General features: G+C 67.9%; 50 protein-coding genes and 1 riboswitch (1 of these 51 only partly in view). Of the genes, 17 read left to right on the forward strand and 33 right to left on the reverse strand.

The genetic code is table 11. The annotated features are described in order from the left end of the window. Position 1 precedes the first annotated feature (1 nt). From CVM50_RS01270 to CVM50_RS01305, 8 genes are all read right to left on the reverse strand, one after another. Positions 2-472 carry a LysR substrate-binding domain-containing protein gene (locus tag CVM50_RS01270; RefSeq protein WP_157792112.1) on the reverse strand — a complete coding sequence of 157 codons (471 nt, stop codon included), beginning with the start codon at positions 470-472 and terminating at the stop codon, positions 2-4. A 38-nt stretch (positions 473-510) separates the two neighbouring features. Then, a complete protein-coding gene (locus CVM50_RS01275) occupies positions 511-2361 on the reverse strand; it encodes a response regulator (RefSeq protein WP_232618117.1) in 1851 nt (616 codons plus the stop codon). A 335-nt stretch (positions 2362-2696) separates the two neighbouring features. Further along, on the reverse strand, positions 2697-3875 hold the full coding sequence (locus CVM50_RS01280) for an NAD(P)/FAD-dependent oxidoreductase (RefSeq protein ID WP_085886489.1): 1179 nt from the start codon (positions 3873-3875) through the stop codon (positions 2697-2699). Then, on the reverse strand, positions 3872-5188 hold the full coding sequence (locus tag CVM50_RS01285) for a TRAP transporter large permease (RefSeq protein WP_085886488.1): 1317 nt from the start codon (positions 5186-5188) through the stop codon (positions 3872-3874). The genes CVM50_RS01280 and CVM50_RS01285 overlap by 4 nt, the downstream gene beginning before the upstream one ends. A gap of 1 nt (position 5189) precedes the next feature. Beyond that, positions 5190-5705: a TRAP transporter small permease gene (locus tag CVM50_RS01290; RefSeq protein WP_085886487.1), complete on the reverse strand. Its 516-nt coding sequence runs from the start codon at positions 5703-5705 to the stop codon at positions 5190-5192. Between the two features lie 101 nt (positions 5706-5806). Then, positions 5807-6916, reverse strand: a complete 1110-nt coding sequence (gene dctP, locus CVM50_RS01295) for a TRAP transporter substrate-binding protein DctP (protein WP_085886486.1) — start codon at positions 6914-6916, stop codon at positions 5807-5809. A gap of 77 nt (positions 6917-6993) precedes the next feature. After that, entirely contained in the window at positions 6994-8196 is a 1203-nt protein-coding gene (locus CVM50_RS01300; protein WP_085886485.1) for a cytochrome P450, read from the reverse strand. 98 nt (positions 8197-8294) lie between these two features. Then, on the reverse strand, positions 8295-9971 hold the full coding sequence (locus tag CVM50_RS01305; protein WP_085886484.1) for a dihydroxyacetone kinase family protein: 1677 nt from the start codon (positions 9969-9971) through the stop codon (positions 8295-8297). Between the two features lie 72 nt (positions 9972-10043). Between CVM50_RS01305 and CVM50_RS01310 the strand changes: the two genes are divergently transcribed. After that, positions 10044-10535, forward strand: coding sequence for a MarR family winged helix-turn-helix transcriptional regulator (locus tag CVM50_RS01310; protein WP_085886483.1), 492 nt, complete (start codon positions 10044-10046; stop codon positions 10533-10535). 12 nt (positions 10536-10547) lie between these two features. On the opposite strand, the gene CVM50_RS01315 is transcribed toward CVM50_RS01310, so the two are convergent. The 3 genes from CVM50_RS01315 to CVM50_RS01325 all read right to left on the reverse strand — a co-directional run bounded on the left by CVM50_RS01315 (position 10548) and on the right by CVM50_RS01325 (position 14544). Next, positions 10548-10871 (reverse strand): 2Fe-2S iron-sulfur cluster-binding protein, encoded by a 324-nt coding sequence (locus CVM50_RS01315; RefSeq protein WP_085886482.1) that lies wholly within the window; start codon positions 10869-10871, stop codon positions 10548-10550. A 425-nt stretch (positions 10872-11296) separates the two neighbouring features. After that, positions 11297-13501, reverse strand: a complete 2205-nt coding sequence (locus CVM50_RS01320) for a glycosyltransferase (protein ID WP_085886481.1) — start codon at positions 13499-13501, stop codon at positions 11297-11299. Next, complete coding sequence (locus CVM50_RS01325) at positions 13498-14544, reverse strand: lysylphosphatidylglycerol synthase transmembrane domain-containing protein (RefSeq protein WP_157792113.1); 1047 nt, start codon at positions 14542-14544, stop codon at positions 13498-13500. The genes CVM50_RS01320 and CVM50_RS01325 overlap by 4 nt, the downstream gene beginning before the upstream one ends. 93 nt (positions 14545-14637) lie before the next feature. Here CVM50_RS01325 and CVM50_RS21245 point away from each other — a divergent pair, with 93 nt between their 5' ends. The 3 genes from CVM50_RS21245 to CVM50_RS01335 all read left to right on the forward strand — a co-directional run bounded on the left by CVM50_RS21245 (position 14638) and on the right by CVM50_RS01335 (position 17489). Then, positions 14638-14805: a hypothetical protein gene (locus CVM50_RS21245; protein WP_157792114.1), complete on the forward strand. Its 168-nt coding sequence runs from the start codon at positions 14638-14640 to the stop codon at positions 14803-14805. A gap of 211 nt (positions 14806-15016) precedes the next feature. After that, positions 15017-16258, forward strand: coding sequence for an aminopeptidase (locus CVM50_RS01330; protein WP_085886479.1), 1242 nt, complete (start codon positions 15017-15019; stop codon positions 16256-16258). 103 nt (positions 16259-16361) lie between these two features. Further along, entirely contained in the window at positions 16362-17489 is a 1128-nt protein-coding gene (locus CVM50_RS01335; protein WP_232618118.1) for an HTTM domain-containing protein, read from the forward strand. A 10-nt stretch (positions 17490-17499) separates the two neighbouring features. Here CVM50_RS01335 and CVM50_RS01340 read toward each other — a convergent pair whose 3' ends face one another. The 6 genes from CVM50_RS01340 to CVM50_RS21910 all read right to left on the reverse strand — a co-directional run bounded on the left by CVM50_RS01340 (position 17500) and on the right by CVM50_RS21910 (position 21801). Next, the gene (locus CVM50_RS01340) at positions 17500-18681 is read right to left on the reverse strand and encodes a GAK system CofD-like protein (protein WP_085886478.1); all 1182 of its coding nucleotides are present in this window, start codon (positions 18679-18681) and stop codon (positions 17500-17502) included. 156 nt (positions 18682-18837) lie between these two features. Continuing rightward, a complete protein-coding gene (locus tag CVM50_RS01345; RefSeq protein WP_085886477.1) occupies positions 18838-19338 on the reverse strand; it encodes a YHS domain-containing (seleno)protein in 501 nt (166 codons plus the stop codon). A 734-nt stretch (positions 19339-20072) separates the two neighbouring features. Next, on the reverse strand, positions 20073-20696 hold the full coding sequence (locus tag CVM50_RS01355) for a pyridoxamine 5'-phosphate oxidase family protein (RefSeq protein WP_085886475.1): 624 nt from the start codon (positions 20694-20696) through the stop codon (positions 20073-20075). 2 nt (positions 20697-20698) lie between these two features. Further along, positions 20699-21163 (reverse strand): nuclear transport factor 2 family protein, encoded by a 465-nt coding sequence (locus CVM50_RS01360; protein ID WP_085886474.1) that lies wholly within the window; start codon positions 21161-21163, stop codon positions 20699-20701. 89 nt (positions 21164-21252) lie between these two features. Next, the gene (locus tag CVM50_RS21905; RefSeq protein ID WP_232618119.1) at positions 21253-21453 is read right to left on the reverse strand and encodes a carboxymuconolactone decarboxylase family protein; all 201 of its coding nucleotides are present in this window, start codon (positions 21451-21453) and stop codon (positions 21253-21255) included. A gap of 108 nt (positions 21454-21561) precedes the next feature. Beyond that, positions 21562-21801, reverse strand: a complete 240-nt coding sequence (locus CVM50_RS21910; protein WP_232618120.1) for a carboxymuconolactone decarboxylase family protein — start codon at positions 21799-21801, stop codon at positions 21562-21564. Positions 21802-21902: 101 nt separating this feature from the next. On the opposite strand from CVM50_RS21910, the gene CVM50_RS01370 reads away from it, so the two are divergent. From CVM50_RS01370 to CVM50_RS01400, 7 genes are all read left to right on the forward strand, one after another. Beyond that, positions 21903-22805 carry a LysR family transcriptional regulator gene (locus CVM50_RS01370; protein WP_085886473.1) on the forward strand — a complete coding sequence of 301 codons (903 nt, stop codon included), beginning with the start codon at positions 21903-21905 and terminating at the stop codon, positions 22803-22805. 110 nt (positions 22806-22915) lie between these two features. Beyond that, complete coding sequence (locus CVM50_RS01375) at positions 22916-23803, forward strand: response regulator transcription factor (RefSeq protein ID WP_232618121.1); 888 nt, start codon at positions 22916-22918, stop codon at positions 23801-23803. Positions 23804-24288: 485 nt separating this feature from the next. Further along, entirely contained in the window at positions 24289-25380 is a 1092-nt protein-coding gene (locus CVM50_RS01380; RefSeq protein WP_085886471.1) for an NAD/NADP-dependent octopine/nopaline dehydrogenase family protein, read from the forward strand. Then, positions 25377-26354, forward strand: a complete 978-nt coding sequence (locus CVM50_RS01385; RefSeq protein ID WP_085886470.1) for a 3-hydroxybutyryl-CoA dehydrogenase — start codon at positions 25377-25379, stop codon at positions 26352-26354. Before CVM50_RS01380 ends, CVM50_RS01385 begins: the two co-directional genes overlap by 4 nt. 218 nt (positions 26355-26572) lie before the next feature. After that, positions 26573-27589 (forward strand): TRAP transporter substrate-binding protein DctP, encoded by a 1017-nt coding sequence (gene dctP / locus CVM50_RS01390; RefSeq protein ID WP_085886469.1) that lies wholly within the window; start codon positions 26573-26575, stop codon positions 27587-27589. An 83-nt stretch (positions 27590-27672) separates the two neighbouring features. After that, positions 27673-28164 (forward strand): TRAP transporter small permease, encoded by a 492-nt coding sequence (locus CVM50_RS01395; RefSeq protein ID WP_085886468.1) that lies wholly within the window; start codon positions 27673-27675, stop codon positions 28162-28164. Then, positions 28164-29477: a TRAP transporter large permease gene (locus tag CVM50_RS01400; RefSeq protein WP_085886467.1), complete on the forward strand. Its 1314-nt coding sequence runs from the start codon at positions 28164-28166 to the stop codon at positions 29475-29477. The genes CVM50_RS01395 and CVM50_RS01400 overlap by 1 nt, the downstream gene beginning before the upstream one ends. Before the next feature lie 88 nt (positions 29478-29565). Here the strand turns inward: CVM50_RS01400 and CVM50_RS01405 are convergent, their stop codons facing one another. After that, positions 29566-30300 carry a GntR family transcriptional regulator gene (locus CVM50_RS01405; RefSeq protein ID WP_085886466.1) on the reverse strand — a complete coding sequence of 245 codons (735 nt, stop codon included), beginning with the start codon at positions 30298-30300 and terminating at the stop codon, positions 29566-29568. 136 nt (positions 30301-30436) lie between these two features. Then, positions 30437-30820 (reverse strand): hypothetical protein, encoded by a 384-nt coding sequence (locus tag CVM50_RS01410; protein ID WP_085886465.1) that lies wholly within the window; start codon positions 30818-30820, stop codon positions 30437-30439. 83 nt (positions 30821-30903) lie between these two features. Between CVM50_RS01410 and CVM50_RS01415 the strand changes: the two genes are divergently transcribed. Together CVM50_RS01415 and CVM50_RS01420 are read left to right on the forward strand one after the other, a co-directional pair. Then, positions 30904-31635, forward strand: a complete 732-nt coding sequence (locus CVM50_RS01415; protein ID WP_085886464.1) for a Crp/Fnr family transcriptional regulator — start codon at positions 30904-30906, stop codon at positions 31633-31635. A 186-nt stretch (positions 31636-31821) separates the two neighbouring features. Next, positions 31822-33480, forward strand: a complete 1659-nt coding sequence (locus CVM50_RS01420; protein ID WP_085886463.1) for a GMC family oxidoreductase — start codon at positions 31822-31824, stop codon at positions 33478-33480. Between the two features lie 81 nt (positions 33481-33561). Here CVM50_RS01420 and CVM50_RS01425 read toward each other — a convergent pair whose 3' ends face one another. From CVM50_RS01425 to CVM50_RS01435, 3 genes are all read right to left on the reverse strand, one after another. Next, the gene (locus CVM50_RS01425; RefSeq protein WP_232618122.1) at positions 33562-35214 is read right to left on the reverse strand and encodes a GMC family oxidoreductase; all 1653 of its coding nucleotides are present in this window, start codon (positions 35212-35214) and stop codon (positions 33562-33564) included. Positions 35215-35290: 76 nt separating this feature from the next. Continuing rightward, positions 35291-36718, reverse strand: coding sequence for an aldehyde dehydrogenase family protein (locus CVM50_RS01430; RefSeq protein WP_100148412.1), 1428 nt, complete (start codon positions 36716-36718; stop codon positions 35291-35293). A 95-nt stretch (positions 36719-36813) separates the two neighbouring features. Then, positions 36814-37731 carry a helix-turn-helix domain-containing protein gene (locus tag CVM50_RS01435; RefSeq protein WP_159457046.1) on the reverse strand — a complete coding sequence of 306 codons (918 nt, stop codon included), beginning with the start codon at positions 37729-37731 and terminating at the stop codon, positions 36814-36816. Between the two features lie 248 nt (positions 37732-37979). Here CVM50_RS01435 and CVM50_RS01440 point away from each other — a divergent pair, with 248 nt between their 5' ends. Next, on the forward strand, positions 37980-38504 hold the full coding sequence (locus CVM50_RS01440; protein ID WP_085886461.1) for a MarR family winged helix-turn-helix transcriptional regulator: 525 nt from the start codon (positions 37980-37982) through the stop codon (positions 38502-38504). 10 nt (positions 38505-38514) lie between these two features. Then, positions 38515-40419 carry an FUSC family protein gene (locus tag CVM50_RS01445; RefSeq protein WP_157792115.1) on the forward strand — a complete coding sequence of 635 codons (1905 nt, stop codon included), beginning with the start codon at positions 38515-38517 and terminating at the stop codon, positions 40417-40419. On the opposite strand, the gene CVM50_RS01450 is transcribed toward CVM50_RS01445, so the two are convergent. After that, positions 40371-41255 (reverse strand): AraC family transcriptional regulator, encoded by an 885-nt coding sequence (locus CVM50_RS01450; protein ID WP_198431831.1) that lies wholly within the window; start codon positions 41253-41255, stop codon positions 40371-40373. The genes CVM50_RS01445 and CVM50_RS01450 overlap by 49 nt on opposite strands. A gap of 58 nt (positions 41256-41313) precedes the next feature. On the opposite strand from CVM50_RS01450, the gene CVM50_RS01455 reads away from it, so the two are divergent. Then, positions 41314-42693: an SLC13 family permease gene (locus CVM50_RS01455; RefSeq protein ID WP_085886459.1), complete on the forward strand. Its 1380-nt coding sequence runs from the start codon at positions 41314-41316 to the stop codon at positions 42691-42693. 70 nt (positions 42694-42763) lie between these two features. Here the strand turns inward: CVM50_RS01455 and nrdF are convergent, their stop codons facing one another. From nrdF to nrdH, 4 genes are all read right to left on the reverse strand, one after another. Continuing rightward, complete coding sequence (gene nrdF, locus CVM50_RS01460; RefSeq protein WP_085886458.1) at positions 42764-43738, reverse strand: class 1b ribonucleoside-diphosphate reductase subunit beta; 975 nt, start codon at positions 43736-43738, stop codon at positions 42764-42766. A gap of 209 nt (positions 43739-43947) precedes the next feature. Then, positions 43948-46080 (reverse strand): class 1b ribonucleoside-diphosphate reductase subunit alpha, encoded by a 2133-nt coding sequence (gene nrdE, locus CVM50_RS01465; RefSeq protein WP_085886457.1) that lies wholly within the window; start codon positions 46078-46080, stop codon positions 43948-43950. Further along, positions 46062-46478 carry a class Ib ribonucleoside-diphosphate reductase assembly flavoprotein NrdI gene (gene nrdI, locus CVM50_RS01470; RefSeq protein ID WP_085886456.1) on the reverse strand — a complete coding sequence of 139 codons (417 nt, stop codon included), beginning with the start codon at positions 46476-46478 and terminating at the stop codon, positions 46062-46064. Before nrdI ends, nrdE begins: the two co-directional genes overlap by 19 nt. A gap of 33 nt (positions 46479-46511) precedes the next feature. After that, positions 46512-46733, reverse strand: a complete 222-nt coding sequence (gene nrdH, locus CVM50_RS01475; protein ID WP_085886652.1) for a glutaredoxin-like protein NrdH — start codon at positions 46731-46733, stop codon at positions 46512-46514. Positions 46734-46832: 99 nt separating this feature from the next. Beyond that, positions 46833-47021, reverse strand: a riboswitch (cobalamin riboswitch). A 404-nt stretch (positions 47022-47425) separates the two neighbouring features. Here nrdH and CVM50_RS01480 point away from each other — a divergent pair. Further along, positions 47426-48802, forward strand: a complete 1377-nt coding sequence (locus CVM50_RS01480; RefSeq protein WP_085886455.1) for an NAD-dependent succinate-semialdehyde dehydrogenase — start codon at positions 47426-47428, stop codon at positions 48800-48802. Positions 48803-48875: 73 nt separating this feature from the next. Here the strand turns inward: CVM50_RS01480 and CVM50_RS01485 are convergent, their stop codons facing one another. From CVM50_RS01485 to CVM50_RS01510, 6 genes are all read right to left on the reverse strand, one after another. Next, on the reverse strand, positions 48876-50141 hold the full coding sequence (locus tag CVM50_RS01485) for an ABC transporter permease subunit (RefSeq protein ID WP_085886454.1): 1266 nt from the start codon (positions 50139-50141) through the stop codon (positions 48876-48878). After that, positions 50138-50947 (reverse strand): ABC transporter ATP-binding protein, encoded by an 810-nt coding sequence (locus CVM50_RS01490; RefSeq protein WP_085886453.1) that lies wholly within the window; start codon positions 50945-50947, stop codon positions 50138-50140. The genes CVM50_RS01485 and CVM50_RS01490 overlap by 4 nt, the downstream gene beginning before the upstream one ends. Before the next feature lie 92 nt (positions 50948-51039). Continuing rightward, positions 51040-52038: a taurine ABC transporter substrate-binding protein gene (locus CVM50_RS01495; protein ID WP_085886651.1), complete on the reverse strand. Its 999-nt coding sequence runs from the start codon at positions 52036-52038 to the stop codon at positions 51040-51042. A 1023-nt stretch (positions 52039-53061) separates the two neighbouring features. Next, positions 53062-53721, reverse strand: coding sequence for an adenosylcobinamide amidohydrolase (locus tag CVM50_RS01500; RefSeq protein WP_085886452.1), 660 nt, complete (start codon positions 53719-53721; stop codon positions 53062-53064). Then, complete coding sequence (locus tag CVM50_RS01505) at positions 53718-54464, reverse strand: ABC transporter ATP-binding protein (protein ID WP_085886451.1); 747 nt, start codon at positions 54462-54464, stop codon at positions 53718-53720. Before CVM50_RS01505 ends, CVM50_RS01500 begins: the two co-directional genes overlap by 4 nt. Further along, positions 54461-55386, reverse strand: partial view of a FecCD family ABC transporter permease gene (locus tag CVM50_RS01510; protein ID WP_085886450.1) — the 3' portion only. Its footprint extends 58 nt past the window's final position; the window shows 926 of its 984 coding nt (coding positions 59-984); the start codon falls outside the window, past its right edge — the gene reads right to left on this strand; the stop codon is at positions 54461-54463. The genes CVM50_RS01505 and CVM50_RS01510 overlap by 4 nt, the downstream gene beginning before the upstream one ends.

Below are 55386 nucleotides of genomic sequence, written 5' to 3' on the forward strand. Positions count from 1 at the left end.
GCTAGATCTTCAAGCTGATATGTTCAGCGATGGAGATCAGGTCCTGAACGGCCTGGCTCTTGGGCATATGTGTCATCGTGAGCGCGCCCATGGGTATGGGCTCGGGTAGTTCCGGCAGGCCGACACGGTAGATTCCCGCCGGGGCCAGCCGAGCATAGTATAGCGGTTCCGGACAGACAGCGATCACGTCCAGCTCCTCGACAAGAGAAGAAAGCATCTGCGCCGAGCGGCAGAGGATGGTCTTGTTTCGCAATTTGACACCCTTGCGAGACATCCAGCTGTGGAAGTAGGCATCCGTGGTCGCAGGTGAGGGGTTTAGCACCCACTGCTCGTGGGTGAGCGCCTCCCAGGATTGCGGCTTGGCGAGGTCCTTCTTGCGGGTCACGGCAACCATGTTCACCGTGCGGAACTGCTGAAATGTCAGCTCGTTTGGCAACTCCGTCGGCTCGACGATACAGAACGAGACGTCCACGTGACGGAGCCAGAAGGCCAGGGCGCAGGCCTCGACTTTCAGTCGCCCAGCTCCACAGCGCTGGCAGCAAGGGCCAAGGCCCTGTGAAGGTCGCTCTGGCTGAGCGGCTTGCTCAGGAAATCATTCATTCCCGCGGCCATGCAGGCGTCCCGATCCGAGGAGAAGGCGTTTGCTGTCAGGGCAATGATGTAGGGTTGCCGGCTATCCAGGCCCCTGATTTCACGCGTGGCGTCCAGCCCGTCCAGCTCTGGCATGGACAGGTCCATCAGGATGACATCGGGCCGTCGGGAGCGCGTGGTCTCAACGGCCTGTCGGCCGTCTTCGGCCGTGATCACGGTCACCGGGCTCGTCTTCAGGAACTGCTCTACGAGAACGCGGTTGATCGCGTTGTCATCCGCGATCAGCACGGTCATCGCGGGCAAGGGGGTCGACGCCGCCGGCAAGGCTTCGGTCGTTTCGCCGCCGGTGAAACCCTGCTCCGCCTTCTCCAGCTGAAGCGTCAGCTCCAGCCGGGTGCCGGTCGACGGCCCCGCGGGCAGGATCTGCAGGTTCCCGCCCATGCGGCGGGCGAGGACGCGGCTGATCGACAGGCCCAGCCCGGTTCCGCCATGGCGGCGGGTCGAGGCGTTGTTGCCCTGGTAGAAGGGGTCGAAGACCTTTTCCAGACTGTCCTGCGGGATCCCGATGCCGGTGTCCGACACCAGAATACGCAGGCGCCAGCCCTCGTCGTTTTCGGTGGCGCTGGCGTGGACATTGACCTCGCCCTCTTCGGTGAACTTGATCGCATTGCTGGTCAGGTTCATGAGGATCTGCTTCAGTCGTGTTTCGTCGCTGACGGCATGGGCGGGAAGGGAGCCGTCCAAGACCAGGCTGAAACGCAGGCCTTTTTCTTCGGCGAGAGGCTGCATCAGGCGCTTGGTCGCTTCGAGGGTGTCCCGAGGCGAGAAGGGGCGGTGTTCGAGCGTGAGCTGTCCCGCGTCGAGACGGGAGAAATCCAGCACGTCGTTGACGATCCGCAGCAGCGATTTCGAGGCATCGCGGATGGTCGTGACGTATCGGCCGGCCTCGGCATCGAGATCGCGGTTCTGCAGCAGCTCCCCCATGCCGGAAATCGCGTTCAACGGCGTGCGGATCTCGTGGCTCATGGTGGCCAGGAATGCGGATTTCGCCTGGGCGGAGGCTTCGGCCTCCAGCCGTGCGGCCTCCAGCTCCCTGTTCGTGGCCTCCAGGTAGGCGGTGAATTCCATCAGCTGCCGTTCATTCAACAGGCGCTTGCGCCAGCTGCGCAGACCGAACCCGGCAAAGGTATAGGCGAGATAGCCAAGCAGCAGCACTTCGAGCATGTGCACCCAGAAGACACTGTCGAGGGGGGCCGGCGAGGACAGTACATGCGCGACGTAGATCGGGATCGCGCAGGCCAGGATCACCAGCTTGGCCCGGGAGGCCAGGGGGTGGTGGCTCATCACGAAGCCGGCGTTGATCGTCGCGGCCATCAGGAAGCACAGCGCGATCAGGACGGGCTCGCCCGTCGGCGCCCCGAACAGCAGCAGAAGGACGCAGGCGGCAATCGTGGCCGACTGCAGGGCGGCGGAGAGGGCCGTCAGTTTCAGAAGCGGCGGCAGGGGGCGACCCTGTTTCGACCGTGCCAGGGCGAATTTGAGCGTCAGCGCGTCGATGCCTTCGCCCAACAGGGTGATCCCCACGCAGAAGGCCGCGGCGATGGCGCCGACGAAGTACCAGACCGCCGCCGCGCCGATCGCTGTCGCGATCTGCCTCAGAAGCAGCTGGCGCAGACGGGCGTGGGCGTATCGCTCGAACAGCGGACGTGGGCCATATTTCTCCTCGAAGGAGGGTTGGTCCGCGGTAGAGGCCGTCAAACGCTGGGTCATGTCTTTGCCTTGGCTGACTACTGCTGGAAAACGTAGCAACTGCTGAGGTGCTGTCCAAGGACCCTGTATTTGGTTGGCGAAGGCGTGGAAAGAAGCGTGATCCGGAAGCGCGTCGAAACCTGCTGGTCAGAGAGGGGAGGAAAGCGCGCTTCGAGCCACTTGGCCTTCGCACGCTGCCTGCCTGCCGCTTCCTTTGGGCCAGATCAGGCCGCTCTGTTCGGTTCCCCGGCGGTCCCCTCACCGGTCAGGAGCAATCTGCCCGGTGAGGGGGGCGCCGTATCCGCGCGCGGCCAATCGGAGAAAAAGCCCAGCTTCCTGCCAGACCTGGAAGGGCGCTATTGCCCCCTACCGCTGGTTTCCATCGCTTCGCTGAGCGTCTTGCGAGCCTGCATGTGCACGCGCGCCTGATTGACGGTTTCAACCGCGGTGAGGGATCCATCACGGTAGCGGCGAATGGTGAGAGTGGCGGTGTCGGAGATGTCCTGCAGATCACCCTCGACCTCCGTTGCGTCGTCCGGCCGGGCCAGCCCCGCGATCTGCAGTCGCGCGTTCCCCTGGTTGGACCAGAACCAGGGCGGGCCCTGCGGCGGTGGGGTCTTTCCGGTGAGGATTGCGGCGACGCGGCGTGCCTGTTCAGAAGCGCAGGCCACCGATTCCAGCCGGACCGGGGCGGGGGAGAAGGGGTTGGGCGCCTCGGCACAGTCGCCGATGGCGAAGATGGCCGGGTCGCTTGTGGCGTGGGTGGCATCGGTGCAGATGCCATTGCCGATCTCAAGGCCCGCGTCGGCCGCCAGTTCCACGTTGGGCATCACGCCTGCGGCCAGCAGCAGGGCGTCATGGGCCTGGATCTCTCCATCCGACAGACGCAGCTGGCCCGGAAGCACCTCCTCGATCCGCGCCTCCGTCCGGATGATCGTGCCCCGGGCCTCGTGAAAGCGGCGGAACCAGTCCGACAGTTCGGGCGAGACGGAGCGCGACATGAGGCGGGGCGCGGCCTCATACAGGGTGACCTCGGTGCTGCTGCCGTGCAGCGCCGCCGCGGTTTCCAGACCGATGAAGCCGCCGCCGATGATCGCCAGGCGGTCCATGTCGGGCAGGGCGGCGATCAGGCGGCGGGTGTCGGCGGCATTGCGCAGGGCCATCGGTGTGGCCTCGGCCAGGCCGGGCAGCGGAGGCAGGCGATTGCGCGCGCCCGTCGCCAGGATCAGTTGGTCGTAGGGCAGGGTGCTGCCGTCCTCCAGGATCACCTGACGGTCCGCACGCCGGATCTCCCGCACCTGCTGGCCAAGCTGCAGGGAGATGTCCTGCTTGGTGTAGAGCGCTTCGCCGCGCAGGGGCAGCCAGCCTGCTTCGCCGCGCGATTTCAGCACGTCCTTGGACAGGGGTGGGCGCTGGTAGGGCAGCTCCGGATCGTCGCCGACTAGGGTGATCTGCCCTGCGTGCCCCTGTTGGCGCAGACCGAAGGCGCAGTCCACGCCGGCCTGGCCGCTTCCGATGATGACGACCTGGTTCATTGCATCAACTCCGGCAGGAAGAGGGTAATTGAAGGGAAGGCGATGAGCAGGGTCATCACCACGACCTCGCACATCAGGAACCAACCCACGCCGCGGAAGATCGTCCACATGGGAACCTCGTCTCCGACCACGGATTTCACCACGAAGACGTTCATCCCCATGGGCGGGGTGATCATCCCGATTTCGATATACTTCACCACGATGATGCCGAACCAGATCAGGTCCAGGTCCAGCGCCTTCATCATCGGCAGGAAGACCGGCATGGTGATCAGCATGATGCCCAGCGGGTCGAGGAACATCCCAAGGATCAGGAAGACGATCGACAGGGCGATCACCACCATTAGCGGATCGCCGGCCCAGCCCCCGACCATGTCGACCAGCATCGAGCTGACCCCGGTCAGCGACAGCAAGCGGGTGTACATGACCGCGCCCATGCCGACGAAGAAGATCTGCGCGGTGACCGACATCGTCTCCTTCAGAGCCTCGATGAAGCGGCGGGTGGTCATGCGGCGTTGGACCAGGGCGATGGCCAGGGCGAGGGCGGCGCCCACGGCCCCGGCTTCGGTGGGCGTGACGATGCCGCCGTAGAGGCCGCCGATGATGCCGAGGATCAGCACGCCAAGCGGCCAGGTTTCCTTCAGCGAGGACATGCGGTCGCGTTTCAGCGTGGCCAGATCCGCGTCGTCCAGCTTCGGCGCCAGGGTCGGGTTCAGACGGCACCGGACCAGGATCATCACCACATAGGCGGCGCCGGTCAGCAGGCCGGGGATGACACCGGCGATCAGCAGCCGCGAGATCGAGACCTCGGCGAAGACGCCGTAGAGCACCAGCAGGATCGAGGGCGGGATCAGCGCCGAGAGCGTGCCGGCCGAGGCGATTACCCCGGTGGCCAGCCCCTTGTCATAGCCGGTGCGCAGCATCTCCGGAATGGCCAGCCGGCCCATGGCCGCGGCCGAAGCCAGTGACGAGCCGCAGGCGGCGGCGAAGCCCGCGCTGGCCATGTTGGCGGCCACGGCCAGCCCGCCGGGCAGGGCCGAGAACCAAAGCCGGGCGGCGCGGAACAGGGCGCTGGAAATGCCGGTCTGGTTGGCGATGGCCCCCATGAGAAGGAACATCGGGATGGCCGTCAGATCCCAGCTGGCGGCGAAGGCAAAGGGCGTCTCGCGCAGGATCGACAGGGCGATGGGCCAGTTGCGCACATATGCCAGGCCGCAGACCGAGACGACGCCCAGGGCGACACCGATGGGCGTGCGCAACCCGATGAGGGTCAGGAGGATGGCCAGGGTGACCAGGCCGAAGATCAGGCTGTCCATGTCACTCGGTCTCCGTCTTCGAGGTTGGGGTCGGCGTGGTCAGCCGTTCGGCCAGGCGCAGCAGCAGCACCAGCACCATGGCAGCGCCCGCCACGGGCAGCAGCCAGCGGGTGGGCCAGATCGGGAGGTAGCCGCCGAAGATTTCCCAGACCTCGGCGCGGCGGGTCTTGGACATGGCGGAAACCCAGGTCTGCCAGACGAAGGCGCCGACATAGGCGATGGTCAGCAGCTCGACGAAGATCTCGGAGCCCTTGCGCATCCCGTCGGGCATGAGCGAGGTGAAGAGGTCGGCGCTGACATGCTGGTCGCGCAGGGTGACCCAGGCCAGCGGCAGGAAGGCCACGGCGATCATGTAGTAAGTGGCGGTGATCTCGCCGGTGCCGGGCAGCGGGTGGTGGAAGACGGTGCGCGAGACGACGTCGACGGTGACATGGGCCATCATCAGCGCACCGGCCAGCATCGCGACGTAGAAGAGGGCATCGGCCAGGCGCGACAGCATTCGGTTCAGGCGGGTCATGACGCCTCCGGTTGCAGGGGAATTGGGAGCGGGGAGAGGAAAACGGGGGAAGGCAGGGAGGCCGGGACGCCGAAGCGCCCCGGCCGGCCAGGCTCAGGGGATCACAGGGATCCGGGGTCGACCTTGGAGAAGACCTCGTCCCAGAGCTTGGCGGAGAAAGCCTCGACATCGGTGCCGATCTCGGCGGAGTAGCCGCGCCAGGTTTCGACGTTGGCCAGGTAGGTGTCGAGCAGGGCCGCGGGATCGCTGACCCCGAGCTGCTTGCCGTTCTCGATCAGCCGCGCGCGGTCGGCCTCGACGAAACCGTCGACCATGGCGGTGATATCCTCGCCCGCGGCAACCAGCTCAACGCCCATTTCGGCCTGCTGGGCCTCGAAGCTTTGCTGGTCGCGCAGGACGTAGTTCCCGATCGTGTGCTTGGCGGTGACCAGGGCGGAGGCGCGCAGATGGGCGGCCTGCGCCTCGGGGGTCATGTCGAGGAAGGTTTCGCGGTTCATCACGAAGCCCACGGCCGGTGCGGACACACCGAGCGGCAGATCGGTGACGTATTTGGCATATTCACCGTAGCCGTAGGTCTGCAGCCATTCCCGTGCCGCCATCAGGCAGTCCAGGCCACCGCGCTGCAGCAGGCTGACCGCCTCGGTCAGGGTGACGGACATCGGGGTCGCCCCGCCCATGGCCGCCATCTCGCCGTAGCCACCGGTGGAGCGCACGCGCATCCCCTTCAGGTCGGCCATGGTCGCGACGGGTTTGGTGCACATCAGGCGGTAGGAGGCCGAGGCGAAGCCGCCGAAGGGCAGGACGTTGTTGTCCTTCGCCTCTTCCAGGCACTCGGGGCAGTCGAGGAAAAGGGTTTGCACCGCCGCACCGGCCACGGCCACCGGATCATCGCCGGGGACCACGGTGGAATAGAGCAGCGTCAGCGAGGGCATGGCCTCGGGCGTGTAGACCGGGATCGCAAGGCCCGCCTGCATCAGGTTGTCGTCCACCGCCGCAAGCGTGCCGCGTCCGTCGGACAGCTGACCACCGGCGATCAGTTCCCACTGGATCTCGCCGCCGGTCTCCTCTTCGATCTGGGCGAAGGCCTTGGGCAGGGTGTCGGTGTTGAGGTAGTCCGACGCCGGCGGCCAGGAGCCGTAGATCGGCGTGTCGGCCAGGGCCGTGCCGGCGAAAAGGGCCGCCGTGGCGGCGAGGGTCATGGTGATTTTCATCTTGGGTCCTCCCTTGAATTGGTCCCTTGCTGGACCGCCACGCCCCCCTCCGGCGCGGCGAGATTTGTGGTGACGTCTCAGGCGGGCTCCACCTCGACCGGGATCGAGTGATAGCCGCGCAGCCAGTTGATGTGGATGCGTTCGGGCGTGCCGGTCAGGTGAATGCGGCGCACCTTGCGGGCCAAGGCCTTCAGCACGCTTTCAGCCTCCAGCCGGGCCATCATCTGGCCGACGCAGCCGTGGATCCCGGTGCCGAAGGCCAGGTGGCCGACGGGACGGCGGGTGATGTCGAAGCTGTCGGGGTTGTCCCACTTGGCGGGGTCTCGGTTCGCGGCCGACAGCCACATCAGAACCTTCTCCTCGGCCCCCATATGGACGCCGGCGAACTCGGTCGCGGCACGGGTGGTCCGCCCGATCACCGGGCTGGGCGCCCGGAACCGCAGGCCTTCCTCGAAGGCCGGGCGGGCCAGCGTCGGGTCGGCGCGCAGCATGTCCCATTGCTCTGGCCGTTCGATCAGCGACAGCAGGGTCAGGCCGATGCCGAAGACGGTGGTGTCGATCCCCGCCGAGATGAAGGCGCGCACCAGCATGCCCGCGTCCTCGTGGCTGATCTCTCCGGCATGGGCCGCGGCGTAGATCTCGGCGCCGAAACTGTCGGGCAGGATGTTCTCTTCGCGCATCTGTTCGGTCACATAGGCGAAGGTGCCGTTCTCCTCGACGATGCGGCGGGCCTCCTGGTAGAGCTCGTTCTTCGGTCCCATCGCGTTGAAATTCAACGTGGAATAGGGCATCAGATGCGACCGCCCCTCGGGCTTCAGCCCGGCGGCGTCGGGCAGTACCTTGAAGGGGAAGGCAAAGGCCAGGTCGGCGGCGATGTCGAAGCGGCGGCGCGCCACCAGGTCGTCGACCATGCGGTCGGCCTCGGCGGCCAGCCTGTCGCCCAGGGCGCGCAGGGCGCGTGGCGACAGCACCTTGGCCAGAACCTGTCGGTTGGGGGTGTGCACCGGCGGGTCCGCTTCGAGGATGATCGAGGGTTTGCGCCAGGGTTCATCACGGACGACATTGGTCATCCCGGTGCCGAAGGCGGACGAGAACCGGTTCCAGTCGTCGAAGATCTCGCGGATCTCGGCATCGCGCCCCGTGGCCCAGAACCCGTATTTCGGGATCCAGACCACCGGTCCGGCCTCACGGATCGCACGGTCCAGCGCGTCGGGGTCGTTACGGGCCTCGGCGCAGAACGGATCGACGTCGAGCACGGGCCGCGTGTCGGTCAGTGTCATGATCTGGGGTCTCCTCCTCAGAATAGTTTAATGAGCAACAAATTTACTTTGCAACTCAAATTTTGTGCTGCGGCCAAATTCTCCGCATTGGGATCGTTTCAGAGGGTGCGCGCGGCGGCGTCGAGCCAGAGGGCGACGGCTTCGGCCCCCGGATCCACGTGTCCCAGCACGCGATCGCCGACATAGCTCGACCGGCCTCGGCGGGGGCGCATGTCCTTCGTGGCCTCTGCCCCGTCGCGGGCGGCCTGCGCGGCGCGGCGCAGGGCCTCCGCCGGATCCTCGGTGCCCTCCATCGCGCGGGCGGCGGGCCGCAGCGCGTCGACCATGGTCCGGTCCCCCGGTTCCGCCCCGCCAAGTGCCTGCAGGGCCTCGACCCCGGCGGCGAAGGCGCGGGCCAGTTGCGCGCCCGCGGCCCCTTCGGCCTGGTCCAGAGCATTGCCCGCGGCGGTGGCCAGGATCGCGTAGAGCGGGCCGGAGGTGCCGCCGGTGCTGCGCCGCACGATGGCGCCGACCTCGCGCCAGAAAGGCGCGCCGGACAGGGTGGCAAGACGCGGCTTGGCGGCCAGGATGGCCTCTGCCCCGGAGGCGAGAGAGCGGCCGATGTCGCCGTCGCCCACGATCTGATCCATGCGGGTCAACTCGGGCTCGGCGGCGATGATCGCGTCGCAACAGGCCAGGGTGACGCGCAGCAGGGTGGGATCCCCTTCGCCGGTGGACGTCTCCCCGGTCGGCTGTGCAGGGGCCGGCACCACCGAGGTGGCGGCGGGGCAGGTGGCCGGCACCCAGGCGGGCGCCGCAGTGGAGGCGTCCAGCGCCGTGCGGCTGTCCTCATCAAGCCGCATCAGCGACAGCGAGACACCGGCCATGTCGATGGCGGTCAGCAGCGTGCCGGCGACCACCCGTTCGACCCGCAGACCCTGGCGGGCGCAGGCGGTCAGGGCGTCGCCGGTGACGATGGCCAGCTCCATGGGCGGGGTGGCACCCAGGTTGTTGACCAGCAGACAGACGGGAGTGTCGGCGGCCAGGTCCCGGTCGGCCACGATCTTCTCCACCATCAGGGCGGTCAGTTCCCGGGACGAGGACAGGGCGACACGGTCCAGCCCGGCCTCGCCGTGGATCCCCAGGCCCAGCTCGATCTCCTCGGGGCCCAGCTCGAAATTCGGACGCCCGGCGGCGGGGACGGTGCAGGGCGAGAGGGCCACACCCATGGAGCCCACGGCGGCGATGGCCGCCTCGGCGCGGGCCTTGACCTCGGCCAGGGGCAGCCCGGCCTCGGCGGCCGCGCCTGCGATCTTGTGCACCAGCGCGGTGCCCGCAATGCCGCGACGCCCGGCGGTTTCCTCGGCGCTGCCCAGGGCGCAGTCATCATCGACCACCACCAGCTCGGTCTCGATCCCTTCGCCGCGGGCGATCTGTGCCGCCAGGCCGAAGTTCAGCCGGTCGCCGGTGTAGTTCTTCACGATCAACAGGACGCCGCCCGGTCCGGCCACGGCGCGGATCCCGTCTAGAACCTCGTCCGTCGACGGCGAGGCGAAAACATCGCCCGCCACGGCGGCGGTCAGCATGCCCTTGCCCACGAAGCCCGCATGGGCGGGCTCATGACCCGAGCCGCCCCCGGACAGCAGGGCCACCTTGCCCGCGCCAGTCACCGCCTCCAGGTCGGCACGCAGGACGATGGTGCGACCCTCGATCAGGCGCAGGCCCGGCTGGCTGCGCACATAGCCCGACAGGGCGTCCGGCACGACCGAGGCTACCTCGTTGATCAGCTTTTTCATTGGTTCCTCCCATTGCAGTTTGCAATTAAACTTGTTTCCGTAGCATCTTGCGACATCAAGAGGAGAGCGCCGATGGCCGATGACCAGATTGTCACCGATGGGGACCTCTCCGTTCGCGCCGACAGTTATGCCCCCTACTTCCTGTCGTTGATCAACAACCGCCTCTCCTGGGGGGCGTCGCAGCTTTACCTGACCCTTTTCGACCTGGGTCTGAACGAATGGCGCATCCTGTCCGCCCTGCGCAACGAACCCGGGGTGCAGGCCCTGCGCGTCTCCGAGATGGTCGCGATGAACAAGTCCGTGGTCAGCCGCTCGACCCGCCGGCTGGAAGAGCTGGGCCTGGCCGTGGCGCGGCTGGAACTGGGCAAGCGACGCCTGTTCCTGACACAGAAGGGCGCCGAGATGCACGACCGGATCATCGAGATCGCCCTGCGCCGTGAGGCGGCGCTGTTGGACGGAATCGAGGGCGAGGAGCGCGAGGTGCTCTTCGGCCTGCTGCGCCGGATGACCGAGAACCTGTCGAAGGTCGAGGCCGTGGATCGCGAACTGACCGGCAAGAGCTGAGGTCGCATTGGCCTAGTACTGACAGGACGGCATCTGCACGACCATGCCGTCCATCTCCGGGGTGACCGGGATCTGGCAGCCCAGACGGCTGCGCGCGGTCACCTCGTCGGCGGCGCTTTCCAGCATGTCATCCTCGATCGGGGCCCGTGGCGGGACACGGCTGTCGTCCTCCTCGGCGATATAGACGTGGCAGGTGGCGCACATGGCGGAGCCGCCGCATTCGCCCACGATGCCGTCGAGGCCGTTGCTGATGGCGGCCAGCATCAGGCTGGTGCCGGGTTCCACCTCGACCGGGTGGTCGTCGCCTTCGGATGTCCGGAATACGATTCGGGTCATGTTGGTCCTCCTTATGGAGGTTTATATATCAACAAGTTTATCATGCAACATGCCTGCGGCCTGTTGGCGCGTCTGCCTCGCGGTTCGGCGAGCAGACGCTGTCAGTCCTGCCTTGGATGCCGCCGGGCCAGCCGGGAACCCCACGTCCGCTGCCGGACCTATGACACATGCGCGCGTCGTGATGCCGGGCATTGGTCTTTCGTGAGAAACAGATCCACCCGCATCCTGCCCAAAGCCGGGCCCCACTGTTGAGGGCCGCCTGATTGCCCATGCTGATTGTGCAAAGTGGCCGCTCATCCAGGAGGCGGCGAATGACCGCTTTCCGACCGTCCTGTCGGTGACTGGCGTCATGCTGCGTCGGGCACGAACGTCGCGGAAGGGCTGGACGTGGACGTTCTTAACGGCTCCAGAGGGCGGCCTTGCCCCTAGCGCGCGCGGCTGGCGGCGATGGCGGCCTGGTAGATCGACACGACCCGTTCCGAGAAAGCCTCGATCGAATATTTCGCCGCCGCCTCACCGGCGGCAGCGCCCATACTCTCGCGCTCGGTGCGCGCCACCATCAAGCCGTGCAGCGTGTCGGTCCAGATCGCGAGGTTCTCCGGCGTGGCATAGCCGGTGCAGCGGGTCTTGACGAAAGCGTCGATGCCGCTCGAATTGACGGCGACGACGGGCAACCCTGCGGCCATCGCCTCCAGCACGACCATGCCCTGCGTCTCGGCGGCCGAGGCGAAGACGAAGATGTCCGCGATCGCGAGATGCGAGGGCACCTCGTCGGAAGGAACGTCTCCCAACATCGACACGTCGCCGCCAATCCCGAGAGTGTCGATCTGGGTCTCCAGCGCGGTGCGCTCCTCTCCATCGCCCAGCACCAGCAGGCGGAAGGACGGGGCCCCCTCCGTCTTCAGTCGGGCCATGGCGCTGAGGATGAAGCCAAGGTTCTTCTCGGGCGACAGGCGCGAGACAGTGACCAGCAGCAGGCGCCCGTCCGGATTGAGCTGCTGACGAAGCGCGTCCAGGCGCGCCGCCGGCTGGTTGCCGTAGAGCTGTATTTCGACACCGGTCGGCTGCACGTCGACGGGCACATCGACACCGATCAGGCGGATGTAGTCGCGCGTCACCGGCGTCGGCACGATGACCCGGTCGCAGCGGTTGGCGAACCGGCTGATGATCCAGTGCGCGACCACGTTGCGGAACACCGCGCCGGGCAGCGGTACCATATGCGCGAAATGTTCGAGCCGGGTGTGATATGTGAAGACGGTCGGCACCTTCAGCGCCCGCGCCATCCGCAGACCCAGCGAGCCCAGCCAGAACGGGTGGTGCAGGTGGACGACATCCGGCGCGAAGTCACGCACGGTCCGCCAGGTGCGCGGATGCAGCGGGTTGGCGAGGCGGATCATCGCACCGGAGCGGAAGATCGTGGGCACCCTCAGCACGCCTGGTTCGTCCTGCGTCGGCCCGTAGGCCGGACAGACCAGCAGGACCTCATGCCCCTGAGCTTCCAGCCCGCGCTTCAGGCGCTCGACCGAGACCGGTACCCCGCCGGTGAACGGCAGGTAGGTGTTCGTGAACATGGCGATCCGCATCGGCCGTCCGAGGTCCACCGGCTCGGGCATCTCGTAGCTCGGGTAATAGTGGCGGTCGCGGAAAAGCCGATTGTAGAGGTAGACCCCCAGCAAGACGAGGCCGGTGAAGATCAGCAGGAAGTTCCAGATGCCGACGTAGAACAGAGAATACACGTAGAACCAGAGACCCTCGATCCGGCGGGCCATCGTCGTCGGCGCGGTGTCGAGGGGGACGAGGGTCACGTTGGTGCCGTCCGGCCCCACGGTCAGTTCGAGGTAGTGATAGAAGCTCGTCTCGTCGTTCAGGACGAACCCGCCGGCCCCGCCGGTGATGATGTGCCGGACACCGTCGACCACCTGGTCGGAATATGTCGATGCGCCTGCGGACACCACCACGTCCGCGCCCAGCGTTTCCAGCAGCTCCAACAGCCGTTCCCGGTCTTCGGGTTCGGACCATGCGCCGGAATCCGGCTGGAACAGCGTTTCGGCCACCGGATCGACCAAGGGGGTGCCAAGGAAGACGAGCACCGGCCGGTCGCCCTGGTCCCGCAGAATGTCGCGCAGCCAGCTTTCCTGCCAGTCGGTCGGGGTCCGGCCGGTCGCATCCAGAAACACCAGCCGCACCGGGGGCAGGTCGACCGAGTAGAAATACGGCCCGAACCGCTGGTAGAAACGGGTGCCGCCGAATTCCTCGAACTCGTTCTTCGCGAAGGTGAGCAGGTAGGGTTTGTGCAGGTGCGACAGGGTGCCGAGGATCGCACGGTACTTGTCTTCGCCCCCGCTGCTGACGATGTTCCCGGCCGAAACGACGAAATCGACGCCCGAGGCATTGATCCGCGGCACGATCTCGTTCTCGAAGACACCGATGGAGTTGTTGGCATCACCGATCACGGCGATCGACAGGTCTCCCTTGTCCCGGGTCGTCTCCTCGATCCTGTCGATCTGCGACACCAGAAGCGCGCTTGAGGCAGGGGCGTTCAGATAGAGATATGTCTTGTAGCCGAGCACTGACACGAGCACTGCCACGTTCAGGATCAGAAGGATCGACAGGAGCCGACGGCGCGTCATGCCCGCGCCGCCCGTGGCCGCAGCGCGCTGATCGAGACGACCGCCCCGATGGCCATCCCGAGATAGATCGTCAGGAAGCGCCAGGTGAAGATCACCAGAACCAGTTGAGAGGGGGCGATTTGCCCGGCCATGAGGCCGGCAAAGGCCAGCTCGGAAAAGCCGGCGCCGCCTGGCGACGGCGCGAAATACATCAGGAAGGTCACGACCGAGAGCGTGCCGATGACCGTCAGCCAGTCCGGTTCCTGCCCGAGCAGGGCCATCAGCAGGGCAGGGAAGGCGAAGAGCGTGAGCAGAAACAGAAGCGTCGACAGAAGAGCAGCGACGGCGTGCCGACGCGGCCCGGACTGGAACCGTCGGAAACCCTCCGCGAAGGTGGCGAACTCGCGACGCAGGGCATCGGTCCAGCGGCTCTTGCGATCCGGCTTCAGAAGATGCGCATGCACCAGCAGGGCCAAGGCGCCGTCCAGAACCCGCAGCAGCCAGTCGGGCCGCAGCAGAAGCACCAGGAAACCGACCAGATACAGGGCGATCACCACTGCGATGGAGCTGACCAGTGCGCCAGATCCGCCCGCGATCTCAACGGCCGGCGCGCCGATCAGGAACAGCGGGGCCGCGATGAAGATCGCCAGCATGGCGAGAATGGTGCGTATCGTGCTCGCTGCGGCGGCTAGGCCCAGCGGAACACCGCGCCTTTGCAGATAGTAGATCTGGGCAAAGCCGCCACCTGTCGCCATCGGCGTGACGTTGGAAAAGAAGATGTTCACGAACACCAGCGGCATCACCTGACCGAAGGACACCTGGGCGTCGAGCGTTCGCAGCACGAAGTGCAGGCGCATCCCGTCGGCCAAGAAGTAGATCCCCAGGAAGAGGCCGATCAGTGCGAGCGACTGGGGTTCGATCAGCCGAGGATCGATCCGCGGGATGCCTTCGCCGAGGAACCTGGCGAGGCCCCAGAAAACGGCACAGCTGAATAGAAGGAAGAGGCCCGCGCCCAGCCAGAGACCGGCCCTGCCGCCCAAACCTGTCCCGTCGTTCCTGGTCACGATGACCCCATTCAATTCACATGGCCCTTATAGGGAGAGTTCTCCCCGGGACAAGACTAGTCTTAGATGGGCTCAGGGCCAGAGAATGGTAATATGGTCGGCAAACCCTGCCGGATACCCTGGGTGTCGTGCAACGTGGCCCTGGTCTGGGTCGCGGTGCAGCAGAAGGCCTGGAACGAGGTGTCCGAGGCGGGCCTGGCGGTCTGGATCTCCGGCACGCTCTGGCAGGAACGGCTGGAGCGGATGTTCCCCGCCCCCTGATCTCTCCTCCCGTCCGATCCCTCCCTGTCTCGGGGGCGCTCCTCCGGCCCCTGCAGCCGACCCCGACACGGGGCCGCCTTTGGGTCTTCCCTGCGGGGGAAGCTCTTTTCGCATCGCGGGGGCGTGACGGGGCCGGGCCTTGAACTTCGCGCGCGTATCGGCAGGTTGACGGGGACAGGCCCGCCCAAGGGCCCCCAGTGAAGGAGCTTTCATGACCGACCCCGTCATCGACCCCGCCCGCCTTGCCCGTCTCGCCGATGTCGCGGTGAACGTCGGGCTGAACCTGCAGCCCGGGCAGGACCTGGTGCTGACCGCCCCCGCCGAGGCCCTGCCGCTGGTGCGGGCCGTGGCCGCCAGCGCCTATCGCGCGGGGGCCGGCGTGGTCACCCCGCTCTTGTCGGACGACGAGGTGGCCCGTGCGCGGTTCCGCAACGCGCATGATGACAGCTTCGACCGTGCCGCCGACTGGCTCTACAAGGGCATGGCCAATGCCTTCGATCAGGGCGCCGCGCGCATGGCGATCGCCGGGGCCGATCCGATGGCCCTGGCGGCGGAGGATCCCGACAAGGTGGCCCGCGCCAACAAGGCCAATTCCATGGCCTCGAAGCCCGCGCTGGAACGGGTGTCGACCTTCACCATCAACTGGTCCATTGCTGCCTTCCCCACGGTGGGCTGGGCGCGCCAGGTCTTCCCCGACCTGCCCGAGGATCAGGCGGTGGCCAAGCTGGCGGATGCGATCTTCGCCGCCTCCCGCGTCGATGGTGACGACCCGGTGGCGGCCTGGGCCGCGCATAACGCCGCGCTGAAGACCCGGTCCTCTTGGCTAAACGAGGAACGCTTCGACGCGCTGCATTTCACCGGACCGGGCACCGACCTGATGGTGGGCTTGGCCGAAGGGCACGAATGGCACGGCGGTGCCTCCACCGCGCAGAACGGTGTGGTCTGCAACCCCAACATCCCCACCGAGGAGGTCTTCACCACGCCCCACGCCCAGCGGGTCGATGGCACGGTGCGCGCGACCAAGCCGCTGGCGCACAACGGCAACCTGATCGAGGAGATCGAGATGCGCTTCGAGGGCGGTCGCGCGGTCGAGGCGCGGTCGAGCTCGGGCGAGCGGGTGCTACAGCAGATGCTGGACAGCGACGAGGGCGCCCGGCGCCTGGGCGAGGTGGCCCTGGTGCCCTACAGCTCGCCGATCTCCCAGACGGGGATGCTGTTCTACAACACGCTCTTCGATGAAAACGCCGCCTGCCACATCGCCATGGGCCAGTGCTATTCCAAGTGCTTCCTCGATGGCGCCAACCTCACGGCCGAACAGATCGAGGCGCAGGGCGGCAACAGCTCGATGATCCACGTCGACTGGATGATCGGCGGGCCGGAGACCGACATCGACGGCGTCCGCGCCGACGGCAGCCGCGTGCCGGTCTTCCGCAAGGGCGAGTGGGCGAAGTGATGGCCGGGGCCCCGGGCCGGCGCGCCCGGGGCCGCCTCTGCTGTGGCGGTTGATTTGCCGCAAGGCGGCGTGGGCTTCTACGCTTCAATATCGGCGGGATTCGATGCTGGGATATGCCAGGCTGCGACGACTTCTGATCCTGGCTGCCTGCCTGGCGGCCCTACCTGCGCTGGCGTGGGATGACGCGCCGGAGGCCTTCGCCATCGGCGGCGACAGCTTCCGCGCTGGGCGGGCGGTGACGCTGGACGCGCCCGGAACGGACGATCTTTTCATGGCGGGCGAGCGGGTGACCATCTCGGCCCCGATCACTGGAAGCGCCCATCTGGCGGGCCGCGCGGTGAGGGCACAGGCGGAGGTCGGCGGCGATGTCTATGCCGTGGGCGATCAGGTCACCCTGCGGGGGCCGGTCGCGGGGGATGCCACCGTCACGGGGCGGCATCTGAGCGTCGGCGATGTGGGCGGTGACCTGCGCATCGCCTGTGCGACCGTGGAGCTACGCGGCACCGTTTCGGGCTACGCCCTGGTGGCTGGGGAGGAGATCACCTTCGATGGGGTCGTCGAGGGCGACCTGGGCCTGGCCGCCGGGCAGGTCGCCTGGGGCGAGGGCGCCCGGGTGGGTGGCACGCTGACCCTCTACGAGGAAACGCCTGGCACCCTGGAGGTGCCCGAAGCGGTGGCGCCCGAGGCCCGGATCGAACGACGCCAGGCCGAGGAATGGGAGGGGCCGACGCCCCCGGGCTGGGGCTACCTGGTGTTGCAGTTCCTCAAGGGCGTCGTCGTGGTCGCGGCCCTGGGCGCGCTGATCGCCGCCGTGGTGCCCGACCGTCTGGCCGAGATGCGCCGCGAGGTGCTGGCGCGGCCCTTCCACACGCTTTTGCTGGGCTTCCTGACCCAGTCGGCGGTGATCGGCGCCGGGGTGCTCTTCGCGCTGACGATCATCGGGCTGTTGCTGACCCCGGCGATGGTGGTGCTGGCGCTTGCGGGTGGGGTCGCGGGCTACGTGGTGGCCACCTATGCCTTCGGCGTGGGCCTTTTCCTGGCCGCGAGCCGGGAGGAGCCGCAAAGCATCGGTGCCCGGGCGGCGGCGGCCGGGTTGGGGGCGCTGGTCGCGGGGTTGATCGGGCTGATCCCGCTGCTGGGCTGGCTGTTCATCCTGGCGCTGGTGCTGGCGGGCGTGGGCGCGATCACCCTGCGGGTGCTGCGCCCCGCCTTCTTCGTGGCGCCACGCTAGGGCGGCGCCGTCAGGCTAGCGAGACCAGCAGCCGGGCCACTTCGCCCGCGTCGTACTTGCCCGGCTCTGACCCGGCCAGGGGCAGGCGGTGGCAGGGGATGCCGTGGTGGGCCGTGACCTTTTCGCACTCCGTCACAGCCGTATCCCGGTCGCAGATCACATGGGTCATCAGGTCCCGCGGCGTCGCCTCCGGTCCGGCGTCGGCCAGCAGCGGTGTCAGCAGCGCCGCGACCCGGTCCGACAGGTCATGGCCCAGGGCCTCCGGATCCGTGCCCAGGGAGGGCAGGTAGACCTTGGGCACCCGCCGCGCGGCCAGGGCGCGGCCCACGCCCTGCGGCAAGAGGTTGGCGACGACGCTGGAATAGAGGCTGCCGGGGGGATAGCAGATCACCTCCGCCTCCTCGATCAGGCGGCGGTTGCGGGCGGGCAGGCGAACGGCCTTGGGGGCCATCTCCTGCGTGCCGTCGCTGAGGAAACAGCGCCGGATCGGCGCGCTCAGCGGCGCGACTTCCTTGCCGCTGATCTCCCGCTGGCCGATGACCCGGCGCCCGTCCGACAACTCTGCGTCCAGGTGCAGCGTCTCGTCGACCACCGCGCGCAGGGTGCCGCGCACGTCGACCATCTTCGACATCAGGAACAGCACCGGCTCCAGCGCGCGGTCATTGGCCAGGTAGCCGCCCGCCAGGATCAGGTTGCCGATGCTGGCGTTGCGATAATCGAAGGCCGGGGGCGCGGCGTCGAGGAACTGGCCCAGGTGCCCCTGGATCAGCCGCCGCATGGGTTCGGCGATGGCGGTCATCAGCGGGTGGTTCCCGGCGCGCATCGCCACGACCTCGGCCCGCAGCGCGGGCTGCGCCCCCTGCCGGTCCAGCCGGTGGGAGAAAAGCGCGTAAATGTCGGGCTGGCCCAGCACGGTTTCGTCCGCCAGCGCCATCAGGCGCGACCGCAGGTCGCCCACGGCGGGCATGTCGAAGGCACGGCGCAGCTCTTGCGAACTGCCGCCGCTGTCGAAGGGAGTAATGAGGTGCAGGGAATTGAAGGTGTAGCGTTTCAGCTGCCTCGAGATCCCGTTCAGAGCGCTGCCGCCGCTGAAGACCAGCACGCGCGGCCCGAGGTGCGGGCTGTTCTCCGCACGGGCGACGCGCAGGGGATCGGGCAGGGCCAGGTCACGGGTGACGGTGATCGGTGTCATGCGGTCCTGCGCCTTTCGCCTCGGTCATGGCCCGTCATACGACGCGGGCGGCGGGCTGTCATCCGCAGGCGCCACCTGGCGATGCGCACGGGGCGCCGGGTCAAGGGATGTGACCGGACCGCAGGCGCCAGGGCGCCGCGGTCCGGGGCAGGGGACCTACGATTGCAGGTCCGCAATCGCGGTGTGCCGGATGTCGCCCCACAGGGTGTCGGACTTGGCCAGGATGCCTTCGGGGTCTTCCAGGTACTTGCGCATCGCGCCTTCGCTGACGAAGAGATACAGCTTGCCATCGCGGATGTCGGCATAGTGCGGGTCGCCGTCCAGCTTCAGGCCCAGGCCGATGGCGAAGGCGCAGAACCCGCCGTACTGCGGCAGGAAGGCCTCGGGGTCGGCCTTGAACGTCTCCGCCGAGATCGAGGATGCGAAGTAGTAGCTGACGCCGTCATGAGTGACCGCTTGGCCCGGATCCCCGGCGGTGACGGCGCCCAGTGTGGTCAGGGCGACCGGGTCCATGGCGTGCATGCCGATCGGGTTGCCCTCGGTGCCCAGGCCGTTGATGACGTTATATTCATCGGCGGCGAAGGCCGGTGCGGCGGCCAGGGCGGCCAGGGTGACAGCGGCGCTCAGCAGCGGGGTGATCGTGGATTTCAGGGTCATGGTCTTTCCTTCAATTGGGCCATTTCTGGTGGTTTGCGGGCCGAAGGCCGCGCGCGGATCTCCTACGTCGAGACGTCAGAGCGGGTGGGGGCCCGGGGACACGAGACACGCAGAGGCGCATCCCGGGGCTCTGGAGGGCCCGGGTGCAGGCAACACCGCGGGCCGGGACGCCCGGGCCGCTTGGGGACAAGCCGGGGCGTTTGGGTGTTTCGGCTGTCCGGCCCCGCCCCCTCGCGAGGCAGCAACGGGGAGGGGGACCGGACAGGGGATGACGCACCACCGGGGAGCGGGTGCGGGCGCCAGCCGAGGCGGTGCTCACCCCCGGATGAGAAGGCCGGGCACCGTCATGGAGCCGCCGCCGGGCGCAGGAGATCCGCGGGCGCGTCGGGCGCCCCGATGTCGAGGGCGCAGGCCGCGACCGTGCCCGGGGCGCCTCCCGGCGCGGGTGGCAGGGCGCCGGCGGCCAGCGTCAACCCGGCCCCCAGGCTCGCCAGCCCGAGGCAGAGCGCGAGACGCAGGCCCCAAGACAGGGCCCGGTTGCGGGCCCAGCGGGGGGCTAGGGGGCGAGGGGGCAGCATGATGAGCGGCGCGGGGGCGCACATGGCGGGTCTCCTTACGGACAGGCGGGTGTTCGGCACAGGGCGTTCGGGCGGGCGGACAGGCGTCCGGCCGGTGGCAGCGGGGAGGCGTCCCCGGAACTGGTTCTTCGGTCTTAGTTTCCGGGCGATCCGGGCCTAGCGGCCCGGTTCGATGTCCCGGCCCATACGGGCGGCGGCCAGTTCGGCTTCAAGCGCGGCGATGCGCGCGTCCCGTTCGGCCAGCAGCGTGGCGATGCGCCCCATGCCGAAGCGGCGCGGGATATGCTGCGGACAGTTCAGGTCCCAGGCCTCGATGTCGAAGACGATGGCCCGGTCGGCCCCGGCGGGCTGGCCTTCGGCGGCAAGCTGCGTCAGCAGGGCGGGATCATCCTCGACCACCCGGGCGCGCCCCCAGATCTTTACCCGGCGCGGCACCTCGTAGTCGATCAGGAAGAGCACGGCGCGCGGGTTCTCGTGGAGGTTGCCCAAGGTAATGTACTGGCGGTTCCCTTCGAGGTCGGCGAAGCCCAGGGTGCTGTCGTCCAGCGCCTTGAGGAACCCGGCGGGGCCGCCACGGTGCTGGATGTAGGGCTGGCCGGCGGCATTGGCGGTGCCCAGGAAGACCGAGGTCTGGCGGGCGACGAATCCGGCGATGTCGGGCGTCAGCCGCGTCGGCCAGGGATGCCGGTCCTCCATCCGCTGATAGGCCTCGCGCGATCCCCGGGCGCGCTGCATCGCGCGCACGGCGGGGCTGAAGGCCACGTCCATCCTGCCGGTCATGGTCACAGCCCCATCTCGCTGAGCGAGGGGTGATCGTCGGGGCGGCGCCCTTGCGGCCAGTAGAACAGCCGGTCGAGCGAGGCGATCTTCTCGTCGTTGATCGAGGCGTGGCGTTCGGCCATCAGTCCGGTGGCGTCGAACGCCCAGTTCTCGTTCCCGTGGGAGCGGTACCATTGCCCGCCCGCGTCGCGCCATTCGTAGGCGAAGCGCACGGCGATGCGGGTCTCGGTGAAGGCCCAGAGCTCTTTCACCAGGCGATAGGCGGTTTCGCGGCGCCATTTCTCGGTCAGGAAGGCGACGATCTCGGCCTGGCCGGTCATGAAGGTGTCGCGGTTCCGCCAGCGGCTCTCCGGCGTATAGGCCAGCGAGACCGACTGCGGGTCGCGGCTGTTCCAGGCGTCCTCGGCCAGGCGCACCTTCTGCGCGGCGGTCTCGGCGGTGAAGGGGGGCAGCGGGGGACGGGACATGACGGGGCTCCTGCGGGCGGTGTCTTGAGAGGGACGGGGGCTTGGGAAACGGGGGGCGGCCGCAGAACGGGCGCGGCCGCCCGCGGGCCTCAGGCGGTGACGCCCTCGGCCAGGGGGAAGTCGATGTCGGTCTGCGCCACCTCGTTGAGGTAGTTGGTCCAGACGCTGAGGGCGACGTTCAGCACGATCTCGATGATCTGCGCCTCGGCGTAGCCCGCATCGCGCACGGCGGTCAGGTCGGCGCCGGACACATGGCCCCGGGTTTCGGCCACCTTCAGGGCGAAGGCCACGGCGGCATCGGCGCGGGCATCGGTGGATCGGCCCTTGCGGTTCTCGGCGATCTCCTCCGGCGAGAGCTTCGCCAGGTTGGCGCCGAGATAGCTGTGCGCCGAAAGGCATTAGCCGCATCTGTTGTACTGGGCGACGGCCAGGGCGATGCGTTCGCGGGTGGCCAGGCCCAGGCTGTCCTTGCCGACGGCGGCGTAGAGGCCGAGGTAGCCTTCCAGCGCCGAGGGGCTCTGCGCGGCCAGGCGGAAGAGGTTTGGCGTGCTGCCGAGCTGTCTCTTCACATGCTCCAGCAGCGGGCGGGAGGCTTCGGGGGCGGCCTCGATCGAGGCGGGGATGGAGAGGCGCGACATCCTGTGTTCCTTGGTCTGTGCTGATGTCAGAGGGATATACGGCTTCCAGAATCCGGCAGTAGGCGGCAATATCGGGAAGTAGCCTCTCGGAAAGTGGAAGCATGTCTGATCGCCTCGCGGCCATGTCCCTGCTCGTCGCCGCCGTGGACGCCGGCAGTCTCTCCGCCGCGGCCCGTCGGGTGAGCATGCCGTTGGCCACCGTCAGCCGCCGGGTGGCCGAGCTGGAGGAGGAGCTGGGCACCCAGATCGTGCAGCGCTCGCCGCGCGGGCTGAGCCTGACCGAACCGGGAGAGGCCTACCTGGCCGCCTGCCGCAGCATCCTGGAACAGGTCGGCGAGGCGGAGCGGATGGTGGCGGGGGAGTTCCGTGAACCCAAGGGCCTGCTGAACATCACCGCGCCGATCTGTTTCGGTCGGATCCACGTCTTGGGGGTGGTGACCGATTTCCTGCGCGATCACCCGGCGGTCGACGTGCGGCTGGAACAGACGGACCGGCCGATCAACCTGGGCGAGGAACACATCGACGCGGCGGTGCGCATCGGCAACCTGACCGACAGTTCCCTGCGCGCGCGTCGCCTGGGGGAGGTGCGCAAGGTGGTCGTCGCCAGCCCTGGCTACCTGGAGGCGCGCGGCGTGCCTGAAACGCCCGAGGACCTGGCCGGGCATGATTGCCTGTCGTTTGAAACGATCATGCGGTCCGGTCGCTGGACCTTCACCGACGGGGCGGCCGAACGCCACGTGCGCGTCCGCTCGCGCCTGTCGATGAACGCCGCCGACACCGCGATCCTGGCCGCCGAGGCCGGGCTGGGGATCACGCGGGTCCTGTCCTACCAGGTGGCGCCGCTGGTGAAGGCCGGCGCCCTGCGCATCCTGCTGGAGGACTTCGAGCCGCCGCGCTGGCCGGTGCATCTGCTCTATCGCGGTGGCGTGGTTCCGCAGAAGCTGCGCGCCTTCGTCGACTATGCCGCGCCACGGCTGCGCGACAGCATGGCCGGGACCTGGTGATGGGTAATGTGCAACAGCTGTTTGAATTTTGCCGTGAGAAGGGCCGACTTCACCGCCGCAAGTATTGCACCAGTTCGTAATTTCAGTATTTCCCGACATCAGGCAATGCGATGACGTGGGGGCAGATAGACGTGAATGCGAACTCCGGTGGGGCACGGCTGTACCCGCCCCTCGACGTGGAGGATCCCTCCGACATGCTGGGCGACATTCCCCCGGAAAAGGCCGCGGAGGTCTTTCGCCTCTGGGATGAGCTGTCGGGTTTCGACGCCGGCCAGGCGAGGGAGTCGAAGCTGCACCTGTTGCAGCGGCTCTGCGCGCTGACCGGGGCGAAGAATGCCGACTGGGTCGGCTGCGTGCGCCTGCCCGACGGGCCCGCCGATGATCCACTCTTCGGCTGGCGCCCCTACAGCCTGACGGTGCTGAACCCCGACAAGGAGATCAAGCGCCGGATCGCGGAGGCCTTCGAGCGCATGGACGTGGGCCACCCGGATGTCACCACCACCCGCAATGCGGAGCTGGCAGGCAGCTACCGCGTGCTGCTGCTCAGCGACCTGGCGCCCGACGGCTGGTTCAACGGCCCGGCCTACCGGGAATGGTATGCGGCGATCGACCGGCGCGATTCCATCTGGGCGGCGATTCCTGTCAATGCCGAGGCGGAGCTGATGCTGGGGCTGCACCGCGGGTTCGACCAGGAGCCCTTCACCCGGGCCGATCTGCGGCTGGCCAGTTTCTGTCTGCGTGGCCTGGCCTGGTTCTATCGCCAGCAAATGGTCAGCGACGGGATCGGCATCGCCTCGGCCCGGCTGACGCCGACCGAGCACCGCGTGCTGGCGGGCCTGCTGCAGGGGATCAGCGAGGCCAACATCGCCCATGCGAACGGGCAAAGTCCGCATACCACTCATGACCATGTGAAGCGGATCTTCCGCAAGTACGGTGTCTCCAGCCGGTCCGAGCTGATGGCGCTGTGGCTGGGGCGCCAGCCGCGTCCGCGCGGCTGAGCCGACCCGGCGACGGCCCGGGGGTGGCCGCGCGCGGCCTTCCGCATTCCACCTGATCCGGGGGATGGTCATGGGCCGCAGGCCCGGGCAGAACCAGCGGCATGCACGGACAGGGCTGTGGGCGGACCTCTATCGTCCCCGGTGCGTTTCGCAGTCCCCTGGGGGCCGTGCCGCCGGGTGGCGCATCGGCTCGTCTGCAGGGCCCGCGCTGCCCGGTGTGACTGCCCGACCGAACGCTTCCCTGCGCTCCTCACATCTCATGCGAATTGGCTTAGTGCCGCCCCGGCTTTCAGTCGCGGGCGGTTCTTCCATTCTGGCGGCGGCCAATCTGCCGCGATGCTGGGCGCGCGGGGTGCGATATTTTATATAAAAACCATATTTTATAAAAAATGGTTGACGGAGGCGCGGCTCCCGGGGCTTGTTGGCGAGGACAGAGACAAGAGGGCGGTCGCAACAGGCCGCCCCGGAACGACAGCGGGGACAAGATGAAGATCGCAATTCTGGGTGGAGGCAACGGCTCGCTCGCCGGGGCAGGGGATTTCGCACTGGCAGGGCACGACGTGCGTCTGTGGCGGCGCAACCCCGAGGATGTGGCCGAACACGCCAAGCGCGGCGACACCATCACCGTGCGCGACGGCAAGGGCACCCATGAGGGCAAGCTGGCGCTGGTCACCAGCGACATCGCCGAGGCGCTGGAGGGGGCGGAGCTGATCCTCTGCCCGATCCCGGCTCCGGCCCATGCCGACCTGGCCAGCGTCATCGCCCCGCACCTGAAGCCGGGCATGGTGATCTACCTGCCGCCGGGCACGCTGGGCACGATGATCCTGGCCAATGCCGCGCGCGAGGCCGGCACGCTGGAGGGCGTGGCCTTCGCCGAGACGGGCACGCTGCCCTGGCTGGTGCGCAAGCATGACTTCTCCGAGGTCGTCATCTCCACCCGCGCCGTGCGTCTGCCCACGGGCGTCTACCCGGTGGCCGACACCGATCGCGCGCTGAAGGTGATCGACACGGCCTTCCCCGGTGTGATCGAACGCTGCGAGGACGTGCTGTCTGCCGCGCTGATGAACGCCGGCGCCATCATCCATGCGCCGCTGATCATGATGAACGCCGCGCCCTTGGAGCATTTCGAGGCCTGGGACATCCACAACGAGGGCACCCAACCCTGCGTGCGCACCGTCACCGACCAGCTGGACGCGGAACGCATCGCCGTGCGCGAGGCCTTCGGCTACGGCGCGCCGCACTTCCCGCTGGCGGATTACTACCGCGACGACAGCGAGATGTGGATGTACGACCGCGAGGCCCGCGCCAACCTGACCGACAGTGGCGACTGGCGCGAGAAGATCGACCTGCACGCGCATCGCTACATGATGGAAGACACCCGCCTGGGCCTGTCGCTGATCTGCTCCATGGCCGAGGTGGCGGGCATCGACGTGCCCGTGGCCCGCGCCCTGATGACGCTGGGCGGTACCATCAACCACCAGGACTTCATGCAGACCGGTCGGCCCCTGTCCGCCGTGGGCCTGGGCGGCCTGTCGATGGACGAGCTTAAGGCCAAGGCGGAAGGACCCTCGGCATGACGCAGACCATCGCCTGTCTTGGCGCCGGCCGGATGGGGCGGGGGATCGCCCTGGTCTTCGCCTATGCCGGTCACCCGGTCGCCCTGGTCGATTTCAAACCGCGCGAGGCGGCTGATTTCGACCGGCTGCAGGCCGAGGCCCGGACGGAGATCACCGAGACCCTGACCATGATGGCGCGCTTCGGCATGTTCGAGGCGGCCCTGGTGCCGACCATTGCCACCCGGGTGACCGTGGTGCCCGAGGTTGGGGCGCCCGAGGCGCTGGGCGCGGCCGATGTGGTCTTCGAAGGCTTCCCCGAGGTGCCCGAGCTGAAGCGTGAGGCCCTGGCCCGCGCCGAGGCGCTGATGAAGCCCGATGCGATCCTGGCCTCGACCACCTCCACCATCCTGGTGGATGACCTGTCGCCCGCCCTGGCGCGGCCCGAACAGTTCCTCAATGCCCACTGGCTGAACCCGGCCTTCCTGGTGCCGCTGGTGGAACTGTCGCCGGGCAAGGCCACCGCGCCCGAGGTCACTGCGCAGCTGTCGGCGCTGTTGGAGGCGACCGGCAAGGTGCCCGTCACCTGCGCCGCGGCGCCGGGCTACATGATCCCGCGCATCCAGCAGGTCGCCATGAACGAGGCCGCCCGCATGGTCGAGGAAGGAGTCGCCAGCGCCGAGGATCTGGAAAAGGCGATCCGCTACGGCTTCTCCTTCCGCTTCTCCGTGCTGGGGCTACTGGAGTTCATCGACTGGGGCGGGGGCGACATCCTCTACTACGCCTCCGAGTACCTGTCGAAGGCGCTGGACAACCCCCGCTACGAGGCGCCGCAGGTCATCCGCGACAACATGGATGCGGGCCATATCGGCCTGAAGACCCGGCAGGGCTTCCTCAACTACGAGGGGATGGACGTGGCCGCCTACCGCGAGGCGAAGCTGCGGGCCCTGGCCGAACGGCTGAAGGCCGAGGACCTGATGCGCCCGCCCGTCGCCTGACGGTTGAATCCCCTCTGCGCGCGGGCTGAGAAATTGGGCCGCGTGCGACAGCACTAGATGGGATTTTCGAAAGAAATCCCTATTGTGCAAAATATGTTTTGACTCCCCCGCCCGGGCGGCAAAATCATCGACCTATCCCAAGGCCCCGTCCCGCCTGTGCGAGGCAGGGGCAACAAGCCGGACAACCGGCGTCTTACCCCAACAGGAAAGAGAGACCCATGACCCACGAAAGCCGTTCCAGACGTCCGGCCCGCCCCGCAGGCCGTTTCGCCCTGGCCGCCCTCGCGGCGCTCGGCCTGCAGGCCGGCGCTGCCCAGGCCCAGGAAGTGCTGAAAGCCGTCAGCGCTTTCCCCGTGCCGATGTTTTGGACCCAGGATTTCCTGCACTTCGTCGACGAGGTGAACGAGACCGGCGAAGGTGTCGTCCAGATCCAGATGATGGGCGGCCCCGAGGTCTTCCCGCCGACCCAGCAGGTCGATGCGTTGGAACGTGGCATCGTCGACATCCAGTACGGCCCCTCGACCTATCACCTGGGCTCGGCGCCCGAGATCGACGCGCTGGTCGGCTCCAACGTGACGCCCGAAGTGGCGCGCGAAGGCGGCGGCTTCGATCTGATGCAGGACATCCTGCTGGAGCGTCTGGGCGTGCGGCTGATGGCGCTTGGCCAGTCCGGCCTGCAGTTCCACATCTGGTCGGTGGACGAACCCACCGTGGGCGAGGATGGCAGCGTCGACATGAACGGTGCACGCCTGCGCTCGCAGCCGATCTACCAGGGCTTCTTCGAGAGCCTCGGCGCCGTGCCCGTCTCTGCCCCCGTGCCGGAGGTCTATACCGGGCTGGAACGTGGTACCTTCGACGGCATCGGCTGGCCGATCGCCGGCGTGACCGATATGTCCTGGGATAAGTACCTGAAATATCGCATTGATCCGGGCTTCTTCAACACCGACCTGGTGATCTTCATGAACCCCGAAAGCTACGAGGGCCTCAGCGATGAGGCGCGCGAGATCATCGACGCCGCTGCCCTGAACTATGAGCTGACCTCGCGCGATCGCCTGGCCAGCGTGACGGCGGAGACCGACGCGGCGGTGCGGGAGGGCGGCATCGAGGTCATCACCCTGGAGGGCGAGGCGGCCCAGGCCTACCTCGACGGCGCCTACGGCTCCGCCTGGGCACGGCTGGAGGCCTCGGACAGCGCCCATTACGACGCACTGCGCGATGCCTTCTACCAGGAATGAGCGTCGGCCCCTGAGCTGACCCTGGCGGGGTGCGCCCAGGCCGCGCCCCCGTTCTCTTTCAAGACAACAGGACATCCAGACCCATGGCCAGGCTCTATGACCGTGCCATCACGCTGCTGGCCGCGACCGGGGCGCTCAGTCTCCTCGGGATCACGCTGATGATCGTGGTGGACGTGGTGCTGCGCAACACCGGCTTTCGTCCCTTGCAGTCGACCAGCGCGCTTTCGGAATATGCCATGCTCTACTCGACCCTCTGCGCCGCCCCCTGGCTGGTGCGCGAGAACGGGCATGTGGCGATCACCGCCTTCGCCTCGATGATGCCGACGCGGCTGTGTTTCGCCGTATCGATGGCCGTGCAGATCCTGTCGGTGCTGGTGCTGGCCGTGCTGGCCTGGCGCGCGGGCGCCGTGGGCTGGGACCGCTACGCCGCCGGCAACATGGACATGCGGTCCGTCACCCTGCCGGGCTGGCTGCTTTACGCCTGGCTGTCGATGGGGCTGGCGCTGACGGCGGTGGAGTTCGCGCGCCTTGCCCTGCGCGGCCGGGTCTACACCGGCTCTGCGGGGGGCGCGTGATGGAGTGGTATGCCGCCACCGCCCTCCTGCTGGGCGGTCTTTTGTTGCTGATGTTCCTCGGGATGCCCGTGGCCGTGGCCTTCCTGGCAATCAACACCCTGGGCGTGCTGGTCTTCATGGGCGGCCTCGGGGGCATCGACCAGCTGGTGTCGAATGCCACCGACTCGATCACCACCTTCTCGCTGGTGCCGGTGCCGCTGTTCACCATCATGGGGGAGCTTCTGTTCCACACCGGCCTGGCGGTGCGGGTCTTCGACGCGCTGGATATGTGTTTCGGCCGCCTGCGCGGGCGGCTCAGCTACATGACCGTGGGGGGCGGAACGCTCTTCGCGACGCTCTCGGGCTCGTCCATGGCGAACACGGCGATGCTGGGCTCGACCCTGATGCCCGACATGCTGCGCCGGGGCTACAAGCCGCATCTGATCATGGGGCCGATCATCGCCACGGGGGGCGTCGCGATGATCATCCCGCCGTCCTCGCTGGCGGTCCTGCTGGGCTCGCTGGCCCGCATCGACGTGGGCGGCCTGCTGATCGCCGGGCTGATCCCGGGGCTGATCTTGATGGCGCTTTACGTGGCGGTGATCCGCATTTCCATCGCGCTGGACCCCGACGCCGCGCCCTCCTACGACGTCGATCGCCCGCCGCTGACAACCATCCTGCGCACCCTGGTGGTCAACGTCCTGCCGATGAGCCTCGTGGTCTTCTCGGTCATCGGGCTGATCCTGCTGGGCTGGGCGACGCCCACGGAATCCGCGGCCTTCGGCGCGGTGTCGGTGGGCGTGCTGGCGCTGTGCTACGGGAAGCTGTCGGTCGAGGTGCTGATGAAGGCGTTGATGGGCACGCTGAAGGTGTCGGGCATGATGCTGATGATCATCATCGGCTCCACCACCTTCTCGCAGCTGCTGGCCTTTTCGGGGGCCTCCTCGGGCATGATCTCCTTCGCTACGGGGTTCGATCTGGGCCACTACGGGATGCTGGCGGCGATGCTGGCGGTGCTGATCGTGCTGGGCATGTTCATGGATCAGCTGTCGATCATGATGCTGACCCTGCCGATCTTCATCCCGCTGACCCAGATGTACGGGATCGACCCGGTGTGGTTCGGCGTCGCCATGCTGCTGGCGCTGGAGATGAGCCTGGCGACGCCGCCCTTCGGCCTGCTGCTGTTTGTCATGGCGGGGGTGGCGCCCAAGGGCACGACGCTGGGCCAGATCGCGCGCGCCGTGCTGCCCTACCTGGCCTGTTCGATCCTGCTGATCCTGGCCCTTGTGATCTGGCCCGGGCTGGCCACCTGGCTGCCCGGCATGATCCGCTAGCGCGACAGCCGACCGGATCGGCCCGCCGGAAACGACAAGGGCCCGCGCTGTTGGCGCGGGCCTTTTGCATGGGGAGACTCGCGGCCGGTCAGGTGCCCCGGTCGGTTTCATCCTCGCCCTTCAGCAGGCTCTCGATGATCTCGCCGGTGCGGCGGAACCCCTTGGCCATCAGCGCCACGGCGGCCTCTTCGTCCCGGGCCACGGCCCGTTCGGCGATCTCGCGATGCTCGGCCAGGTAGGATTTCTTCAGGAAGACATTGCCGCCCCGGGTGCTGAAATAGGGCCAGCGGTAGCGTTGCGTCTGGTTGTAAAGCTGTGTGGAAAAGACCTTCATCCAGTTCGACCCGCTTTCGCTGACCAGCGCATGGTGGAAGGCGCGGTGGCGGTCCTCCAGCTGGTGCACCTGCTCCTCGGTCACCTCGGCGCCCAGCTCCAGGTTGCGTTCAAAGGCCCGCGACAGGGCATGGAAGGTGCCCATCACGCGGCCTTCCCAGTCGTCGTCGCCGCGGCGGATCGAGCGGCGGAAGGCCTCGCAGTCGATCAGGATGCGGGTGTCGATCGCGTCCCACATCTCCTCCGTCGAGATCTCCGTCACGCGGAAGCCGCGCGCGGCGTAGGACACCACAAGCTGTTCGCTCTGCAGCCGGTTCAGCGCCTCCCGCAGGGGCGAGAAACTGAACCCGTAGCGTTCCTTCAGCGCCTGCAGGCGCAGCGGGCTGCCGGGCGCGAAATGGCCCTTCAGGATGTCCGCGCGGATGCTGTCATAGGCGAGCTGCCCCAGGGTCTGGTCAGGCTGGCGTTCGGTCAGGTTTTCAGACGCCATCGCGGGCCTCCCTTGCTGTCCGGGCAGAGTAACCGCCTGCCGCGACGGGCGAAATGCGAAAGCGCAGATTTTCGAAATAATGGGCGAAGCGAACCGTCCGGGGCTTGCTCCGGCGGCACTTCGTCAGGGGGGCGCGTCAGGCGCGCTGCGGCACCGGCAGGACGGCGCGGATCATCTCGTCGCTGAAGGGGCGCAGCAGCATGAACCAGCCAAGGTCCAGCACCGCGTCCATGTCCGCCTCACCGGCGGTCAGGATCATGCGCGCACCGCGCGCGTGAAGGGTTTCGGCCAGCCCGATGTCCTGCAACTGGGCCAGGCGCATCTCCAGGAAGGCGGCCGCCAGCGCGGGTTCGGCCTCGATCGTCGCAGCGATCTCTTCGGGAGAGGTGACGTGCAGGACACGGCAGGGCCCATGAGCGCTCAGCGCATCGGCAATGTCCGTCGCGATCAGCAGATCGCCCTCCAACACGAGGTAGACCGGAAGGTCGGCAGCGCCGGCCCGGTCGGGGGAATAGGTCATGATTCTCCTTTCGTTATCCCCCGTCTGGAACAACTTGGCTTCCGGCGCATTAAACTGTGACAAGTCTGAAGAGGATTAATGCCTTGGCGACCGATTGCCGTAACTGCCCGCTGCGCCCCCGCCCGCTGTTCGATGACATGTCCGAGTCCGAACTGGCTTTCATGCGCAACTTCAAGACCGGAGAGCTGGAGGTCGAGGCCGGCGCGCAGCTGATGATGGAGGGCGCGAACGCCCCGCACCTGTATACCGCGCTGGAGGGTCAGGGCCTTCGTTACAAGACCCTTGAGACCGGGGAGCGGCAGGTCATCAACTTCGTCCTGCCCGGCGATTTTATCGGGCTTCAGGCCGGGGTGATGAACGTGATGTACCACACGGTGGAGGCCACCACGCGCATGCGGCTGTGCGTCTTCAACCGGGCCGCGCTGTGGTCGCTCTTCGAGGAACAGCCCGAACGGGCCTATGACCTGACCTGGCTTTCGGCTGTCGAGGAACGCTTCCTGGGTGAAAGCCTGGCCATGCTGGGACATATGAGCGCCGAACAGCGGATCGCCCGCGCCTTCCTGCGCCTGCAGGATCGCGGCACCGCCCTGGGCATGGTGAAGAACCGCGAGATGCCGCTGCCCTACCGACAGCAGGACCTGGCGGATGCCCTGGGCCTGTCGCTGGTGCACACCAACAAGACGCTGAAATCCATGCGCGAACGCGGTCTGGCAGATTGGCGCGGCGGGAGCATGAAGATCCTCGACTATTCCGGCCTCTGCGAACTGGCCGAGATGGAGGAGGACCGCTCCCTCACCCCCCGACCGCTGATCTGATCGCCCCCGGTCCGACAGGGCCAGAGTTGTCCCACGGCCCTTGGGCCCCCTTACGTCAGGGGGCAGTCTGGCCGACGTTGCGTCCCGGTGGCGGCCCTGTCCCATACGGTTGTCGACGGATGGCGCGCCGTGCGCCACTATCGCTCGCAGAGGCGCCCGGGGAGGGGGCCGCTGTGGGAGGCACAGATGGAATTCGACTACGTCATCGTCGGCGGGGGCTCCGCCGGGGCGACCCTGGCCGCACGCCTGTCGGAGGACCCGGGGCTGAGCGTCTGTCTGATCGAGGCGGGCGGGCGCGGCGACGGGATCCTGGTGCGGATCCCCGCCGGGGCGGTGGCCATGCTGCCGGGCTATGGCAAGATCAACAACTGGGCCTTTCACACCGTGCCGCAACCCGGACTGAACGGGCGGCGCGGCTACCAGCCGCGCGGGCGCGCCCTGGGCGGGTCTTCGGCGATCAATGCCATGCTTTACGTGCGTGGCCAGCGGCAGGATTACGATGGCTGGGCTGATCTGGGCTGCGAGGGCTGGGATTGGGACAGCGTGCTGCCCTGGTTTCGCCGCGCCGAGGGACATGAGGACGGGGCCGATGCTTTTCACGGTGGCGACGGGCCCTTGCAGGTGTCGCACCAGAAGGCGCCGCGCCCGATCACCCGGGCCTTCATCGCGGCGGGGCAGGAATTGCAGCTGCGCGAGCGGGAAGACTTCAACACCGGCGACAATGAGGGGATCGGCCTCTTTCAGGTGACCCAGTTCCACGACCCGGCCCGCAATGGCGAGCGCTGCTCGGCCGCCGCCGCCTATCTGCATCCGGTGATGGGGCAGCGCGCCAATCTGACGGTGCTGACCGGCGCCCGGGCCCAGCGGATCCTGCTGGAGGGGCGCCGGGCGACAGGGGTCGAGATCCGGCGCGGGCGGCGGGTGCAGCAGATCCGCGCCCGGCGCGAGGTGATCCTGGCGTGCGGCGCCTTCGGCTCGCCCCAGCTTCTGCAGCTGTCGGGCATCGGGCGGCCCGAAGACATCACGCCGCACGGCATCGAGATGCGGCACGAGCTGTCCGGCGTGGGCCGCAACCTTCAGGACCACCTGGATTTCATCCTGGCCTGGAAAACCCGCGACACCGACAATTTCGGCATCGGCCTGCGCGGCACCGGACAACTGCTGCGCCACCTGGCGCGCTGGCGTCGCGACGGGCGGTCGATGGCCGCCACGCCCTTTGCCGAGGGGGCGGCCTTCTTCCGCTCCACTCCGCAGGTGGACCGGCCCGACCTGCAACTGCATCTCGTCATCGCCATGGTAGACGATCACGCCCGGCGCCTGCACCTGGGCCATGGCTATTCCTGCCACGTCTGCGTGCTACGCCCCCATTCGCGCGGGCAGGTCAGCCTGGCCTCGGGCGATCCGCTGGCCGATCCACTGATCGACCCGGCCTATCTGTCGGACCGCCGCGACCTCGACCTGCTGATCGCGGGCGCCCGCCAGGCGCGGCGGCTGATGCTGGGCGCGCCCCTGGCGCCCTATCGCGACCGCGAGCTGCACGGGATGCACGACGACATGACCGATGCCGAGTGGGAGCGGCACATTCGCGCCCGGGCTGACACGATCTATCATCCCGTGGGTACCTGCCGCATGGGCGTGGACGAGGGCGCGGTGGTCGACCCGCAACTGCGGGTGCATGGGCTGCAGGGGCTGCGGGTGGTGGATGCCAGCGTCATGCCGACGCTCATTTCAGGCAATACCAACGCCCCCACGATCATGATCGCCGAACGCGCCGCCGCAATGATCCTGGCCGCCGCCCGGGGCGAGGACGAGTGCGCCGGGCATCAGGCCGCCCGCGCCTCCTGAACCGGGCTGGGGAGGTCCGGGCAAACGAAGGGGCCGGGCCGCATCCCGCGCCCGGCCCCTCGTTTCGGTCAAGGCGGCGCCTCAGGCGCCCTTGATCATGTCGGCGGCCTTTTCGGCGATCATGATGACCGGGGCATTGGTGTTGCCGGTGGTGACGAAGGGCATGATCGAGGCATCGACCACGCGCAGCCCCTGCACCCCGTGCACCTTCAGCTCCGCATCGACCACGGCCATGTCGTCGCTGCCCATTTTGCAGGTGCCGCACTGGTGGTGATAGCTCATCACCGCCGAGCGGGCATAGTCGGCCAGCTCTGCGTCCGTCTGGGCCTCGGGGCCGGGGTAGATCTCGCGCTTGATCCATTTCGACAGGGCGGGCTGTTCGGCGATCTCGCGGATCATCTTCACACAGGCGATCAGGGTGTCGACGTCATACTGGGTGGCCAGCACGTTGGGATCCAGCAGCACGCGATCTTCGGGATCGGCCGAGGACAGGCGCACCTCGCCGCGCGAGGTGGGTTTCACGCCGCCCGCGTTGAAGGTGAAGGCATTGGCCACGCTGGCGTCCTGCTCAGGGGCGTAATAGGGGCCGAAGAGGCCCAGGGGCTGCATGTCGGGCTCCGGCAGCTCCGGCGAGGACTTGGCGAAAAGATGCGTGTGTAGAGGCGTCATGCCCATATGCGGGGGCGGGGGCACCTGGCCCTCGGCCTCCCAGGTGACGGGCAGCAGGGTGTGATCGTGCAGGTTCTGACCGACGCCGGGCAGGGGGTGTTTCACCTCGATCCCCATCTCGCCCAGGTGATCGGCCGGGCCCACGCCCGACAGCATCAGGATGCGCGGGCTTTCGATCGCGCCGCCGCAGACGATCACCTCGGATGCGGCCGACACGGTGTGCATCTCGCCCGCCTGCATGTAGGTCACGCCGGTGGCGTGACTGTCCTCGATCTCCACCCGATGCACGCGGGCATTGGTCATCAGCGTCAGGTTCGGCCGCTCCAGCGCCGGTTGCAGGAAGGCCACGGCGGTCGACTGACGCTTGCCGTCGCGGGTGTTCAGATCGCAGAAGCCGACGCCCATCTGGTCGCCCGAGTTGCAGTCGGGGTTGTAGGCATGGCCCGCCTGCACGGCGGCCTCGACCATGGCCTTGTTGATCACATGCGGCTGGATTTCCGCCGTGACATGCAGCAGCCCGCCCTTGGCGTGCATGGGCGACGGGTCGCCCGAATAGTCCTCGGATTTCAGGAAGTAGGGCAGAACCTCGTCCCAGCTCCAGCCGTCGTTGCCCTGGGCTGCCCAGCCGTCGTAGTCGGTGGCCGCGCCGCGCACGTAGATCATGCCGTTCAGCGAAGAGGACCCGCCCAGGGTCTTGCCACGCGGCCAGAACAGCTCGCGGTCCTGGGCATGGGCCTGGGGCACGGTCCAATAGGCCCAGTCATAGGGCGAATTCCACAGCTCGATCACCCGCATCGGCGTCCAGATCATGTCGGTGTCATCCGGCCCGCCGGCCTCCAGCAGCAGCACCGTCTTGCCTTCCTCGGTCAGCCGGTTGGCCAGCACGCAACCCGCGCTGCCCGCACCGACGATCACGTAATCGAAGGTGCCGTCCTGCGCATGGGCCGGGTTCAGCGAGGCGCCGAGCGTGCCGGCGGCGGTGGTGATGACGCCCGTGGCCACGGCCATGTGGCCGATGAAGCTGCGCCGGGTCATGCCGTTCTGGGTCTTGTCCATCTTGGTCATTTTCAGTTCCTGTTGGTCTGCCGGCCCGCGACGTGTCGGGCCGGTCTGTAAATGGGCCGGTCTGTTGGGGAAGGCGTCAGGCGATGATCGTCTGGATGTCGGTGTAGGCGTTCAGGCCCTCCTGTCCGAACTCCACCCCCACGCCCGACATCTTGCGCCCACCGAAGGGGGCATCGGGGCGGATCATGCCATGCTGGTTGATCCAGACGGTGCCGCAGTCCAGACGCTTGGCGATCTCCCTGGCCTTCTCGACATCTGCCGACCAGACAGAGCCGCCCAGCCCCGTGGGCCCGGCGTTGGCCTTGGCGATCACCTCGTCCAGATCGCGGTACTTGATGATCGGCAGGGCGGGGCCGAACTGTTCCTCGTCGACCAGCGCATCGCCGTTGTCGAGGCCGGAGATCAGCGTCAGCGGGAAGAACAGCCCCTCGCCCGGGGCGCCGCCCGTCAGCACGGTGCCCTTCCGCGCGGCATCGGCCACCAGCCGGGCGACCTTGTCGAACTGCATCTGGTTGGCGATGGGACCCATGACAGACCCCTCGTCCAACCCGTCGCCCATGGGGATATTTTTCACGTAGGCGGCGAAGGCCTCGCAGACCGCGTCATGCACGTCTTCATGGACGTAAAGGCGTTTCAGCGCGGCGCAGGTCTGGCCCATGTTGATGAAGGCCGACCAGAACAGCCCTTCGGCGATTGCCGCAGGGTCCACGTCGGGCAGGACGATGCCCGCATCGTTGCCGCCCAGCTCCAGCGTCATCCGCGTCATGTTGGGCGCGGCCGAGGCCGCCACCTTGCAGCCCGTGGCGGTAGAGCCGGTGAAGACGATCTTGTCGATACCCCTATGGCCCGAAATCAGAGCGCCCAGGTTGTCGGTGGTCTCATCCGAGCAGACGACGTTGACCACGCCCGCAGGCAGGACCTCGTTCATCAGGGCGACAAATCGCAGCGTCGACAGCGGCGTGTAGGGCGAGGGTTTCGCGACCACCGTGTTGCCGGTGCGGATGGCGGGCAGGATGTGCCAGGTGGCGATCAGCACGGGCCAGTTCCAGGGCGTGATCGAGGCCACGACGCCGAGCGGCGGGCGCTGCATCTCGACCCTTTCCTTGTCGCTGTCCACCAGCACCTGCATCGGTGCCGACAGGGTGCCGGTGTAGTGGCTCCAGGCGCTGACGCCGCCCATCTCGAACCGCGATCCGACACCGCCCAGGGGCTTGCCCTGTTCGAGGGTGATCAGGCGCGCCAGCTCCTCGGCGTGTTCTTCCATCTTGGCGGCGATGGCATGGCAGGCGGCGGCACGGTCCGCGTCAGGCGTCGAAGCCCAGGCGGGGAAGGCGGCGCGGGCGGCGGCCACGGCATCCTCCAGGTGCGCGGCGGTGCCCTGGGGCGCGTGGCCGACCACGGCCCCAGTGGCGGGGTTGGTCACCGCGAAGGTGTCCTCGGTCGTGACGGGCTTGCCGCCGATGATCATCGGGTAGGGGCCGGGGGCGTCCTGATCCAGTGCCATTGTTGTTGTCCTCTGTCCTGCGGGGCGTCGTTGAACAGCAGGCTAGGGGCTCCGCGGGGCAGGGGTCTTGGGCGCAGGCGTCGCGGGGCTTGGCCCTATGCGTCACCCGTCGCGGCGGTGGCGCCCGGCGCATGGCCGAAACGGGCGCGGAAGACATGGTAGAAATGCGACAGGTCGCCAAAGCCCATGTCCCAGGCCACGTCAGAGATATTGCGCCCGCCCCGGTGTTCCAGCTGATGGCGCGCCTGGTCCAGCCGGGTGGCCAGGATGCGGTCGCGCGGCGTCTCGCCCAAGGGGGCGAAGGCGCGCTGCAACCGGCGCGGGGCCACGTTCAGCAGCTCGGCCAGGGCGCCGGGGCCGAAATCGGGGTCACGGTAGTGCAGGTTGATCAGCGTCAGTGCCTGGCCCAGCAACCCGTCAGCGCGGGCATCGCGCCGGGTCTCGCCACGCGCGGTATCCTGCAGCCAGGCGCCCACGAGCGACAGGAAGGCCTCGTCGATCTGCGGCGGGGTTTCCTCCTGCGCGCGCTGCAGCAGGGCCGTCATCGCCACTGCCAGGCTGTCCTCGCGTCGGATCGACAGCCCGCCGCGGGCAAGCGCGCCGAAGCGGCTGGTCATCTCGGCCCGCGGCAGATGCACCGAGAGCTGTTCCGCCGCCGTGCCTCCGAAATCGAACAGCGACGGCAGAGCGGCGTCGGACAGGAACATGTCGCCCGCCCGCAGCGTGGTCTGGCGCTCCCCTTGCAGCATCTGCGCCTCGCCCCGGCGCTGCAGGGTCAGGACGAAATGATCGGCCTCGTCGCGGCGGATGGCGCGGGCGTCGCGGCGCACCTCGCGGGCGGTCAGGGCGACGCGGGCGATCTCCAGCCCGCCGACGCGGGCGAGGCCGGCGCGGGCCGCAAAGCCCGAGCCCCTGGGGCAGGGTTCAACGTGGTAGGCGCCGCAGATCGACTTGATCCCGGCACGAAAGGCCTCGACATGGGCGAATTCCTGGGCAGCGATGGCATCGCGCATGGGCTCACTCCGGCTTGATCCGATGATCCTAGGCGCGGGAGCGAGCGACGGATAGCGCCCTTCTTGGTGAAAAGTCACATATTTTGCCGCGCTGCCGCTTGTTTGATCGACGCATCGCCATTTGCCGCGCTTCTGCGCGTCAGGTGGGGGCCTGGACTCTGCGCGGCGGCGCCTTGCGCCCGGGGCAAGGGTCATATGCGCCACAAATGATTTGCACTTCAAATCATTTGTGGCGCAAAGAGTGCGGCATGAGCACAGAACCCTCGTCTCCTGACGCGCCCCGCCCCGACCCGCCCCGGCCCGATCCCCGCTCCGTGCGGGATCGCTTCGGCTTTCGCTTCGTCACCCTGGCCCGCGCCTGGCGGCGCGCCGTCGAACAGAAATTGGCCGAGGCCGGGCTGACCGATGCCACCTGGACGCCGCTGATCCACCTTGCAGAAAGCGGCGACGGCATCAGCCAGGTCGACCTGGCCCGCCGCGTGGGGCTGGACGCCTCCACCCTGGTGCGGCTGATCGACATCCTCGAAGGGCGCGGACTGGTGGAACGCGCGCCCGATCCCCGGGACCGCCGCGCCCGCCGCCTGTTGCTGACCACCGCAGGCCGGGCCGAGGTCGCCCGCATCCGCGCCCGGGTGGGCGAGCTGGAGGAGGTCCTTCTGGCTGATCTCGACGATGCCGCGCTGGAGCGGATGTGTGGCGACATGGAGCGGATCGAGACCCGCCTCTCAGCCGTTCTCGCCGCGCCCGGCTCCGCCTCCTCCGCAACCGACTGACCGCCGCCCCATGCATGACCTCCTGACCCGCCTGGGCTTCGACGCCCCCCGTACGCTGTTCTCCGCCCGGACCGCCGTGGCGGTCTGCATCGCCTTCCTGCTGGCCTGGGGGCTGGGGCTGGAACATCCGCAATGGGCCGGCATGACCGTCTGGGCCGCCGCCCAGCCCCTGCGCGGCCAACTGCTGGAGAAGAGCCTGTTTCGCCTGCTGGGCACGATCAGCGGCACCGCCGTGGGCATTCTTCTGGTGCTGGGGATGCAGGTCCATCCGGCGATCCTGGTGGCCGGCCTGGCGGCCTGGGTGGGCGCCTGCACGGCCATCGGCAACTTGCAACGCGGTTTCGTGGCCTATGCCACGGTGCTGGCTGGCTACACCGCCGCCATGGTGGCGCTTCTGGACACCGGGCACCCCGACCAGGTGCTGGCGCTTGGCGCCGACCGCCTGGCCACTGTGCTGACCGGGGTGCTCACCGCCTCCCTCGTCGGCCTGCTGTGGACGCCGGCGGCCAACGGCGCCGACCTGCGCGCCACCATAGCTGAACTGCTGGCCGACCTGCTGGAACATGTGGCCCAGGGACGGCGCGCGGCCCATGGCGCGAGTGAGGCCGATGCGGCGCTGCTGGCGCGGATCGCGGCTCTGGATGACGCGCTGGAGCCTCACGGCGCGGGTCATCCCCGCGCTCGGGCCCGGATCCGCGCGGCGCGCTCGCTGCTGCTGTCGGCGATGTCGCTGCTGTTTACCGGGCCGGCCGTGCCGCGCCCGGCAACGGCGGCTGCCTTGGCGAAGGCGGCGGAGGCCCTGCGCCATGGCGATGCGGGCCGGGCGGCAAAGGCCCTGACCCCGGGGCTGCAGGCCCTGCCGCCCGAGGCGGAGGCCCATGCCAACCTCACCGCGCTTCAGGCCGCCCTGACCGGCTGGGCCAGGGCGCCCGATGCCGCAACACCCGATGGCGATGCCGCCGCCGGCTACCCGGTGATCCCGCATCGCGACCGCCCCGGCGCGACCCAGGCGGGCCTGCGCGCGGGCGGCACGCTGCTGGTCTTCGGCCTGTTGTGGATGCTGACGGGCTGGGCCGCCCTTGGCTACATGCTGCTGGGTCTGTCGGTGATGACCTCGCTTTTCTCCACCTTCGAGAACCCGGCGGGGATGATGCGCTTCGTCTTCCTGGGCCAATGCCTGGGGGTGGCCGGGGCACTGGTGATCCGCTGGCTTGTCTGGCCCTTGGCCGGGACAGAGCTGCAGCAGGTGCTGATGGTGTTGCCTTTCATCCTGCTGGGCCCGCTTCTGGTGGGGCACCGGCGCACGGTCGCGGTGGCCTTCGACTACAACATGGTGATGTTGCTGCTGCTGCACCCCGGGCTGCCGCTGACGGGCAGCTTCGGCGCCTCGCTGGCCTCTGGCGCGGCGGTGGTGGCGGCGCCGCTGGCGGCCTTCGGCGCCTATAGCTGGATCTTCCCGGCCTCCGCCCGCCGGCGCAGCGCCGCCCTGATCCGCGCCATGCTGGAGGATATCGCGGCCATCGCCGCCGCCCCTGGCGCCGTCGCCCGGCCGCTGCACTGGCGGGCGCGGATGTACCACCGCCTGCTGCGGCTGCTGCGCCTGACCCAGCATTCCGCCTCCCTGCGGGCGGAGGCGCTGGCCAGCGCCGAGGCGCTGATGGAACTGGGTCGGGCCGTTACCCGATGCCACCGCATGATGGCGGACGAGGGGCTGGACCCCGGCACCCGCCGCGCGGTCTCGCTGGCGCTGGCGCGCAGCCGGGCGCTGGTCCAGCGGCGCGAGCGGGTGGCCGGGGCCTATGACCGGCTGGCCCGCCGTCTGGGCGGTGAAACCGGCGCGCTGATGGCCCGCACGGCGCGGGCGCTTCAGGCGCTGCCGCCCCCCGATGGCGGGCCGGACCGACGCGCCGCCTGACCTGCGCGGGTCATCCGGCGCCGCGCCTGTTGCGGTGGTGTGCCCAGGGTCCGGCGGAAGGCGGCGATGAAGGCCGAGGCCGAGCCATAACCCAGCGTTGTCGCAACCTCGGCGCTGCTCTGCCCCTGGTCCAGCGCCTGCATGGCCACCAGCATCCGCTGTCGCGTGCGCCATTGCCGGTAGCTCAGCCCGGTCTCCTCGCGGAAGAGCCGCGCCAGGCTGCGTTCGCTGCTGCCGGCCACCGCCCGGGCCAGCTCGCCCAGGCCGCGCGGTTCCGCAGGGGTACGGTTCAGGTGCCGGGTCAGCCGGACCAGCCGTGGATCGCGGCCGCCCGGCAGGCCCAGATCACTGACCTCCAGCCGGGCGATCTCGTCGATCAGCGCCAGGCCCAGCCGTTGCCATTCCGGCGCGGCGGAGCCGTTGCGCCCGGCCTCCGACAGCCGCGCCGCCATCTCGCGCAGCAGGGGCGTCAGGCGCAGGACGCGGCAGGCCGTTTCAGCCCGCGCGACCCCGGCATGGGCCGGGTCGATGAAGGCATTGCAGGTTTCCATGTCGGTCTCACTGCTCAGCGCATGCTCCAGCCCGCCGGGCACCCAGGCGCAATGGCCCGAGGGGACGATCCAGGTGTCGCTGCCCGCCTCCAGCCGCATGACGCCCGACAGGATCATGATCAGCTGGGCGCGGGGGTGGGCATGGGGCATCACGCGGCGCCCGGCCTCGATCGGCCGGCCATGGGCGGTGACAGGGCGCGCCGGATCCACCAGCGCCCCGGGGCTGTCACTGCGCAAGAGTGGCCGAAACTCTACATCCTTGGACATGATGTATTGATAGATCATCTATCCAGACGGGTCTAGAACCGGGGGGCTGCCGATCCCGACACGAGGTGCCACCCCGATGACGCTGTTCAAGAATGCCCTGGTGGCGCTGATCGCCCTCCTCGCCCTGACCCTGGCGCTGGCCAACCCGATGGGCCTGCCGGCGGTACAGGCCCGCACCCTGGGCCTGGTGCTGTTCACCCTGTCTCTCTGGGGCACGGGGGTGGTGCCAGGCTACCTGGCCAGCCTGACCTTCCTGACCGGCGTAGTCATCCTGGAGCTGGCTCCGCCAGAGGCGGCCTTCTCCGGTTTCACCTCGCAGGCCATGTGGCTGATCGTGTCGGGCTTCGTCATCGGCGAGGCGATCCGCAGTTCGGGTCTTGGCCACCGGCTGGCCTTCGCCATCGGCCCGCACCTCAGCCGCAGCTACGGCGCGCTTTTGCTGGGGTTGATGGGGCTGGCGATGGTGCTGGGCTTCCTCATGCCCTCGTCGCTGGGCCGCGCGGTGGTGCTGATGCCTGTGGGCATGGCGCTGGCCGAACGGCTGGGCTTCGACAAGGGATCGAACGGGCGGATCGGCATCGCGCTGATCATCGCCTTCGGCTCTCACATGGCGGGCTACGGGGTGCTGCCGTCGAACATTCCCAACGTGGTGCTGGCGGGGTCTGTCGAACGGATCTACGGGCTGCGCCTGGGCTATGCGGAGTGGCTGTCGCTGCATTACCCTGTGCTGGGGCTGCTGAAAGGACTGGTCATCACCTGGCTGGTGGCGCGGCTCTACCCCGCGCAGGTGGCCGACCTGGGAGAGGCCTCCGACGAGACCAAGCCCGAGGAGAGCACCGCGCGTCAGCTCTGGCTGATGGCGGTGCTGCTGGCGACGCTGGGCTTCTGGATGACCGACACGCTGCACGGCATCAGCCCGGCCTGGATCGGCATGGCGGCCTCGATCGTGCTGCTGCTGCCGCGGGTCGGTTTCCTCGCGCCGCCGGACTTCCGCCGCTCCAGCGACTTCGCAACGCTGCTCTTCGTCTCGGGCGCCCTCGGTCTGGGCGCGGTGGTGAAGGACAGCGGGCTGGGCGAGGTGATCGCCCATGCCGCCGTGCGCCTGCTGCCGCTGGCCGAAGGGCAGGACTTCCTGAACTACCTGTCGCTGTCGGGGCTTTCGATGATCACCGGCGTCTTCACCACGATCCCCGGCGTGCCGGCGGTGCTGACCTCCCTGGCGGGCGAACTGTCGGAGGCGACGGGCCTGACGCTGGACGCGGTGGTGATGACCCAGGTGGTGGGATTCTCCACGGTGATCTTCCCCTACCAGGCGGGGCCGCTGATCGTGGCCATGGGGCTGGCGGGGGAAAGCCTGTCGCACCTGCTGCGCATGACCCTGGCACTGACGCTGGTCACGGTGGTGGCGCTGATCCCGCTGAACTACCTGTGGTGGCAGGTGATGGGGATGTTCTGATCCCGCTGGTTCTGGCGCATGAAAAAGGGGCCGCGCGGGCCCCTTCTTGCTGTCTGTCTGGCGGCTGGGATCAGAAATCCCAGTCCTCGTCCTCGGTCGCCACGGCGCGGCCGATGACGTAGGAGGAGCCGGAGCCGGAGAAGAAGTCGTGGTTCTCGCTGTCGGGGCTCAGCGCCGCCAGGATCGCCGGGTTCACCTCCGCCGCCTCGGGCGGGAACAGCGCCTCGAAGCCCAGGTTCTGCAGCGCCTTGTTGGCGTTGTAGTGCAGGAAAACCTTCACCTCTTCGGTCAGGCCGATGTCATCGTAGAGCTCTTCGGTGTAGCGGCTCTCGATGTCATAGAGCTCGAACAGCAGGTTGAAGGCATAGTCCTTCAGCTCCTGCCGGCGGGCCTCGGTCTGGGTCTCCATCCCGCGCTGGAACTTGTAGCCGATGTAATATCCGTGCACCGCCTCGTCGCGGATGATCAGGCGGATCAGGTCGGCGGTATTGGTCAGCTTGGCGCGGCTGGACCAATACATCGGCAGGTAGAATCCCGAGTAGAAGAGGAAGCTTTCCAGGAAGACGGAGGCGATCTTGCGCTTCAGCGGGTCGGCGCCGGGGGCGTAGGTCTCCAGCACGGCGCGGGCCTTGGCCTGCAGGTGCGGGTTTTCCTCGGACCAGCGGAAGGCCTCGTCGACCTCCTTGGTGGAACACAGCGTGGAGAAGATCGAGGAATAGCTGCGCGCATGCACGGCTTCCATGAAGGCCACGTTGGACAGCACGGCCTCCTCGTGGGGAGTGATCGCGTCGCCCATCATCGCCGGCGCGCCGACGGCGTTCTGGATCGTGTCCAGCAGGGTCAGCCCGGTGAAGACGCGGATCGTCAGCGTCTGTTCCTCGGGGGTCAGCGTGGCCCAGGACTGCACGTCGTTGGACAGCGGCACCTTCTCGGGCAGCCAGAAGTTCACCGTCAGGCGGTTCCAGACCTCCAGGTCCTTGTCGTCCTGCAACCGGTTCCAGTTGATCGCGCGCGGAATCGCGATGCGCTGTGCGTCGTCTTTCATCTCGCCCATCCTCTCGGCGGTGGCGGCGGGGCCGCTCGGAAAATTCTAAGGCCGGCGCCTGGCGCCGGGTTGGGGAGGGGGCGCTGCCCCCGTCTCCGTGCCGGAGACTCCCCCGAAGTATTTTCAGCCCAAGTATGGGGAAAGAGCGTGGCGCCCCTGGTTATACGTTGGCCATAAATACTCCGGGGTGCGGGGCAGAGCCCCGCGGCTTAAAGCGTGCAGCTCACGCAGCCCTCGACCTCGGTGCCTTCCAGCGCGGCCTGGCGCAGGCGGACGTAGTAGATCGTCTTGATGCCCTTTTTCCAGGCGTAGATCTGGGCCTTGTTGATGTCGCGCGTCGTGGCCTCGGCGGGGAAGAACAGCGTCAGCGACAGGCCCTGATCCACGTGTTCGGTCGCGGCCGCATAGGTGTCGATCAGCTTTTCCGGGCCGATCTCGTAGGCGTCGCGATAATACTCCAGGTTCTCGTTGTTCATGAAGGCGGCCGGGTAATAGACGCGGCCGATCTTGCCTTCCTTGCGGATCTCGATCTTGGACACGATCGGATGGATCGAGGAGGTCGAGTTGTTGATGTAGGAAATCGAGCCCGTCGGCGGCACCGCCTGCAGGTTCCGGTTGTAGAGCCCGTCCTTCATCACCGCGTCGCGCAGCTCGACCCAGTCGGCCCGGGTGGGCAACTCATGGCCGAAGCGTTTGAACAGCTCCCGCACGGTTTCGCTTTCGGGCAGCCAGTCGCGGGTGACGTATTTCTCGAAGAACGAGCCGTCAGCGTAATCGGACTGCGCGAAGCCCTTAAAGCTTTCGCCCTTCTCGCGGGCCAGCGCGTTGGAGGCGCGGATGGCGTGATAGGCGACGGCGGCGAAATAGGCCGAGGTGAACTCGATCCCTTCCGGGCTGCCGTAGTGGATGTGTTCACGCGCCAGGAAGCCGTGCAGGTTCATCTGGCCCAGGCCGATGGCGTGGCTTTCGTCATTGCCGCGGCGGATCGAGGGGACGCTGTCGATGGCGGACATTTCCGACACCGCCGTCAGCGCCCGGATCGCCGTGCCGACGCTGCGGCCCAGGTCGCCGCCGTCCATCGTCTTGGCGATGTTCAGCGAGCCGAGGTTGCAGGAGATGTCGGTGCCCAGGTGCTCGTAGCCCAGGTCCTCGCGGAAGGTCGAGGCCTCGGCCACCTGCAGGATTTCCGAGCAGAGGTTCGACATGGTGATGCGCCCCTCGATCGGGTTCGCCTTGTTCACCGTGTCCTCGAACATGATGTAGGGATAGCCGCTCTCGAACTGGATCTCCGCAAGCGTCTGGAAGAAGTCGCGGGCGTTGATCTTCTTCTTGCGGATGCGCTTGTCCTCGACCATCTCCTCGTATTTCTCGGTGACCGAGATTTCCGAGTAGGGGACGCCGTAGACCTTTTCGACGTCATGGGGCGAGAAGAGGTACATCGGCTCGTTGCGCTTCGCCAGTTCGAAGGTGATGTCGGGGATCACCACGCCCAGGGACAGCGTCTTGATGCGGATCTTCTCGTCCGCGTTCTCCCGCTTGGTGTCGAGGAACCGCAGGATGTCGGGGTGGTGCGCGTTCAGGTAGACGGCACCGGCCCCCTGACGGGCGCCCAGCTGGTTGGCGTAGGAGAAGGAGTCCTCCAGCAGCTTCATGATCGGGATGACGCCCGAGGACTGGTTCTCGATCCCTTTGATCGGCGCACCATGCTCGCGGATGTTGGTCAGCATCAGGGCCACGCCGCCGCCGCGTTTCGACAGTTGAAGGGCCGAGTTGATGCCGCGGCCGATGCTTTCCATGTTGTCTTCCAGCCGCAGCAGGAAGCAGGAGATCAGCTCACCCCGGCTCTTCTTGCCGGCGTTGAGGAAGGTGGGCGTGGCAGGCTGGAAGCGGCCCGACAGGATCTCGTCCATGAAGGACATGGCCAGCGCCTCGTCGCCGCGCGCCAGCGCCAGGGCGCACATCACCACGCGGTCCTCGTAGCGTTCGAGGTAGCGTTTCCCGTCGCGGGTCTTCAGCGTGTAGCTGGTGTAGTACTTGAAGGCGCCGAGGAAGGTGGGGAAGCGGAACTTCTTCTTGTAGGCCGCGTCCCAGATCTTCGCCAGGAACTCGGCCGGGTAGGCCTCCAGCACTTCACGCTCGTAATAGCCTTCATCGACCAGGTAGCCCAGCTTCTCGTCCAGCGAGTGGAAGAAGACGGTGTTCTGGTTGACGTGCTGCAGGAAGTACTGCCGCGCGGCCTTGCGGTCGGCGTCGAAGCGGATGTTGCCCTCTGCGTCGTAGAGGTTCAGCATCGCGTTCAGCGCATGGTAGTCGAGCGTTTCGCTCACGCGGTCATCAAGCATTCGGTCCCCCAGAACTTGCTCAGCCCCTCACGTACCCGGGCCAGGTCGGCCGTGGTCCCGGCCAGTTCGAACTTGTACATCAGCGGCACGGCGCATTTCGCCGCGATCACGTCGCCGGCCATCCCGTAGAAACGGCCGAAATTGCGGTTGCCGGTGGCGATGACACCGCGCAGGCGGGCGCGGTGTTCCGGCGCGTTGAGGAAGCGGATCACCTGTTTCGGCACCGCCCCCCGGCCTTCGCCATCGGCATAGGTGGGGCAGATCAGCACGTAGTCGTCCGGCAGCTCTGGCAGCGCCTCCTTGGGCGACACGGGGATGCGGGCGGCGGCCAGGCCGAGCTGGCTGATGAAACGCGCCGTGTTGCCGGAAGCAGAGCTGAAATAGACGAGACCGGGCATGATCCGCCCCTCCTGGATGTCAGCGGGTGGCGATCAGACCAGACGGCCGATCAGATCGGGGCGGAAGCCGGACCAGTGGTCGTCACCAGCGATGACGACGGGCGCCTGGCGGTAGCCCAGTTCGGTCACGCGGGTCATCGCCTCGGCGTCCTCGGTCAGGTCGACCAGAGCATAGTCGATGCCCTTGGCCTCCAGGGCGCGGGTGGTGGCGGTGCATTGCACGCAGGCGGGCTTCGAGTAGACGGTGACGGTCATCTGCATCCTCAATCTCTTGTCGCGAAGGGCAGAAGACGCCGGGCCACGCGGACCGTTGGCCTGCGCCGCAAAGACGTTTTCCGAACCCTCCGTTCGGCTCATCCAAAGTCGCTATCGGCAGGTCTCCTGGCTCGCGGATGGACGCTTGGCCGACCTTCCCGGGGGTGTTCCCCAGTGGCGCGTCCGGCCGTGCTGTCCGCTTACAGTTGCGGGGGCAGCCCCGGATTTGCACCGGGTTCCCTCTTCATGTCCGACAGGGCCGGACAACCGAATAGCTACCCGATCTTGTGTGCGTTTCGGCAAAAACTGTCAATATATGGTTTCCGCAAATCCGCCCTTCGGGAGATACGACAGGGGATGGTGCCCGGCGGAAGCGCCCGTTTTTCAGGGGCTTCGCCGGCCTGCGGCCACTGAGTTTTTTTTCGGCAGTCATTTGGCGCCTAGAAGTGGGCGGGTCTGCTCTTCGTCACGCGGCTGTGGATGCTGACCGGGCACGGGCCGGCCCGGCGTGTGCAGAGTCTCTCAGGTCAGTGCGAAGGCCCGGTGGAAAGGCCCGGCAAAGGCGCCCGGGGACGATCATGCCGCCGGTGCGCGGTGAGGCGCCGGTGCCCCGGCGTCAGGTCGCCGCGCCGGAACCGGGGCGCGGCAGGGGGCGTTGATCGGGAAACACCCCTTGGAGAAAGGACGAGCCCATGTCCAACCAGATCCAGACCGTGAACCCTGTCGATGAAAGCCCGATCAGCTCCTACGAGCTGATGGACCGCACCCAGGCCTTCGAGGCCGTCGAGGCCTGCCATGAGGCCTTCGATGCCTGGCGGCTGAAGGCCCCCGAGGAGCGCGCCAAGGTGATCCGCGCCATCGGTGAGGAGCTGCGCAAGAGCAAGGAGGAGTTCGCCCAGCTGATGACCCGCGAGGTCGGCAAGCTGATCGGCGACAGCCGGGATGAGATCGACCTCTGCGCGTCGATCTGCGATTTCACCGCCGAGAACGGCCCGTCCGAACTGGCGGATGAGGAGCGCAAGATCCCCGGTGGGACCGGCGTGGTCAGCTATGCCCCCGTCGGCGTGATCTACGGCATCCAGCCCTGGAACTTCCCCTGCTACCAGGCCGTTCGCTATGCCGTCGCCAACCTGATGGCCGGCAACGGCGTTCTGCTGAAACATGCCGCCAACTGCACCGGCAGCGGCCTGATGCTGCGCGACGTGATGGAGCGCGCGGGCCTGCCGAAGAACCTGTTTACGGTGCTGGTGATCGACCACGACACCTCGGATGAGATCATCGCCCACAAGCTGGTGCGCGGCGTGACCATGACCGGCAGCGACAAGGGCGGTCGGGTGATCGCGGCCAAGGCAGGCGAGCAGCTGAAGAAAACGGTGCTGGAATTGGGGTCCAACGACGCCTACGTGGTGCTGGACGATGCCGATCTGGACGTTGCCGTGGAGGCCTGCGTTGCGGGCCGTATCTACAACAACGGCCAGACCTGCGTGAACGCCAAGCGGTTCGTGGTGACCGAGAAGAACTACGACACCTTCGTCGAGCGCTACGTCGAGAAGGTGAAGGCGATCCAGACCGGTGATCCCACCGACGAGACCACCAAGCTGGGCCCGATGTCCCGCGTCGAGCTGCGTGATGAGCTGCACGAGCAGGTGCAGGAAAGCGTCAAGAAAGGCGCCCGCGCCCTGGTGGGCGGCGAGATCCCCGAAGGCAAGGGCGCGTGGTATCCCGCGACTGTGCTGGTCGACGTGGCCCCCGGTCAGCCCGCCTATGACGATGAGCTGTTCGGCCCCGTCGCCTCGATCATCAAGGCCAAGGATGAGGATGACGCCATGCGCATCGCCAACGACAGCCGCTATGGCCTCGGCGGCGGCCTGTTCTCCAAGGACGAAAAGCGGGCGCGCGAACTGGCGACGAAGCATTTCGACACCGGCATGATCTCGGTCAACGGGTTCAACGTCGCCATCCCCAACATGCCCTTCGGCGGCGTGAAGGACTCGGGCTATGGCCGCGAACACGGCGGCTTTGGCATGAAGGAGTTCGTGAACATCAAGTCGGTCTACCTCGCGGCCTGAGCCGCGCGTGACCTGAACGGAAAAGGGCCCGGCGTTGACCGGGCCCTTTTGTTGTCTGCCTGCGCGCCCTGCGTCAGACCTTGCCCTTCCAGGGCACCAGCACCCGCTCGGCGAAGCGCATGGCGATGTCGATGCCATAGCCGATGATGCCGATCAGGATGATCCCCATCAGAACGATGTCGGTCAGCTGGAATTTCGACGCGGCAATGATCATCATGCCCGCGCCCTTCTGCGCCGCCACCAGCTCGGCGGCGACCACGGTGCCCCAGCAGACGCCCATGGCAACCCGCGCGCCGGTGAATATCTCCGGCAGGGAGTTGGGCAGGATCACGTGCATCAGCACCTGCCGCTTCGAGGCGCCCAGCGAATAGGCCGCGTGCACCTTCGAGATGGCGACGCCCGACACGCCGGCGCGCGCCGCGATGGTCATGACCCAGAGCGCGGCCAGGAACAGCAGGACGATCTTGCCCGTCTCCCAGATGCCGAACCAGATGATGACCAGCGGGATCAGCGCCAGGGGCGGCACCGGGCGCATGAATTCGACGATCGGGTCGAACCAGCCGCGGAACCAGCCCGACAGCCCCATGGCATAGCCCAGGGGGATCCCGACAAGGGAGCCGAGGAAGAAGCCCGCCAGCACCCGCATCAACGACGATCCCAGGTGCTGCCAGAGGGTGAAGTTCTGGTAGCCCTCGGTTGCGATCTCGATGAAGCGATGCAGCACGTCCTCGGGCGGGGGCATCCAGATCGGCTCCATCTGCAGCCCCTTGGCGGGCTGGAAGTTCAGCGAGCCCTTGGGCGTCATCGTCACCTCGCCGTCGGCCACCTTCACCGTCTCGCCCGGCGCGATCGACTGGCCGTCCACGGCCGTCACGGTCAGGTCCTCGCCCTCGTCGTTCGAGGTGGGACGGATCAGGGTGGAGCGCCAGGCGCCCACGGTGTCCACATCGTTGAGCGCGAAGCCCGTGCCGGGATCGACCTGCGGGTCCTCGGCATCCTCGCCCACCGGATGGACCCGCACGGTGACGGTGCCGTCATCGGTGTCACCGGCGGCGTTTTCGGCGGTGTAGGTGAATTGCGCGTCGCCCACGAAGGGGCCGGGCACGTGGAAGGGCGCCCAGTTCGAGCCGGTGAAGGCGCCCCAGATCAGGAAGACCACCAGCACCGACAGGAAGGACGCCGCCCGGTCGGGCCGGATCGCGCTTTCGTCGCCGAAAGTGACGGTCTTCAGCGAGGTGAAGTCCCGGTTCGGGCGGCCCAGCCACCTGGCCAGGCGCACGAGGAAATACCCGGCGGTGAACAGCGCGATATAGGCCAGAAGAACGATCCAACCGGTCATGCCGCGCTCTCCGACCGGCCCATGATTTCCTCTTCCATCTCCCAGATCATCGACAGGATCTCGTCCCGCGTCTCGGCAAAGCCCTCGCTTTTCTTCACCTGCCGCAGGTCGGCATTCACGCCGCGTTCGGCGAAGGGCAGGCGGTATTCCTTGTGGATGCGCCCGGGGCGCGGGGCCATGACGATCAGCCGCTCGCCCAGCAGAAGCGCCTCCTCGACCGAGTGGGTGATCAGGATCACGGTCTTGCCGGTTTCCTTCCACAGCTTCAGCACCAGCCCCTGCATCTTCTCGCGGGTCAGCGCATCCAGCGCGCCCAGCGGTTCATCCATCAGGATCACGTCCGGCTCGTTGGCCAGGCAGCGGGCCAGGGCAACGCGCTGCTGCATCCCGCCCGACAGCTCGTAGACGGCCTTTTCCTTGAAATCCTGCAGGCCGACGATTTCCAGCAGATGATCGGTGATGGCGTCGCGTTCCGCCTTGGGCATACCCTTCATCCGGGGGCCGAACTCGACGTTCTTGCGCACCGACATCCATTCGAACAGGGCGCCCTTCTGGAACACCATGCCGCGTTCCGCGCCGGGGCCGGCGACCTCGTGGCCGTTCATCCGCACCTTGCCCTCGGTCTGCGCCAGAAAGCCTGCGCAGATGTTCAGCAGGGTGGTCTTCCCGCAGCCCGACGGGCCCAGCACCGTCACCATCTCCCCCGCCTTGACATCAAGCGATACGTTCTTCAGCGCCTGCACGCTGGACCCGTTCGGCAGGTCGAACCGCATCGACAGCTTTTCTATGTGTAGCCCATCTCCCATGGCCGGCGCCGTCCCCTATGCGTTTGTTATGATTATCTGAAAGCCGGGGACGCGGCTCTGGCGCCCCCGGTCCGGTCCTGCGGGACCGCCGCCTACATCTCGCTGGCGGCTTCGAGGAAGCTGGTGTCGACATTGTCCTCGTAACTGTCCAGCGAGCTGGGGATGGAACCGGCATCCTTGAACACCTGGGCCACGCCCAGCATGAACTCCTGAATGCCGCCGCCCAGCCATTTCTCGGTCAGCTGGTCTTCCACGGTGGGGAACTCGAAGGTGGCCAGCGTCTCGGCGGTGGCCTCCTCGTCCATGCCGGCGTCCTTGGCGATCACGGGCAGCATCTCGTCGGTATGCTCGCCCGAGGCCCACATGGCGTTGGCTTCGGCGGTGACGGCCAGGAACTTGGTCAGCACGTCACCGGATTCGGCGGCGAAATCGGCGGTGGTCGAGGTTACGTCGAAGACCAGGATGCCCAGCTCCTCCTTCTCGGCGCCGGTCAGCAGGACGTTGCCGTGTTCCTTCATGCGGCGCAGGGCACCGCCCCAGCCACAGACCATGTCCAGCGAGCCTTGCGCGAAGGCCGCCGCACCATCGGCGGGGGCCATGTCGACGATGTCCATCGTGGTGATGTCGACGCCGAAGTGGTCCATCTGCTTGAGGAAGCCGTAGTGCGCCGCGGTGCCGATCGGCACGCCGACCTTCTTGCCCTCCAGCTCCATCGCGCTGTCCTTGTCGATCTCCAGCATCTCGGCCACGACGCAGTTGTCGTTCTCGGCGTAGGAGACGGCCACGTCTGCGGCGACCAGATTCTGCCCGGCGGAGGCGGCGACGACGAAGGGCGGCACGCCCTGGCTGACCGAGATCTGCACGTCACCCGAGGCCATGGCGGCCGACATGGCGGTGCCGGCGTCGAAGGACACCCAGTTGACGGTCATACCGAGCGCCTCGTCGTACATGCCGGTGGCCTTGGCATACTCGAAGGGCATCGGCCATTCGAGGAAGTAGCCCACGGTGATCTCTTCCTGCGCGAAGGCCGCGTTGGCCGACATCAGCGCGCCAAGGACCGCGGCCCCCGACAGAAGTTTGGTTCGTTTCATCTGGTCCATCTCCATGTTGCAGCGATCTCCGGCCTTGTCTGGGCCCGTTGCGGGCGGTCGGCCGGTCAATCGGGGAGAGCGTTCCGAACGTGCCTCCCGCCGATAATCTTCGACCTCAGCTGACGTCATTGCAACCGCGCATCTGGCTCTGACGGGCGGTGGTTTTCGGTGCATTTCCTTTGGGCACCGGCCCCGCCGCGCCGCAGAAGTCTCCCCTCCCGGCAAAAGGAAACCGCCATGACCCTCGGCCAGCCCCGGACCCGCTTGAGGCATGCCTTGTGCGCCGACCGGGCCCGTGTCTGGCATCACCTGACCCAGCACAAACCCTTTGAAACAAGAGACCCGGGCCTTCTGATGCAGGGGCGCGGGACGCGCGTCCGGGATGCTGACGGGGCGGCGTTTCTGGACGCGGAGTCGGACGGGGTCTGGATGGGGAACCTGGGCTACAGGCGGCTCTCGATTGCCGTGGCGGTGGAGGAGGCTTTGGTCGAGATGAACGTCTTCGCCCAGACCATCGGATCGGTCCCGGGGGCACGTTCTGCCGAAAAACTGATCGAGAAGATGCGGGGACTGTCCCGGGACGACCACGGTTCCTCGGTCACCGCCCTGGAGGCCTGCGGACCGGGTGCGCGACTACGGCCCCTTCAACCCCGGCGTCGTCGAGGTCCCCATTTCCTGACCTACCGCCGCCAGTATCCGGACGCGCAGGACTTTGGCCTGACCACCGCCGATGCCATCGAGGCGGTGATCCTGCGCGAAGGTCCCGACACCGTGGAGGCCCTGTGTCTGGAACCTACCACGGCGGGGGGCAATGCGGCTGGTGCAGCTGAAGCTGCCCGCGCCGGAGCCGCTGCTCTACCATGCCGAGCCGCTGTTGCGGGACGGGTAGGCGGTATCGCATCTGACCTCGGGCGCCTATGGCCATCATCTGGGCTTGGCCATAGGCGGCAGAGGTCAGCCTGCGGCCCTTCTACGATCCGAAATAGGAGCGGGAGAAGCTGTGGCTGGCGCCGGCGCGGCGGCTCAGAAGAAGCCGCGCCCATGCGCCTGCCAGTAGGTCTGCCATTCCGTGGCGCCCGCCAGCACGGCGTCATAGGTGGCGCGGCCCACGGCCTCGCCGATTTCCGTATGCAGCCCGGCATAGGCGTTCTCACCGGCCCGGGCGGCCACCGCCACGCAGTCGGTGCCGGTGCCCGTGGCAATTCCGGTGGGCAGCTGCGCGCCGTGATCCATCACGGCGGCGGTGCGGGCCTGGGTGGCGATGGACATGGCCTCCAGCAGGGCAATGTCGGAAAAGGCGCCGCCCAGCCGGACGGCCACGTTGATCGTACCCCAGTCGGTGCCGCTGCGGTCCAGCCGGGTGCCCACCCGTTCGGCGTTCGACAGGCCCACGGTGGCCACCACCTCGGCCTCCGCGCTGCTGACCCGGATGCGCCGGTGATGATGGGCGCGGATGTCGCGCGAGGTCAGGAAGCAGACGGCCTCGGGCCCCTTCAGCCCGGCCACCTCGCCGGACAGCCAGGCGTGGGCATCCAGATCCTCGGGCAGGTCGGCATTGCGCACCTCGCGCCACAGGATCTGCTCGGCGCGGACGAAACCGGGGCGGTAGGGCGCCCAGCTGAGGACGCGATGCGGCGCGCCCAGGTCGAAACACAGCCAGGGCGGGGAGAGGGTCAGGCTCATCGGATCACGCTCAGCGGTTGGAAGACCGGGCCGTCGGGCGTCTGCGCGTGATGGGCGGTGATGTGGAAGGCGCGGGCCAGCAGGTCGGGCGTCAGAACCGCCTCGGGTGGGCCATCGGCCAGCAGGCGCCCCTCGGCCAGGAGCAGCAGGCGGGTGCAGTGGCGCGCGGCGAGGCCCAGATCATGCAGCGACAGCAGCACCCCCTGACCGGCGGCGGCCAGATCGGCGAAGACCTCCATCGTCGAGATCTGGTGCGCGGGATCGAGGCCGGCGGTCGGTTCATCCGCCATCAGCAGCGGCGTTTCCTGCGCCAGGGCGCGGGCGATCAGGGCGCGGGCCTGTTCGCCGCCCGACAGCCGCGTGGCGGTGCGCTGTTGCAACTCGGCCAGGGCCATGCGCTCGATCGCGGCCACGATGGCAGCGTGATCGGCAGGCCGGCCGCCGCCATGGGGCAGACGGCCCAGGGCCACCAGTGCCTCCACCGTCACCGGCCAGGCGATTTCGCGCGCCTGCGGCATCCAGGCGGCCTGGCGGGCGCGGTCGGAGGCCGAAAGCGCGGCAAGGGAGCTTTGTCCCGCAGCGCCGATCAGGCCCAGGGCGGCGCGCATCAGCGTGGTCTTGCCGGCGCCATTGGGGCCGATCAGGCCGACGAATTCCCCGGGGGCAATGTCGAAGCTGACATCGCGGAAGATCTCGCGTCCGCGCAGGGACACCGACAGGTTGTCGACGCTCAGAAGGGTCATGCGCGGGCCCTCCGGTTGCGCCAGATCAGGTGCAGGAAGAACGGCGCCCCGACCAGCGCGGTCAGCACGCCCAGTTTCAGGTCGCGGTCGGGCAGGGTGACGCGCACCGCCACGTCGGCGGCCAGCAGCATGGCGGCGCCGCCAAGCGCCGAGGCCCAGAGCAGCGGGCCGGGCCGGTGCCCGGTGAAGGGGCGCAGCAGGTGCGGCACCACCAGCCCGATGAAGCCGATGGCGCCCGCCACGGCGGTGCCCGCGCCCACCACGCAGGCGGTGCCGATCACCACCCGCAGGCGCAGCCTGGTCAGGTTCACGCCCATGGATTCGGCGGCGTCCTCCCCCAGGGTCAGCGCGTCCAGCGACCGGCCAAGGCCCGCCATCAGCAGGAAGCCGAGGCCCATGAAGGGCGCGGCCAGGGCCACGTGGGTCATCGAGCGGTCGGCCAGCGACCCCATCAGCCAGAAAACGATTTCCGAAGTGGCGAAGGGGTTGGGCGAGAGGTTCAGCACCAGTTGCGTCAGCGCGCCCGAGGTGGCCGAGATGGCGATCCCCGCCAGGATCAGGGTCAGCGTGTCGCCCCGCCGCGTGCCCGACAGCGCCAGCAGGATCACCACCGCCAGCAGCGCGAAGGCCAGCGCCATCAGCGGCAGCGCCAGGGCAAAGGCCGCGGCCAGCCCGGTCTGGATGGCGATCACCGCGCCCAGGGCAGCTGAGGAGGAGATGCCGATCAGCCCCGGTTCAGCCAGCGGGTTGCGCAGATAGCCCTGCAGCGCGGCGCCCGACAGGCCCAGCGAGGCGCCGATCATCAGGCCCAGCATCATCCGGGGCAGGCGGATCTCCTGCATGACCAGCACCAGCGGACCGCCTTCGCCCAGCAGGGCACGCAGCGAGGCGGCGAGGCCGGCATCGGCGGGCCCCACCATCA

It is taken from the genome of Pseudooceanicola marinus, assembly GCF_002786295.1.
Classification (GTDB): Bacteria; Pseudomonadota; Alphaproteobacteria; order Rhodobacterales; family Rhodobacteraceae; genus Pseudooceanicola; species Pseudooceanicola marinus.

What these genes read in the sequence shown, in the direction of transcription:
- CVM50_RS01275 (WP_232618117.1), bottom strand. Translation starts at nt 2,361, where the DNA reads ATGACCCAGCGTTTGACGGCCTCTACCGCGGACCAACCCTCCTTCGAG.
- CVM50_RS01280 (WP_085886489.1), bottom strand. Translation starts at nt 3,875, where the DNA reads ATGAACCAGGTCGTCATCATCGGAAGCGGCCAGGCCGGCGTGGACTGC.
- CVM50_RS01285 (WP_085886488.1), bottom strand. Translation starts at nt 5,188, where the DNA reads ATGGACAGCCTGATCTTCGGCCTGGTCACCCTGGCCATCCTCCTGACC.
- CVM50_RS01290 (WP_085886487.1), bottom strand. Translation starts at nt 5,705, where the DNA reads ATGACCCGCCTGAACCGAATGCTGTCGCGCCTGGCCGATGCCCTCTTC.
- dctP (WP_085886486.1), bottom strand. Translation starts at nt 6,916, where the DNA reads ATGAAAATCACCATGACCCTCGCCGCCACGGCGGCCCTTTTCGCCGGC.
- CVM50_RS01300 (WP_085886485.1), bottom strand. Translation starts at nt 8,196, where the DNA reads ATGACACTGACCGACACGCGGCCCGTGCTCGACGTCGATCCGTTCTGC.
- CVM50_RS01305 (WP_085886484.1), bottom strand. Translation starts at nt 9,971, where the DNA reads ATGAAAAAGCTGATCAACGAGGTAGCCTCGGTCGTGCCGGACGCCCTG.
- CVM50_RS01310 (WP_085886483.1), top strand. Translation starts at nt 10,044, where the DNA reads ATGGCCGATGACCAGATTGTCACCGATGGGGACCTCTCCGTTCGCGCC.
- CVM50_RS01315 (WP_085886482.1), bottom strand. Translation starts at nt 10,871, where the DNA reads ATGACCCGAATCGTATTCCGGACATCCGAAGGCGACGACCACCCGGTC.
- CVM50_RS01320 (WP_085886481.1), bottom strand. Translation starts at nt 13,501, where the DNA reads ATGACGCGCCGTCGGCTCCTGTCGATCCTTCTGATCCTGAACGTGGCA.
- CVM50_RS21245 (WP_157792114.1), top strand. Translation starts at nt 14,638, where the DNA reads ATGGTCGGCAAACCCTGCCGGATACCCTGGGTGTCGTGCAACGTGGCC.
- CVM50_RS01330 (WP_085886479.1), top strand. Translation starts at nt 15,017, where the DNA reads ATGACCGACCCCGTCATCGACCCCGCCCGCCTTGCCCGTCTCGCCGAT.
- CVM50_RS01335 (WP_232618118.1), top strand. Translation starts at nt 16,362, where the DNA reads ATGCTGGGATATGCCAGGCTGCGACGACTTCTGATCCTGGCTGCCTGC.
- CVM50_RS01340 (WP_085886478.1), bottom strand. Translation starts at nt 18,681, where the DNA reads ATGACACCGATCACCGTCACCCGTGACCTGGCCCTGCCCGATCCCCTG.
- CVM50_RS01345 (WP_085886477.1), bottom strand. Translation starts at nt 19,338, where the DNA reads ATGACCCTGAAATCCACGATCACCCCGCTGCTGAGCGCCGCTGTCACC.
- CVM50_RS01355 (WP_085886475.1), bottom strand. Translation starts at nt 20,696, where the DNA reads ATGACCGGCAGGATGGACGTGGCCTTCAGCCCCGCCGTGCGCGCGATG.
- CVM50_RS01360 (WP_085886474.1), bottom strand. Translation starts at nt 21,163, where the DNA reads ATGTCCCGTCCCCCGCTGCCCCCCTTCACCGCCGAGACCGCCGCGCAG.
- CVM50_RS21910 (WP_232618120.1), bottom strand. Translation starts at nt 21,801, where the DNA reads ATGTCGCGCCTCTCCATCCCCGCCTCGATCGAGGCCGCCCCCGAAGCC.
- CVM50_RS01370 (WP_085886473.1), top strand. Translation starts at nt 21,903, where the DNA reads ATGTCTGATCGCCTCGCGGCCATGTCCCTGCTCGTCGCCGCCGTGGAC.
- CVM50_RS01375 (WP_232618121.1), top strand. Translation starts at nt 22,916, where the DNA reads ATGACGTGGGGGCAGATAGACGTGAATGCGAACTCCGGTGGGGCACGG.
- CVM50_RS01380 (WP_085886471.1), top strand. Translation starts at nt 24,289, where the DNA reads ATGAAGATCGCAATTCTGGGTGGAGGCAACGGCTCGCTCGCCGGGGCA.
- CVM50_RS01385 (WP_085886470.1), top strand. Translation starts at nt 25,377, where the DNA reads ATGACGCAGACCATCGCCTGTCTTGGCGCCGGCCGGATGGGGCGGGGG.
- dctP (WP_085886469.1), top strand. Translation starts at nt 26,573, where the DNA reads ATGACCCACGAAAGCCGTTCCAGACGTCCGGCCCGCCCCGCAGGCCGT.
- CVM50_RS01395 (WP_085886468.1), top strand. Translation starts at nt 27,673, where the DNA reads ATGGCCAGGCTCTATGACCGTGCCATCACGCTGCTGGCCGCGACCGGG.
- CVM50_RS01400 (WP_085886467.1), top strand. Translation starts at nt 28,164, where the DNA reads ATGGAGTGGTATGCCGCCACCGCCCTCCTGCTGGGCGGTCTTTTGTTG.
- CVM50_RS01405 (WP_085886466.1), bottom strand. Translation starts at nt 30,300, where the DNA reads ATGGCGTCTGAAAACCTGACCGAACGCCAGCCTGACCAGACCCTGGGG.
- CVM50_RS01410 (WP_085886465.1), bottom strand. Translation starts at nt 30,820, where the DNA reads ATGACCTATTCCCCCGACCGGGCCGGCGCTGCCGACCTTCCGGTCTAC.
- CVM50_RS01420 (WP_085886463.1), top strand. Translation starts at nt 31,822, where the DNA reads ATGGAATTCGACTACGTCATCGTCGGCGGGGGCTCCGCCGGGGCGACC.
- CVM50_RS01425 (WP_232618122.1), bottom strand. Translation starts at nt 35,214, where the DNA reads ATGACCAAGATGGACAAGACCCAGAACGGCATGACCCGGCGCAGCTTC.
- CVM50_RS01430 (WP_100148412.1), bottom strand. Translation starts at nt 36,718, where the DNA reads ATGGCACTGGATCAGGACGCCCCCGGCCCCTACCCGATGATCATCGGC.
- CVM50_RS01435 (WP_159457046.1), bottom strand. Translation starts at nt 37,731, where the DNA reads ATGCGCGATGCCATCGCTGCCCAGGAATTCGCCCATGTCGAGGCCTTT.
- CVM50_RS01440 (WP_085886461.1), top strand. Translation starts at nt 37,980, where the DNA reads ATGAGCACAGAACCCTCGTCTCCTGACGCGCCCCGCCCCGACCCGCCC.
- CVM50_RS01445 (WP_157792115.1), top strand. Translation starts at nt 38,515, where the DNA reads ATGCATGACCTCCTGACCCGCCTGGGCTTCGACGCCCCCCGTACGCTG.
- CVM50_RS01450 (WP_198431831.1), bottom strand. Translation starts at nt 41,255, where the DNA reads ATGATCTATCAATACATCATGTCCAAGGATGTAGAGTTTCGGCCACTC.
- CVM50_RS01455 (WP_085886459.1), top strand. Translation starts at nt 41,314, where the DNA reads ATGACGCTGTTCAAGAATGCCCTGGTGGCGCTGATCGCCCTCCTCGCC.
- nrdF (WP_085886458.1), bottom strand. Translation starts at nt 43,738, where the DNA reads ATGAAAGACGACGCACAGCGCATCGCGATTCCGCGCGCGATCAACTGG.
- nrdE (WP_085886457.1), bottom strand. Translation starts at nt 46,080, where the DNA reads ATGCTTGATGACCGCGTGAGCGAAACGCTCGACTACCATGCGCTGAAC.
- nrdI (WP_085886456.1), bottom strand. Translation starts at nt 46,478, where the DNA reads ATGCCCGGTCTCGTCTATTTCAGCTCTGCTTCCGGCAACACGGCGCGT.
- nrdH (WP_085886652.1), bottom strand. Translation starts at nt 46,733, where the DNA reads ATGACCGTCACCGTCTACTCGAAGCCCGCCTGCGTGCAATGCACCGCC.
- CVM50_RS01480 (WP_085886455.1), top strand. Translation starts at nt 47,426, where the DNA reads ATGTCCAACCAGATCCAGACCGTGAACCCTGTCGATGAAAGCCCGATC.
- CVM50_RS01485 (WP_085886454.1), bottom strand. Translation starts at nt 50,141, where the DNA reads ATGACCGGTTGGATCGTTCTTCTGGCCTATATCGCGCTGTTCACCGCC.
- CVM50_RS01490 (WP_085886453.1), bottom strand. Translation starts at nt 50,947, where the DNA reads ATGGGAGATGGGCTACACATAGAAAAGCTGTCGATGCGGTTCGACCTG.
- CVM50_RS01495 (WP_085886651.1), bottom strand. Translation starts at nt 52,038, where the DNA reads ATGAAACGAACCAAACTTCTGTCGGGGGCCGCGGTCCTTGGCGCGCTG.
- CVM50_RS01500 (WP_085886452.1), bottom strand. Translation starts at nt 53,721, where the DNA reads ATGAGCCTGACCCTCTCCCCGCCCTGGCTGTGTTTCGACCTGGGCGCG.
- CVM50_RS01505 (WP_085886451.1), bottom strand. Translation starts at nt 54,464, where the DNA reads ATGACCCTTCTGAGCGTCGACAACCTGTCGGTGTCCCTGCGCGGACGC.